Below are 57671 nucleotides of genomic sequence, written 5' to 3' on the forward strand. Positions count from 1 at the left end.
GTTTTCATCATTATTTGCAACATTAGGTTTTTTAGTAGCTGGATATACAATATTTTGTACAATAACTCCCTTAGATTTACAAAAAAAAATGATTGAATACACTGATAACAAATCTAAGCTAATTTTTTTTAAGAAAGTTCATTTTACATTTATTAGAGTATTCATTTATTTTATAATATTCAGCTTCTTATTGTTTATTATATATTTTTTTAAAGACCTAAATTTAAGTTTAGGAAGCGATACTTTTAAAATAGATACCCTAAGGGACATCTATAAATACACTAACTATTTAGTTCTTACATTCTTAGTAGCTGGTACTACTTTTCTATTTTGCGAACTTAGCTCATTTATTTTCAATATTTATAATTCAGTTGCTACAACTTTGCACTGGTTGATAAATATTAAATCTGATTCCAATAAAGACCATTAAATATATCCACTGATAGGAGTAAGGGGTTACACCTTATGATTATCGACTTGCATATTAACTTCAATCAATTGATCCCCAAAACCACATCAAGTAATTATTTTCTTTTCCCTGTGCATAAGCCCACTCCGCCACTTTATGCGACCGCTCCTTATCTGTCAGAAAACCAAGCACTGAGATCCGATCCACAATAATCAAATCGTGTTCTTCATTGCGCTACTGCCATTTATGCAAAAACTCATCTGATGCCAGTAAATTACTTTTCTTAGAATTGCAACTTGAGTCCGCAAGCACAAAATTATGCCCTGTATCCGATGAATACATTGACCAAGGGATAAAATGATCGACGGCATAACGACCTTTCCGCATCGATTTATTGCAGTAGAAACATTTGCAATCTTGTAACTCAACTAAGATATTTGCCACTGCATTTAATTGGTTACGACTTGGCTCAAACATGAATTGTTCAAGGTTAGGTAACTGATTCAAAATCGGTGCATTACTACTGTTCTTACGGATGTAGTCTATCTTTCCATATCAACGTTTAACGATGCTTGTGCAAACTCATCCGCATGTTGATTGTAATAATCTATTGTTTTCATTCTTAGTACTTAGGCTAAAACTAATCTTAGTCTACAAAAAAATAAAAAAATAAGGGAGCAAAGCATCCCTTATTCTCGACTCGCCAACTTATTTTCAATCCACTTATGGATCTCATAAGCTGACCAGCCAATACGGTTTTGGGTAATTTTAACTTTCTTTGGAAATGTCGGATCATAATACGGTGAGTTTTCATCCATCATTTCATAGATTGTAGAACGTGCAACACCCACAATTTCTACAACTTGCTTAATACTGATGAGTTGATTCATTTGAAAAGTTTGACCAACAAACGCATTCATGAGTTTACTCCTAATCATTCATGCGAGCGGTTATTCGCTCAAATGATACGCAGCTCCATAAAAATTTAATCTCCTTAAAACTCAACAATCATTCAATTCAAAGTTTGAACAGAGCGCTGTAACTCATTCTGTAAATTCAAGCTTGTGATTTTCTTTTGTTGAGCATCTTCGCTGCCTTCATCAGATGGATAAAACTCTTCAATAACGTCTAACCCATCACCTGAATCCATTTCAAAAACTGCATTTGCATAACCCTGCCTCGCCTTATGATCTAAAGCTTCCTGATTAAAACCACTAGATTTACTCTGTTGATCAATTTCTTTAGCAGTCTGTATTGCTGACTTTAAATCAACTCCCTCACGTAAAGTTAAATCCACGTAATACACAGGCTGGCGGTAACTTTGGGTTGTAGATTTACCCCGAAGGGTGAGTTGCAGCGGTAAACATGAAAGTAATCCATTCGATGCTGCATGGTAGTAGCTCAGACGTGCAGCCAAGGTCCTTATACTGTTAAAACCAGTGGTTCTAAATATAAAAGTACCAAGCTCATCCGACTCATCTAAATTGACATGTAGTCGACCGTAAGGCTTGCAGTGTCCACCTTGAGCCATTGAACATAAATCAGGGGATGGACAAAGATGCTGCTCTACACCTTGACTAGTCAAGCGCTGGCAGGTTTCACCATTACCCACACAAACGGGTCGTCCTGTTTGACGATCAAATAAGCTGTACTCTGCACGCAGATTCAGCTCAGGATCATTGAAGATCATCCGTACAGGTATTGAGCGGAGTTTTTGATTGGATGCTTTAGCCCGCAGCTGTTCATCTAACGGATGTTTGATCCAACCACTATCTTTACTTTGGATTTGACTGGTAATGGTGAATTGGTCATCCTTTTCAGGCAGACGCTTGCCATTCTTTTCCACCATTCGGCCAATGCTGATTCGCCCTAAAATAGGCGGTGTGATTGCTAAGCCTTTAATCATGATATTCCTCTTTTTAACAATGAAATCGGCATAAAAAATCCCATGCTGTTTGGCATGGGATCGTTATGTCCTTAAATTGATTTGCTTGCGAATAGCAAAAGATTGATTTCATCTCATTCACCATCTGGATAAATATTGAAGCGTCTTGAACCAGATTTACTTTGCGGAAATTGGCTCAGATATTCAGGGTACTGTTTTAGTAGTGCTTTGCTGTCCAGGCTAATCGAGTCTTTGGCCTTTTTCCATGTCACCGAACCAGCTTTAAAGGTTGCGCGCTCAGCCTCCTGCATCTTGGCCTGCAGCTGGTGCTTCAGCAGATCGAATTGCTCTTGGTGCTTTTCAATTTGATTGCGTGCTTGAATCAGCTGCTCAAACTGTTGGTTGGCTTGATCATCTAACGAGAGATCGGTCGTACTTAGCGGTACATGCTCTGGATACAGTAATTGCAAAGCTTTAGCGGCCGATTCACTAGCATCTGCATCAGGCGGTGTATCCTTTTCCACGCACTCCCAGAAGTAACGCTCTGCATTCACGATATGCTGAATCACCGATTCTGAACGGATCACTTTAAATATACGGGTTTCATGTCCGCAAATCAGCACACAGATATGTGCTGCCTTCTTCCCCGTCACAGCCAGTTGATGCTGTACCTGACACAGTACATATAGAGGCACACCATCCCGCCAAAGCTTAGCGCCATATTCCCCTGCTGTTTTACATTCCAAAATCTGCACATCTGCGTCACCCACTACAGAGTAATCCAAGTTTGCTAACATGAAATGCTTGTCTGGATCAGGATGCTGCAGCACAGCATTCACCCGACGGACTTTATAGTTGGTATGCATGCTGTAGTATTCAGCCACTAAGGGTTCCAAACGCTTGCCCCAATATAGCGGAGCATGGCCTTCGCTTTCATCTTCAATCGATTGCTTGATCCGTCCAGTCTTGATCATCCAGAGTTCCAGCATCGACATATAAGGGTTGAGCCCACAGGCTGCTGCACAGTCACTGCTGCCGATGCCTTGCCTTCGCACTTCCAGCCATTCGGCCTGAGTCATATTTTTAGTCGCCATAAAACGTTTTGCGGTAAAATTTTTAGGAGCACGGAATACTTTAGGCTGTGCAGATGCTGCAGGTAGATTTGATAAATGATTCATTGTTAATTCCTCTAATTTAAATTTTGGGCATAAAAAAGCCGTGCCTAAAGACACGGCTTTAAGAGCTTGGTATTTGATTCATAAGTGAAGAAAATATTTGGCCTTGTTCTGTAATACTTAGGCTAATTTATAAAAAAGAACTATTGGGCTTAAGCAAGCATACGCAGCGCTTGTTCGAGTCCACGTTGCTTCAACCCAGCACCTGCGCCAAACCATGCTGAATCGAGTCGGTGATCTTGACTCATAGCCCGGCGTTCATGATCGGCAAACTCGGTGATACTGCAAAGTAAGCCATAAGCGGTATCTTTAGCTGAACTCAGTTCTGCCCCACGTCCATGCCCATTAAACATAGTCATGACTTTAGACATGGCACGGCCATTCGGCTCGGTCTTGTTTTCAGCTTTAGGGGCTGAATTAGCTTGGGTAGCGACATTTCTGTAGAACTGAATAATGCCTTCATCCTGTTCCGTTGGACTCAAGCTGCTATTGTTAAACACGGCATCAAAATAAGCTACTGCTTCGCTTTGAGTGACTTTACGCTGACTGAGCTGTTTCATTTCATACATATGTTCATCCCATGCCCGGACAGAAATTCCCAACTGCTGTTTAATCTTTTGGGCATCAAAGCGAGTGCTGTGCGGGACTTTGACCACACCTGCACTGCTGTTCTGTCCTTTGAGAGCAATCGCTAAGGTGTTATTGCACACCACACGGATTGAAGTGAACTGTGCAGTTGTCGCTAATGTTCCATCACAGCCCGTAGCCAATAAGATATAGCCATTACTGACATCTTTACTTTTGAGTGCTGCTGTCTGTCCGGTTTTAGCCAAAGCCCAGAATTTTTTTCCGCCTTTGAGTACCCCAGCTGTTTCTAGCTCAAAACCTGATTGTTCAGTTAAATCACGGTAGAACTCTAATATCTCAGCAGGCTGGACTTCCTGATAGCGCTGACTGACCACAGATAGAGGTGCATGGGTGTCCGAGCGGTAAAGTACACGCTGTTCCTCGAAAGGCATGATGATGCTTTGCCCGCGTTCGTTTTGCGCCATGTAGCTGACATTGGATGATTCAATACGCCAATCCATGCCTGCCTGTTTCGCCCAGACTTCAATCGGCTGATTTTGCGACAGTTGATTGCCAAGACCGTGCCAAGGGGTTTCTCCGACATAAGCCATTTTTTCAATTAAATGTGCCATATACTTATTTCCTTTTAATTTTTGCTGACTATTCAAATTAGGGGGATTAAAAACAACTACCGTCTAAATTCCATCAAATCTAGTTAAAGTAGTGTCCGCACTCCAAACAATGGTGATGTACTTGCGGCTGAGATTCATCTTTCATCAGGGTTTCGGAATGCTGCTCGTGGATGTGTTTCAAGATGCAGGCTGCACAGCCAACTGCCCCACCGATTAAAGCCCCAAATACATAAATCATCGTACGCTGCCCCTTAATCAGTCGAGCGCTAGATGCACCCATCGCGGCATAATTCACAACGTTCTGAATCAGATTTTGAATAGGCGGCTTTAAAGATCTTGGCTGCTGAAATTCAATGGATGTAGAAAGTTGAGGGCCGACCCTTTCAATTTGGTCACCGCCACATGCAGGACAAATAATTAAATTCATCTTTATTTCCTTAAAGTTTAGACATAAAAAAAGCCGAGTCCTTCATGGACTCGGCTTTTTGATTCGTTGATTTTGCTGTCTTAACCAATGAGATCGGCTAGTTAAAGCTATAACTTACAGTTCCTTCAGTGGTTTCAATATCTACCTGTACCACATTGGCAAAACTGCATTTAGTGATTCTTAATCTAGCAAGTTGCCCCATCTGAAAATGCAATGGAAAGTTAAATCTTCGATCATGACCGATAAAGCTGCACTGTCCGTTATTGACTATGACATTCGTCACCTCTATCGGTTCAGCTGTATTAGAACGAATGGAAATCACTGGAGTACTCCACGAGTACAAACCCGCTTCATTTAACTCTACTGAAAACGTATCAGGATCAAGACTTGAACTGCAGCCTTGTAAAGTCAGTACAGATATAAATGCCAATACAGCAAAGCTCAGATTTTTAAATAAGTTATTCATTATAAATTTTTCCTAAATCGTGTATTCAAATGTAGATATATACTTTCCCAGTCAATTGGCATTGAGAAGAGAAAGCCATTACATCTGGGTAATATGTATTTGAAATTTCTTTATTTTTAAAAAGCACTAAAATACAAATTTTTCATTTTCACCCATGACCCAAATACTGAAGCTCATCAGGTTCTTTAGGAATTTCTGGCTTAACGTATTTTTGTAATAATGATTCTGGAGATAAATAGTTTTCTAGGCCAAACTTAAATTTCCATATCGGTGATGTCAGCACGTCTTTAAAAGGTATTGTGTCAATTTCCTCAACAGCATCATTGTTTTTCCAGAATACATTGACCGCACTTTTTTGCTTAAATGTATTCGGCTTAATGATTGGGGAGAGATACAATCTAGAGGTATAGTTCTGCTGATCAGGATTGCCATAACGTACTAAATAAAAAAATATCCCATCCAAATTCAAGGTGTTATTTTTGGGTGTAAATACATAGCCGATGTTAAGTTGTCCAAAGTTTTCTGCGAGAGTCTTTGCTAAATCAGGCGGAACCTTGATGATTAGTTCTGATTTAACCACAGAGGAAACATATCGGCTTTTCTGTTTAAAGTTAATTGTCATTAACTCTTTATCAGCATTATATTGGTAAGCGCTTTCGCTTCCGATTGAAGTAATATCAGGAGCAATATAATTCAACACTCTTTCCAATAATTCAACATCATAGTCGATTACATTATTTAGGGAATTTTGCTGAGCTTGCTTAACTCGTTCCTCATAATGCTGTGTTTTTTCAAATTCCTGTTTGGGTTTAACCTTTGGTACTTGTAAGGCACGTATATAGTTTATGGCGAGATTGTTAGCATATTTGAAATATTCATCATTACTCAAATCGACTAACATATTGTTGTCTAAGTTATGCCCCGGCATTCCAATAACAAGAAGCTGACTCTTATCTAAATGTAATTGTTTCTTGATAAATTCATGATTGTCGGGGAAGAATAAATCATTCTCAAGCTTGCTCGGTTCTTTGTAATGGAGCACATTCATTTTTTCAGGGTAAAAGTAAATCAAATTACTTCGCAGTACATCACTGTCTATTTTCTCCCAACTTTGATCAGGACTGATTTCCGCTTTCGGTACAATCACGACTGATGTTTCAGTAACACTCTGCAAAGCTTCTTTGCTTTCTGTTGTTTGCTCTTCTACAGCAGGATCACTTTCAGGCTGATCTTTACTAGAGCAGGCGCCCAGTCCCATCAATAAAATACATAAAGACAGATACTTTAATTTTGTTGTCATCGTGCATCATTCTCTTTCTTTGTCCATAAGTGCCTCTCAGCAATCGCAAAGCTGGACTTATAGCGGTTTGATGTTCTTCTTGGAGTTCTGCCTTTTATTCTGATGTAACTGTTGCGTAGAATGAGTTGATCTACAAATCAGCGATAAAATAATTCAGATGTGCAGGCCAATAAAGGAACAAGCGCCTTTACTGAGCGTCCCCCAATTGCTAAATTTTTAAAATGCGGTTCTATCCTGCGAAGACAACGCCACAGAGAGTACTGGGGTAAAAAAGAGAATGAGAATTTAATAATGTAGTACGCATGGCGGACTCCTTTGGGTATAAAGAAGTTTCACCACATTACTGTCAAATAATGGTGGCGAAACGAAAGAGGGTTGACAGACTGATACCCAAAAAGATCAGCACATCCGAAGATGTCCCCCTCCCGTTCCGCCGCAGAGGGGGCACGTAGGGATGCCCACAAAAAAGAGAGACTTTTTCGTGTGCTTTGGGTAAACGGTCTGTCAAAACCGACTGACCATATGGGCCAGCAGGTCAAGGATAATTGGCAGGATTTAAAGTGTCAACGTTGTATTTTTACTAGAATAATCAATTGAGTGTTTTCGCTATACTTCTGATTCAGAATGACTATTGAATAATCAATATCATCTAAACTTCAACTGAGACTTCAATCTCAACATGAATTAGACAACATACTCAATTATAATGGTGTTTAGCGTTATTAAAGGAATCTGTATATGCAGCGTTTGAAGTGTATTGGAGGTCCACTGTATGGGCTCGAATATTCACACTCGCAGGATTCATTGATAAGCAAACAGGCAAAGAAACCCTTTACTGTAAGCTAATCTTAGACTTTACCCCACCTCAAGCATTCTTCATTGCAGAAGCAATGTCTCCTGATTTTGCTTATGCGCTGGCATTACAACTGATGGGGCAAAAATCTCATTCATAGCTTTGTGTTTTATCTCAATTTGTGATCATGCTACGTTCACTGATCTTGTGACTAATCCATGCATTGACCTCATGCGCAATCCACCCCACTCGATTACTGGTTAAATTAATCTGTTGAGGAAAGCTGGCATTCCATTACTTTAAATTAGGAATTATGGGAATAAATAGTGGTACATAAGCCTAAGTTCAATACTGTACGTATCGAAAGTCCCATCTATCCACTAGATTAAATACAGGGATCTATCTATTTTCATTGACTTGGATGAGCTCCAATCACCGTTTCCTTCCATTGAAGATTTTAAAACCACGTGTTGTGATACATATCTTATTCATCTGCTCATTTACGCTCGTCAGCGTATCAGGTAAGTCACTAAGATCATCCAATGGATTTTTAGGCTCAGGAAAGTTCAAAAGCCCATCTGGGTTATATCCAAAGGGATTACCCTGTGGTTTCTGTACTTCTTCATCTGGAATGTCAAATAAAATACCCATACCGTACGTAACATCTTGCCACAGTCTTAGAAGATCAATTGAATAGTCAACATCATCGGAATAAAAAGCTTTTTGAAAGGTAAGGAAGAATCTGATCACGTAACAATTTCGTGTAGTGTCGCGTATCAAGTGATAATAGCTAAATATCACTTGTGAGCGAAACCATGGCCGGGACGTTAACTTCTTTTCAAATTCTCGAAATGATTGAATCACCTGATCGACTGATAGCAACAGTTCAGTACCTGCTAGATAACTCAGATAGAATCTTAATTCAGGCGCATCTACACTCAATTTACTGACATCACAATAAAGGTCACGTAATTGATTAACTCTCTTCTCGTACTGCTCATTAGTTTGATTTAAAGCCTCATGGAAACCAGTTGTTACAAATAACAGTTTCAATTTACTTAAAATATGCTCAGTCAGCCATTTCTCTGTATGTTTGTCCGTTGGAATAAAATAGTACTGACGGAGGTCGATTTTCTGCAGAACAGTAAAATATGCATTTCTGAAATGTGTCACCCAAAAACTGCAATCTGACTCCCGATGATGAAACATCAGCTCATTCCACTCTCGAAAGTACTCCAATAAAACTTGAGTCGTTTGTTCAATGATTTTCTGAATATGTTCATCAGGAGTCATCGGTGGGATTGGTGAACCGAAACGCACTTTGGTAAAGAAACTTTGTATATCCTGTTCTAAATTTGGCGCGGTCTGGTGTTCAATGTGTGTAATGTCCATTAGATCAGTCCTATGTATTGATATCATTCATAGAACTGTCCACTCCATATTTTTTTACAGTTAAATGACGATTGGCTCATCCAATCAATCTTCATCATCTCGTGCAGAACAAACTCCTGCCAATGTTGGATCATTAATCTTGTACTTACGTCCATGCACGCGGTAAATACCTTTAAAGAAAGTTCTTTTGTTCGTTGGCTTAATCAACATCCGCTGCATGAACTTTTCAGGCTGAGTGAGATAACGGGCAACATTCAAAGCATTCTGCTCTTCTAAAGACTGATAGCGATGAATCATGCCTATCCCTAATAAGCCTCGATCAGCGTATTGTTTTTTCTTTTCAGGGGTATTGTTATTGAGTCCGTAACCTAAGCCTTGAGTGATCTTTTGCCACGTTTGAATCACTTCATCAGCCAAGTACCAATCCTGACAACGCTCAGAACCGTTGTAGATCAGCATTAAATGTGCATGGTAGCCTTTTGTAACACCCTGCTCTAATGCCAGCCCATAACCCAAAAGATGCTTAAAACAGCCATTCTTATCTTTCAATAAATTACGCACTGACTCAATATGGTTATAGAAATCCTGCACCATAATATTTGACATAGATACTTTTAAATATCCCAAATCAACACGCACAATCAAGACTTTATAATGATCTTTAATAATCCTCTGCACATAAGCTAGAAAACTCTTTTGGTTATCAGTTTCCTGCCCTTCGAACATTCGAATTTCATCTAGGTATAGTGACCTATGACGTCTCAACTGATTTCGAAGATTAGATACTTCTCTATATCGTAACTGTGTCAGATATTCGTCAATCCCTAAATCACCTCGACCAGCGTCAACTAAGCGCACCATTTCTTTAAACGCGCCAATCAAAGTACAGCATTCAATATCCTCCTGGTCAAAAACCTTAAATGCAGGAATCAATTTGCAAAGGTGATAAATGAACGATGTATCACATAGCTCAATATTCAATAAGTAATCAACAAAGTTAGTCACTGCATTCATTACAGCAGCTTGATGAGAGAGATCGTATTGCAACATCTGAAGATTCCTTAGTTATGTTTGATGCATAACTAAGGAGTTACAGTTATTTATTATGTATATGTGATCTACACTGTCGATATCTATGATCTGTATAAGTAAATAAATTTATAATTAGTTTATTAATTAATAATATTATTTACCGACTTGGTCTACAAACCAACTGGAACAAAACTAATCTGTATATAAGGTAGTGTACTTTTCGCTCTCACAAAATTCTTGCAATTTTACTCAAATATCTATTTACGAGAGTTAAGGCAGAAATTAGCTTTTATTTTTTTAGGATTGAACAGTCCATACAGCTTCTGATCCGCTAAGCTTAGGTCCAACTCTTTGCTTTTAAGTGCATACTCAACAGGATCAACTGAAATTCGCTCTAACTCAAGTATATGAAAAGCATCTTGTTCAGTATTTTGCTTTAACTCTTCAGCACCATATCGACAAAAATAAACTCGGTCACAAAGGCTTGCTTTTTGTAATGGTAATCCCACAAGATCAAAATATACTTTTGAACTTACTAACTTGCACACATCTTTGATGATAAGCATCATTTCGCTACGTAATAGGGTTTGGCTTATGGCATATAAGATTTTTGCTCTTGATTCTTCAACTAGCTGCTTCAGTGGAATTTGTATAACCTGAGTGTTTTCTTCACAGGAAGTTAGCTGAGATTTAACTTCAGGTAATGTAATTTTAGTTAAATTCCTATCAAACCAATCTAGTAATGATCTTGGCATTGGTGAATTCCCCCACACTTGTGCTTGATCTAAATTTGAAATTTTTATCTGAAGTAAATAGTTAAGTAAGAAATCAATTCTAGTAACATTCGATTGATCAGTGTTCAATGATGATTTCCCCATGCGGAAGCTGGGTAAAATAAGTTGTATATACTGACCAAAATTCTTTTCGAATTTACTCACAAAATTAAACTCTTCTCGAATCTCATAGCTCAGTTTGCTTTGAATAATTTGATAATTAGTTTCATCGGATACTTTGGCAAGCTCTTTCACAACACTATCGCAAGGGTGTGATGCTTTGTTTGCTTGATCAAATGCAGCCAGATACTGTATAAAATTAAAAGCTTGCTCTACGACAGATGTATATTCATTGGGTAATTTCAAAAAGTAATAATGTCCAAATATCCTCTTTTTACTCCAAATGGAGGCTGAGAGATTTAAGCAATACACCGGAGCAACAGAATTAAGTAAATTATTATTCAATGTTCCATCTAGTTTGGAGCGAAGAATCCCCATGTCAAATAAATCAGCAATTGCTCTTTGCAATGCATTACGGCTCATTCCAGTCCATTTAGATAATTCATAAGTTCCGACATCAAAAATGATCCCATTAGAATCACTAGACAGCACCATGTTCACTAAAACAAGCCACTGCTTATAATTGAGTTCCAACAACTCATTAGCATTTTTTTGCTTATGGCTAATTTTGACATCAAACATTAAACCAAATAAAACTTCCAAAAAATCATGTCGTGGATGACTAGCTACAAGCTCAGAAGCAGTTTTTTTTAACCTCATTTTTTTTATACTTTGTTTACCCAATTTTTTCTCTTTTAACTCTAATGCAGATTGATCACTATCTTTTGCTTTATCTAAAGCAACAATCAACTGGTCAGATGGTTTTCCCCCCCATTGATAACCTACTTGTCTCGGTAGAAGTACTTTATTCAGTTTTATAACTTTTTCTTCTGCCCGTTCGCATAACCCTTTTTCAACCAATACATCCAATGTTTTTTTTAATGTTAACCAATTCACTTTCACGTCTTCAGCCAAAGCCTTCAGATCCGATATTAAAATTTTACGACCTCCATAACAGACCAATAATCTTAGATAAATTATCCGATCTATTGGAGATAAAGTAGTTTCCATCTGCCTTAGCATAAGTATTGAAATTGATCTTAGTTCCCCCTGTCTATTTAGCTTATTCTTGGATTTTTTCATAAAAACAACTATTAAAAATTAAATAACAATTAGTTTAATTTAATATATAATGTTTATTAACATAATTAATTAAATATCGTTTTAATCATTTACTTAATGATTAAAAATCGATTTATCGGATATAAAAATGGAGCCAATATGGGCCGTCCTCAAATTTATTTAAAAGATTGGTGTTTAGAAGATAGTCTACTTAAAGCAGAATTCTTGAAAAACGAATCGGAAAATCCGATAGGTCTAGTTATCAAAGATCCCCAGCAAGGCTACATTCCAAATTTCAATAACTACCCTCAATTTAAGACAGGAATTTTTAATCTTGGGATGCTGAGGAATGGCACACAAGTTCGAATCACGCAAAGCTGCTATGAAAAATTAAAAGCTAAATTCCGCACTTTTAAGAAAAAAGACAAAGACAAAGACAAAGTTAAGAAGCAATATTATCTAGACCGTAAAACTGCGAATTTTTTATCTAAATTTAAAGAAAAAAACCACTTTGATCGTGAAGAGATTGTCATTGAATATCTAGTCAGCAATAAACAGAACCAAGAACTACAAAATGAACACTTTAAAAAAATAGACCAATCAACTATTCGTGTTCAAAACTTAAAAAATGAATTGGAAAATAATAAAAACTTATGTGCACAAGCCCTAAAAGATACACAAAATTTACGTATTCGCATTGATGCATTAGACGACCTCTTAGCCAGAGCATATATTTTAAATGACTTCTTTAAAGAGACTTTACAAAAGAACGGAGTTAATTTTAACCGACCTATAATTGATGATGAGACTGTTGAAAAGTATAAATTTGAAATAAGAAATAATTTAAGAACCTACTTAGATTGAAAAGTAGTAGAAACTAGCGCTTTTATATATTCTTGTTAGTTACATTCTTATTTTAATGGGCACTAAATTACACTTAGCTGTATTAGCTCAAACCTAATCTGACAGTTACCCGTTTTTTATTGTGTCTGTCAGGTTAAATTTGATCTAGATTTTTCTCCTTGTGATTTATTTTAACCAAGCACTCACTTTTGTCCCATACCACTCCATAATCTTTACACGCTCATCCCAATACTGTGCTCGGTTATATGCAGAACGAATACGGTTCTGTGGCACATGCGCAAGCTGACGCTCAATTGCATCTGAATTAAACAAATTTGACTCATTCAGTACTGTACTAAATAGCGATCTAAAACCATGGGTTGTCATTCGACCTGTATAACCAGAACGCTTAATTACAGCTAAAATTGTTTCACTACGCATAGGTTCTTTATTGTTTAAACGATGTGGGAATAATAGATCTTGGTTGTGAGTCAAACGTAGTGCCTGAAGCTCATCAATCATCATATCTGTTAAGGGTACACGATGGGGTAAACCATTCTTCATACGCTCAGCAGGGATATCCCACTTACGTTCTTCAAGATCAAATTCTTCCCAACGTGCTTGCAACAACTCACTTACTCGAACGCCAGTCAACATAACCAGAATGATTGCATGGTGAGTCTGAGCATCTGCTGGATAGGCTTTAATCCTTCTAAGAAATTCAGGCATTTCACTTTCAGGTAATGACGCTAAATTCTTCACTTTTTTATTCTTAAGCGCATAAACCAAATCACTGGCTGGATTGTCATATCGGTAGCCGTGGGCTATGGCATATTTCATCACCATACCGCATCGAGATAGCGTGCGTTTAGCTACTTCAGTAGAACCTCTAGCTTCAATTTTTTTAATAACCTGCAAGATCTCAGGTGCCTGAATCTGATTGATTCGTTTATTTGCAAGTGTACCGTAAAGCTCGTCCAAAGAAGCTCGTACATTACTAATATGTTTAGATGACCAAGTCTCTCTTTGGTTATCAAACCAATCTTCTGCCACCTCTTTAAAAAATGGCTTGATGTCTTCGTATAAGACTGACTTGGAATGCTTGTATTTCAGCTCAAGGGCAAGCTCTCTTGCTTTCTTTAAGCTCATATCAGGATATGGACCCAGTGACTCTGACTTGCGCTTACCATGAACGGTATAGCGCACATTCCAATATTTTTGCCCTGCTGGTGTAACCAATAGAGATAAGCCATTTTCATCAGAAAGACGATAACGCTTATCTTGGGTCTGTGCTTTTCTGCATTCCGTATCTGTGAGTTTCATCTGTATATACCCTTTATCAAGACTAAAAATAATTGGGTAAATTTTCCCAATAATTACCCACAAAAGGCAAAAATTGGGTCACACAGCTTAGGATAGGATCGGACAATATAACCAATAAAAAAGCCCTTAAACATTGAATTTAAGGGCTTTTTCACATTCAGTCGAACATCTCTGAATTGAATTTTGGTGGAGATGGCGGGAGTTGAACCCGCGTCCGCCAGCACTACGCTCGAGAATACTACATGCTTAGATATCGTCTATTGATTTAGCTCTTTGTGACCCGACGAACAGGGTACAAATCGCGATCCTTTAAGATTTAGTATAAGACCCCAAGGCTTGATCTTATACGGACTTGTGTGCGTTCGCTTCAGTCGGGACCCCTAACCACAAGTATTCAGGGATGCGGACAAGCTGCCCTTAGGCAGCTAGAGCGTAAGTTTCGTCGTTTGCGACTAAAATATGCAAATTTGATTTACGAGAGAAAATGCGCTCTCGACATGCATCTATGAGTTTCATCACCAGCGTCGAAGCCAGAAACATCCCCAAAGTAGCGTCATCATAGCATAACTTCAAAAAATTGCGATGCAATTTCGAAACAATTACACATTGATCTGCGCTTAATTACATAATTGCGTTAATATTTTATTTTTCAAGACCGCAAAAGAAAAATATATGAGCTTTTTATTGGCACTCGATCAAGGAACGACTTCAAGTCGTGCGATCATTTTTAACGAACATGGACAAGTTCAAGCTACAGCTCAACGGGAAACCCATATTCAAACCCCGCATTCGGGTTGGGTGGAGCAAGATGCTCAAGAAATTTGGAGTACACAAATTGCCGTCGTGCAACAAGCACTCGCTTCTGCTCGTATCCTCGCAAAAGATATTAAAGCCATTGGACTGACCAATCAGCGTGAAACCACTGTGGTTTGGGATAAACGCACAGGTCAACCGCTTGCTCCTGCAATTGTCTGGCAAGACCGCCGTGCCATAGAATGGTGTGGACGACTGACCCAGCAAAACCTCAATGACCTCATTCACAAAAAGACCGGTTTACGTATTGACCCCTATTTTAGTGCTGGGAAATTGGTCTGGTTATTAGAACACACTCAAGGTCTACGTGAACTCGCTGAGCAAGGTCATGCGGCTTTCGGTACGATTGACAGTTGGTTGGTGTGGAACCTGACACAAGGTGCAGAGCATGTGATTGAAGCCAGCAATGCCTCACGAACCATGCTGATGAACTTACAGCAACAAGCTTGGGATGAAGAACTCTTAGAATTATTCGATATTCCCCTGTCGGTCCTTCCTAAAATCATCAGTTCAGATGAATATATTGCGGATACCGCTACAGGTTTACTTGGCGCAAACATTCCCATTACCGGCATTTTAGGTGATCAGCAATCTGCGTTATTTGGACAGTCATGCTTTGACGCAGGAACAGCAAAAAATACCTATGGTACCGGCTGTTTCATGCTCTTTAACACCGGCACTGAAGTTCAATATAGCCACAATAAATTACTCTCAACCCTTGCATGGCAAGCTCAAAGTCAAGCCCATTATGCACTAGAAGGCAGTGTGTTTATGGCTGGCGCAATCGTGCAATGGCTAAGAGACGGTTTAGGGATTATTCAAAAAAGTAGTGATGTTGAGAAACTCGCGTGCCAAGTGGAGCATACCGATGGCGTGGTTTTGGTTCCTGCCTTTACTGGGCTAGGCGCTCCGCATTGGGATAGTGATGCCCGTGCCCTCCTCTGTGGAATGTCACGTGGTACAAATAAATCCCACATAGCTCGTGCCGCCTTAGAGGCCATTGCCTTTCAAGTATCGGATGTATTGACCGCCATGCAGTCAGACCTGTCTAGTCCACTTAAAGAACTCAGGGTCGATGGCGGTGCCTGTAGCAATGATATGCTGATGCAATTTCAGGCCGATATTTTAAATGTGCCTGTACTGCGTCCTAAACTTCTAGAATCAACAGCATGGGGCGCTGCCGCAATGGCCGGACTCAAAGCGGGTGTGTTTTCAAATCTTGATGAAATTGCCGCATCATGGCAATTAGAACGTACTTTTGAACCAAAAATGAATGCTGATCAATGTGAATTTCATTTGGCCCAGTGGCAATCTGCACTCAAACGGGCGCGCTCGGACCTTTAATTTTTTTCAATCTACACCGTGCGCAATAAAAAAAACCGCTCATTCGAGCGGTTTTTTTATACTTGATAATATTTAATGTGCATGAGCACCACCCACACCTGCTTTAGGTCGTGGACAGAGCCAAATGATGAGTGCAGCGAATATAAAGACACCCGTCAAGACTAAAAACACATGATTGGCTGAAAGCGTTAAGGCTTCTTTATCCACCAAACTGGAGATGTAACCCAATGCGGCTTCTGAACTCATTCCATGATTCACCAAGGTATTTTGTACCTCGGTAACTTGTAAATTACTGACCATTTCACTGCGTGCGACTTTGGTGTGATCATCCCAAATGGTAACAGCAATCGATGCGCCAATAGCCCCTGCCATGGTTCTTAAGAAGTTCATTAAACCCGCTGCTGATGCCATGTCTTGTGGCAGTACAGATGCTAAAGCCATATTGGACAAGGGAATAAAGAAAAATGGTACGGCAAAACCTTGTAATATTTGCGGTAAAGCCAAAGCCATAAAGTCTGCATCCGTGGTCCAAAAGGCGCGCATAAGGGTGACTCCGCCCAAGATACTTAAACCAAAACTCGCCAAAGCACGTTGATCGTATTTGGTTGCAAGCTTTGCAACAATTGGCGACATGGTCAAACTACCGACGCCCATCGTTGCAGTAAGATAACCGGCCCACGTTGCGGTATAGCCCAAGTTAATTTGTAACCACTGCGGAATCAGGACAATACTGCCAAAGAAGGCACCAAAACCAAACGCCAAAGCCAAGACCGAAATGGTAAAACTTCGGTACTTAAACAGCAGTATATTCACCACTGGATGCCGCTCAGTCAGCTCCCAAATCGTAAAAACGATCAACCCGACAAATGCCGTCAGTGCCAGCACCACGATAAATGGATTATTAAACCAATCTCGCTCATGGCCCAAGTCCAACATCAATTGCAAGGCACCGATCCACAACACCAACAGCAGTAAACCACCGCGGTCAATTTTCAATTTCTGTGTAGGTGTTTCAGCCGTTTTCAGTAAGCGCATCGCTGCGATAGCACAACCGATTCCGACAGGAATATTGATAAAGAAAATCCAATGCCAAGATAAATTATCACTGATCGTACCACCCAAAATTGGACCTAAAATGGGGCCAACCACAGTGGTCATTGCCCACATCCCCATGGCTTGGGATTGCTTTTCAGGAGGGAAAATGCGCATTAACAACGTTTGGCTCAGTGGCATAATTGGACCACCAAACAAACCTTGCCCAATTCGGCAAAACACCAACATTGCCAAACTGGTCGATAAACCACACAGTATTGAAAATACCGTAAAGCCAAACAAGCTAATCACAAAAACCCGTACAGAACCAAAGCGCCCAGCGAGCCAACCCGTTAATGGCACGCAAATCGCCTCGGCTACGGCATAGGAAGTAATGACCCATGTCCCTTGGGATGCCGATACTGCAAGGCTACCAGTAATATGCGGCACTGATACATTGGCAATGGTCATGTCGAGCACAACCATAAAGTTCGCCAATGCCAAGACCAAGGCAGCGAGAATCAGACGACCACCTTTCAGGTCAGTCATTTGCATTTGCTGATTCATAGGCAATTACTTCGATTTCAGGTCAATCGTCGCTTCCATAGACAGCCCCACACGTAGTGGGTGTTCTGCCAACTCTTTTGGATCTAAACGAATCCTCACAGGTAAACGCTGAACCACTTTAATCCAGTTTCCTGTGGCATTTTGTGCCGGAATCAAGGCAAATGCTGAGCCAGTGCCACCAGAAAAACCGGTCACTGTGCCATTAAATTTAACTTTGTCACCATACAGATCAGATGTCAGTTCAACTTTTTGACCCGCTTGCACCCCTGCCAATTGGCTTTCTTTAAAGTTGGCATCGACATATAACTGAGAGACTGGCACCACCATCATTAATGACGTTCCCGGTGCAATGCGTTGCCCAACTTGAATATTACGACGTGTCACCACACCATCAAAAGGTGCTTTGATTTGTGTACGTTCTAAGTCCAACTGAGCTTGTTGTAGACGTGCTTGTGCAACTAAAACATCTGGGGTTGAGTTTTCATTGCTGTCTTGAATTAATGCATCATTCGCCGCTTTATTACTTTGTGCCGCTTTTTGACTAGATTTGGCTTGAGCGAGTCCTGCTTGTGCCACATCAAAACTGGCTTTAGCAGTATTCACAGCACTCTGCGCTGTGCTTAATTCTTCTTTAGAAATCGCACCCGAAGCAGCCAATTGTTGACGACGTTGTAATTCATCTTGTGCTTTATTCAGATCGGCTTGTGCCTTGGCGACTTGTGCGCTTGCACTATGAATTGCATCATCACTGACAAAGATTTGTGAGTTTAAAGAGCTGCTATTCGCCGCAGTTTGTTTGTATTGGCGTTTTGCTTTAAGTAATTCAGCCTGAGCTTGAGCTAAGGCAATTTCAGCATCACGAGCATCAATACGAACAAGCACATCGCCTTTTTTCACTTGCTGCGTATCACTCACCAAAACCTCTGCCACTTGCCCCGTGACCATCGAGGTAATCGACGCTGTTTCTGCACCGACATAGGCATTATCGGTACTGACGGAATGATTTAGAAATATTGACCAAATCAAATACATCACCAAAGCAATCACGATCAATACAGCCACTATACCAAGGCCTTTTTTTCTGCGTGCTTTTAATTCCTGATCGGTGGGCTGCTTTGTAGATGGGGTTTCTGGCAGGTTACTAACGGTATCTGTCATAGATTTGTCCTAAATCTAGCAGACTTGGTCATGGCATCATGAGCTTTGCAAAGCATGTCAACTTTGCTGTCAGATAATGGTGTCGTGAGAAAGTCTATCTTCTTCAATTTTCCGGCATTTTAAAGCTAAAAAATCATATCCTGAGAATAGAAAATGTAACTCGTCAGTCTTTTTTTCGTTGGCAACAGGATAAAATCATGCCCTGCTGCCAATACTGGACTTTATTTTTTCATCATTTTGAATGTGTTAACTTAAAAATGGCTTAATAAGCATACGATGCAATCGCCGTTGCAATCGCTTTACCTTCATCATTGACCATGGTCATACGCATAGTGCAACCCTTACGGCCTAAACGTAAGGTTTCAGCTCGTGCAACGAAATACTGTCCACGTCCTGGCGCCAAATAATCCACACGCATATCGACGGTCGCTAAGCGAGATACCTTTTTACTCGTTTCTACTAGATCTTCAGCTGTGGCCTTTTTATACAATTCTGCCATCGCAGAGATACCACCGATACTGTCGAGTAGGGTTGCCGCGACGCCACCATGTAAAATTTGGAATGCGACATTTCCAATTAGATTACTGGCCATGTCGACACGTGCTTCGATCTGACCATCAATCACCGTCATTTTCATGGCATTGTGTACAAAAAATGGGGAGCTGTTAAATGCTTGAGCAATGTTATTTAATAAAGTATCGATTTCATTCTTCGAGTTTAGGTCAATATTACCGGTCCAACTCTTATTTACATCTGTCATAGCCTACTCGAATCGCTGTCATTGAATAAAAAAATAATACGGGGTGCGCCAAACCCTCATTATGCGTCTACAATAGTCAAAGTTTAATACTGATCAATGAGATTGTTATGACCTATACGTTCAATCGTCCAGCTTTTCCTGCTACCCGCATGCGTCGCATTCGTAAAAATGACCAGCTTCGCGCTATGGTGCGTGAAACTCAACTGACGACTGATCATCTCATTTATCCAGTATTTGTGTTGCCAGGCCAGCAACAAACTCAAGATATTCCAAGCATGCCAAACGTACAGCGTCTATCTGCTGACTTGTTACTAAAAAAGGCAGAACGTTTACTCGAATTGGGTGTTTCAAAATTAGCTTTGTTCCCAGTTACACCACAGGAAGATAAAAGTTTAACGGCTGAAGCAGCTTGGCATGAAGATGGCTTAGTCCAAAGCACCATCCGCTTATTAAAAAAAGAACTACCAGAAATGGTTCTCATCACTGATGGTGCGCTCGACCCATACACCACACATGGTCAAGACGGTATCATTGATGATACCGGCTATGTACTGAATGATGAAACCGTTGAATGCTTAATTAAACAAGCACTCAGCCATGCCGAAGCGGGTGCAGATGTGGTTGCACCAAGTGACATGATGGATGGTCGTATCGGTGCGATTCGCCAAGCCCTTGAAGCCAATGGCCATATCTATACCAACATCATGGCTTATTCTGCAAAATATGCGTCTAGCTTTTACGGGCCATTCCGTGATGCGGTAGGTTCTTCAAGCAACCTCAAAGGTGGCAATAAATATAACTATCAAATGGACATCGGTAACCGTGCAGAAGCTTTACATGAAATCGCACTGGATATCCAAGAAGGCGCCGACATGGTGATTGTAAAACCGGGTATGCCGTATTTAGATATCGTCCGTGAAGTCAAAGATAATTTCGGTGTTCCAACATTTGTCTATCAAGTAAGTGGCGAATATGCCATGTTGGCAGGTGCCATTCAAAATGGTTGGCTGTCTGATAGCGTGATTATCGAATCGCTTATGAGCTGCCGCCGTGCAGGTGCAGATGGGATCTGGACTTACTTTGCTGAAGATGCAGCACTCATGTTGAAAGACATGAAATAACCTGCAAAGCCTTCCTGAAATGGTAACGTTCAGGAAGGCTTTTTTATATCTGTAAAATTTAAAAAACAGTCTTGGAAGAAAAACTTCGGCCTTGCTGAAGTTAAGATCAAACTCATACATTCATCGGTTAAAAGAACATGAATATTGCCATTATTGGGGCGGGTGTTAGTGGTTTACTCACCGCATTGGAATTGGTTGAACGTGGTTGTACGGTGACGATTTTCGACCAACAACGCACAGGTTCCGCCGCATCATGGGCTGGCGGTGGCATCCTCTCCCCGATGTATCCTTGGCGATATCCCAATGAAGTCAATGCGCTCGCACGTTATGGCAAGCAGAGCTACCAAAAATGGAATGAAAAATTAAAACCGATCACTGGGATTGATTTTGAAATTCATGAAACTGGCATGCTGATTTTTGATGAAGATGATTTTGAAATCGGCTTAGATTATGCCTGTTTGCACCAAGATCCCATGCAACAGGCGGAATATTTACAATCCAAGCAAATTGAGCAGATTAATCCTCACATTTCAGCACGCTTTGCACATGGCATTTATTTTTCACAATTAGCCAACATCCGTAATCCGCGACTTTTGCAGTCATTAACAGCTTATTTACAGCAGCATCCTAAAGTTCAGATTTATGAACATTGCGCGATCCGCCAATTAAACCGTTCGGACAATCGTATCCAGTCCATCACCACCGCAGATGGTACGCAACATACAGCAGATCAATTCGTTATTGCCACGGGCGCTTGGTCAGCCGCATGGAGTGAACAACTAGACATTGAGATACCCGTACAACCCGTGCAGGGACAAATGCTTCTCTTTAAAACTCCGCAGAACTGGTTGCCGACCATGTGCATGAATAAAGTTATGTACTTGATTCCACGCCAAGACGGTCATGTGGTTTGTGGCTCAAGTATGCGCCAATGTGGCTTTGATATTCAGACCACAGATGCAACCTTACAGCATATTCAAGAATCGTGCTTTGACATGGTGCCAGAGCTTGCCAACTTTCCAATTGTGAAATCTTGGGCTGGCCTGCGCCCATCTTCCCCTGAAGGGATTCCGTATATTGGGCAGATGCCAAATTTCGACAATCTATGGGCAAACTTTGGGCATTTTAGAAATGGTTTATGCATGGGACCTGCTTCAGCTCAGTTATTGGCTGAACTGATGACTGGGGAAACACCTTCATTCAATGCAGACCACTATAGTCCGACTCGCCTGTTTCAAGATGCATTGTTAAGCGTCGAATAATGGTCAATCCGTCAAATTCAACTAAGCCAATAAATCCTGCAAGGCTTCTTTTAACGTCGGAAATTTAAACTCAAAGCCTTGCTGTAATAATGCGGCTGGCTGAACCAATTGACCATTTAAAATTAATTGCGATTGCTCACCCAATAAAATTTTAAAAACAATTGCAGGCACATTGAGCCATGGCTTTTTCGCTAATTGACGTGCTGCAATCTGCGCAAACTGAGCCTGCGTCGATTTTTCAGGCGCAACTAAATTAAAAATATGCGGATCGATTGGCGTGGGTTCAAGCAACGCATGTTTTTTCTCAGCTTGTTTCATTAAAAACAGCATACTTCGGATCACATCTTGTATGTGTATCCACACAAAAGGCTGCCGACCAGAACCTATTTTATTGACCAAATTGAACTGAATCGGTCGCAACATTTGCGGTAAGATCCCGCCACCTTCAGCCAAGACCACACCTAGTCGTGTGATAATGGTATTTTGTTCAGGAAATTGGCGTGTGACTTGCTCCCAACTTTGGCATAGCTCTGACATAAAAATGGCTTGTGGTGCAGTATTTTCATCGCACACTTTTGTCCATTGTTCTTCAATATCAATACCATAATAGCCAACAGCCGAACCTGAAATAATGCATTTCGGAAAAATTTTACGTTTACGTAAATATTGATACAGCGCTTCTGTGGTTTTGACCCGACTTTCTAATAATTGCTGTTTACGCGTCTCTGTCCAACGACCTTTGCCGATACTTTCACCTGCAAGATTAATCACATAATCAATTCTGTCATGAGGAATTTGATCGAGCTGCTGTACCCAAGTTAAATGTGGTGATTTAGAAATGCGCTCAGCCTTACGACTGAGCCCAATCACTTTATAATCCGCAGCTAAAAGTGCCTTGATGAGATGTGTGCCAATAAAACCGCTGCCACCCGTCATCAGTACTGTGGGCTGATGCATAATTTGTTCTTATCTATATGAAATAATACTATTATCTATAGAACAAGATCACCAAACGATCAAGCTTTATGCACCAAACTTTTGAGCAGCCATCCGCTGTGCTTGCGGACCATAAAACCAATAGGTGATTAAATACAAAGGGATAGCCATCAGTAACAACATGATCACCATTAAACTCATAAACTGAGGATGTTGAATATAGAGCATTAAATTTTGCCAAATTTCAGGATCTTTTCTTGAAAAAATTGCGATACCCAAAAGTACAAAAGCTAAATTATATAACCAAAAAATCAGGCTAAAACCTAAGGTAAATTTTTTACGCTCCGCCTGTGTCGGTGCTCTCTGATTTTTATTTAAAAACCGAAATAACACCACGATCATGGCAATCAGGTAGGGTACGACTGTTAAAATACCACCTACACCCTGTGGCAATAATGCTGCGATCACACCGCAAATACAGGTCATGATTAAACAAATGAAAAAAAACAAGAAAAAATAACGTGTTAAAGACACCATGACCCTAACCCAAGAAGAAGTTGACACCTAGTATAAAAAAAAATGCATTTTTTTTCATTTTCATGTCAACCAATCTGTAATCGGCTACGTTATATAGGGTACAAGGTCTGTAGCAACCGATGATTTGGACGGCATCCACAATGTTTCGGCGACCTTTTTAAAAGCAATAAGTTTCATTTTGAATTTAAGTATGAACAGCAGCCATCACTTAAATTTAAAATCGATTTTTTGACCGACGATTTCATCATCACTCGAATCGTCGGTCTTTTATTTTGTGCCTTATCTATTCAGCATTTAATTTTTATATTCTACACCCAAAAAAAATCAGCCGATAAAATATCGACTGACTGAAAATTTTATGCAACTTTAAAATAAGTCACAACTGCAAATCTATGTTATGCAGCACAGTAGCGATTACGCCCCTGTCTTTTGGCTACATAAAGGTTTTTATCAACTTGATCCAGAAATTGCATTGGATTATCCAGATCTGAAGGAATAATGGTTTTTACCCCCATGCTGAGTGTGACGAGTTCCGACACTGCTGAGGCTTTATGCGGTAATCGTGCAGCACGCACGGCATCCATAATTCTATCAGCCATCACTGCTGCTGCGGCTTCATTGGTCTCTGGTAAAATCCAAGCAAATTCCTCGCCACCAAAACGCGCAACTAAATCACGAGGTCGTGTACAACAAGATTCCAAACTTTTAGCAATTTGACGCAGACATGTATCCCCAATCACATGACCATTCAAGTCATTGTATTGTTTAAAATAATCTAAATCGATCAAAATTAGACTCAGCGGCTTTTGCGTGCGGATTGCGTTTAACCATTCACGCTGGTAAAAGTCATCAAACAAACGTCGATTTGCAATACCAGTTAAGCCATCTTTATATGAATATTCTTCGAGCTGACGTTGCAATTTTTGTAGTTGTTCCTCTTGTTTTTTCCGCTCGGAAATATCAAACATAAAGCCGACAAGACAATCTACATCACCATTTGGTTTACGCACGACATGAACAACATCACGTATCCAAAGATATGAACCATCTTCTTTAAGTGCACGATAATCTGCTTCATGATCTATACCAGCCATCGACTGTGAAACACAATAATTCAGTACATAATTACGGTCTTCCTCGTGCATACGTGATGCCCAATCATCTACCGTTTTCCAACTACTTTGTTTCCAACCGAGTAACTTTTCAATTTGCGGTCCAATATAACTAAATGTTTTACTGTCCCAATCAATACACCAAGGAATGGCTAATGTAGACTCTAATAAAGTCTTATACACCATACTATTTGCAAGTTTTTCTTCGTCAAAAGGATTATTTGGCATGTTGCATCTCCTGCTACCCCAAATGCAGGTAATACACCTGCTGTACAATAATTCACCTATATACAGGATTAGAACAACATTTTATATTCCTAGTTCTTGGTATTTTTTAACCTAATTTCAGATCTCTACTATTTGAAATGTGTAATCCATCAAAGAAAATATAATTACAATGAACCAGCTCTACTATTTTGAAATTCAAAGTTCCGATCCAAAGCGTGAAGTGGCCTTTTATTCTGCAGTTTTCGGTTGGACATTTACCCAGTTGAAGGGCTACCAATTCAGTACTTCCGTATTGAAACTCAAGGTATTCATGGTGGCTTGTTAGAACGCCCTGCTCAGACGCCACCGACGCACTGCGGCACCAATGCATTTACCTGTAGTTTTGAAGTTGAAGATTTCAACCTAATCACTAAGAAAATTTTGGCGCAAGGTGGTCAAATTGCCATGGAAAAATTTGCGATCCCCGGTCAATGTTGGCAAGGCTATTTCTTAGACCCAGACCACAATACCTTTGGCCTTGTGCAAGTCGATCCAAATGCACAGTAAACACTTGGTTTTTGATTGGGGAGCTTCTACTTGTCGAGAACGACTTAGTTTGACGTATGAATGATTAATCGCCCTCGAAAACGTGACCATCTGTGATACTTTAGAGCCCAATCAATTTTTTTGATTTTTGGGACTTGCATGACTGTTCGTTTTTTTCATACTTCTGATTGGCATTTAGGACAATTTTTCTATAACCACTCACGTGACTACGAACATGAACAGTTTCTCAATTGGCTGCTTGAACAAATAGCACAAAAACAGCCACATGCCCTGCTCATTGCAGGCGATGTTTTTGATGTGATCAACCCCGCTTCCAGAGCGCAAAAACAGTTGTATCAGTTTCTAGCAGATGCACATGAGCGGGCTCCGCACATGCAAACCCTGATGATCGCAGGCAACCATGACTCAGGCTACCGTATTGAACAAGTTGAGCCTTTATTAGAAAAATACCATGCCAAAGCTGTAGGCGTGGTCCATAAAAATACCGAAGGTCAGCTCGATTTAGACCGACTGCTGGTACCTATTTATGATGAACACAAAAATGTAGTGGCATGGTGCCTGACTTTACCTTTTCTACGTGCTGCCGAGATCACCGGTTTCAATGATCAAACCACCAATAGTCAAAATGCCATTGCCTATGTACATCAACAATTAATTGCTGAAGCCAATGCACGTAAAACTCCAGATCAAGCCTTAATTTTAATGTCCCATGCCCACATGCAAGGCGGTGAAACGTCAGACTCAGAGCGCCCGATTATTATGGGCAATGAAGAAGCAATTTCAACCGCCCTGTTTGATGATGTAATTGACTACGTGGCTCTTGGGCATTTGCATAAACCGCAAAAAGTTGGACAAACTCATATCCGTTATAGCGGCTCACCGATTCCCCTGTCATTTAGTGAAATCAATTATAAGCATCAAGTGCTTGATATCAGTATTGACCCGACTCAAAGCGATGAATCACGCTTTCAAATAGAGTCCTTAGCGATTCCGCGCAGCGTGCAATTGCATCGCATCAAAGGCACAATTCCAGAAGTTTTGGCACAATTATCCGCTTTGCCGAGCGGTGAAATTGAAGATATTGATCAGCGTGAATATGTCGAAATTGAATATCATACCGACACTCCGCCTGCACCGAATTTACGACAGCAATTTGAAGAAGCGCTAGCGCCAAACCGTTATCGTTTGGTGCGCATCAGCCGCCGTTATTTAAATTCAGATCAAAATAATCCGCAGCAAGCCGCAATCAACCTTGATCCGCCTACGCCTGAAAAATTATTCCAAAACCTTTGGGAAAAACAGGGCTACGGTGCTGATGACACCGTAATGAAAGATTTTTTAAGTTTGGTCGATGAAGCACAAAAATCACTTGAAGATGATGCGAACACTTAAGGAATTGCCATGAAAATTTTATCTATACGCATTAAAAACTTGGCATCTTTAGCGGGTGAGCATTTTATTGATTTTGAATCTGAACCCTTAGCAAGTGCAGGCTTAGTGGCAATTATTGGTAAAACAGGTGCTGGTAAATCGACTATTTTAGATGCCATGTGTTTGGCGCTGTTTAACCGTGTGCCGCGCTTAAAAGACAGCGATGGCAAACTCATCGATGCAGATGGTTCAGAGCTGCCGACCAACTCACCGCAAACAGTCTTGCGCCGTGGTACAGGCCAAGGCTTTGCCGAGCTCAGTTTTATTGCTCAAGACCAAAAAGTCTATTCTGCACGTTGGGAAATTAAACGTGCCCGTGAAAACCCAAACGGTAAATTGCAAAGCGTACAGCGCTCACTGAAATGCTTAACAGATGGCACTGTTGTTGCGGATAAAACCAAAGCGGTTGAGAGCCAAATTTTACGCATTACTCAACTCAGTTTTGAACAGTTCACCCGTGCCGTTTTACTGGCTCAGTCAGAAGTGACCGCTTTTTTAAAAGCGCGTGATAATGAACGTGGCGAGCTATTGGAGTATCTAACCAATTCCAGTATTTTCGGGAAAATTGGTCAATTGGCCTTTGAAAAAACCAAGCAAATTGCCAATCAGCGTAAGGCTTTGGAAGTTCGACTCGGTGATATTGAAATTTTATCGGATGAAGATCTTGCCTTATACACGGCGAATTTTCAAAGTCATACAGAGTCTTACCAAAAATTCGAAAGTGAAAAGCAGCAATTGCTCAAACAGCAGCAATGGTTTCAACACAAAGATAAACTGATTGCGGATATTCAGCAACGTGAGCAATATTTGGCTGTTCAACAGCAGCAACTCGATGCACTGCAGCCGCAGAAGCAGCAATTGCAGCAACTGGAAAAATTCGCCTCAATCCGTCCAAGCATCATTCAACGCAAGAATTTAAGTACTGAAATAGCAACGCTGCAGCCTCAATTGGCTCAAGCACAGCAGCAGTTCAGCGCAATTGAAATTAAGTTTAATCATGAAAAAACTCAATTTAAACAACTTGATCTACAGCAAAAACAGCAGCACCAATTTGAAGTTGATCATCAAGATCAAATTGATTTAGTACGTGCGCGAATTGCCGACCGCCGAGTGCTAGGCGATCAGCTAATTGCTGTAAAAGATGAACTCAAAAAACTGCAAGATCAGCATGCCCCGCTGCTTCAAGCCGAACAGCAATTGTTACAAGTACAGCAGCAGTTAGAACAAAATATAGCGCAGCAAAATACCCTACTCTCGCAAACAGCACATTTTCAAATTTTGGATGAAGCACTGTCTGCACATCTCAGCCCTTTACAGCGTTTTATTCAAAGTTATGTGCAATTTGAGCAGCAATATGGTGATGTCGCTCAAGCCACGCAACAAGTGGCACAAAAACAACAGCAACTTGACCAGCTCATTCAGCAATTTGGGCAAGACCAAGCACTTAACTCGAAAATTACGGGTTTGCGTACAGCGCGTGAAGACTTATTAAATCGCATCAATCAATTAGATATCACCAAGAGTCATTGGCAGCATTACCACGCCATTCATGTTGAACATCAGCAAAAATTGCAAGACCAGCACCAACTGCAAAGTGATCTCACACAGAATCAGCAGCAATGCAGCATGGCTGAAACTGAATTTCATGCACAAAAAGCAGCTCGAGAGAATTTGCAAACTGTACTGCAGCAGCAGCGATTACTGCATGCAGAAAATATTGAACAGCTCAGAGCAAATCTGGTTGCAGGTGAAGCATGTTTGGTCTGCGGCAGCACCGAGCACCCTTATACATATAACCAAGATGTGCTTTCCCATGAACTATTGAAACTGCAAGTACAGCAGGAACAGCAAGCACTAGCGCAGGAAAAAATAACGTTTGATCTGTGGCAGCAACTGCAAAAAAAATGCACACAGCAGTCCACTGCCTTTGAAGCCAATGCACAGCAACTCACCGCAATCAGCACGCAACAGAGCAATGCCCAAACCCAGCTTGAGCAATCACTTAATGCACTGAATATTCCATACGATTTGCACTCAGATTTGAGCTTACTTGAAACGGCTATAACGCATCATATTGCACAAACACAGCAATCTTTGCAGCAAACAGAAGCTGATTTAAAAACCCATGAACAGGCGCAGCAAAACAGCCATACTTTGACTCAATACATTCAGCACACGACAAAGCAGCTGACAGAAATACAGCATGCGGAACAAAATATTCAACCTATTTTGTCTTTATTGGATGACACTGAAAAATACGCATGGCAGCAGTCAACCCGCACCGCTGCTGAAGAAATTTATATTCAATTACAGCACCGTCTTAACATCTTAAAACAACGTAATGAACTAAATGCTCAGCTGAATCAAATAACACAGCAGCTGGAACAGGCAAAACAGCGCAGTAAATTCAGTCTAGAGAATATTGCTGCAACTGAAAAACGCATTTCGACACTGTTAGAAGAAGGTAAACAAAATAGCGATCTTGCAATCCAAGCTATTTTTACCATGACTCAAGTAACTGTTGAAAAACCGCATGAATGGTTATTACAGTTTGAGCAAAACCGACAACAGCTGCAGACTCAGTTTAATACGGTACGTCAACAATTTGAGCAGCGACGCCAAGCCTTTGATACGGCACAAGCAACACTGCAAAAATATCAGGCACAGCAACTACAGTTGCAAACTCAACAAAATGCAGCCGCGTTGAGTATTCAACAGTGGTTAGCGCTGCATATTGATTTTAATGACGCCTTGTTACAGCAGCTCAGTGAAATTACACATGAGCAAGAGCTGCAACTGAAACAGCAAATTAGCTCGGCTGAACGTGCATATAGCGATGCTCAGTCTGCTAAGAAAACATTGGATGAGCAACTACAGCAGCACTTAATGCTGCAGCCTGAAATCGAATTTGAAGCACTACTCTCACAATTACAAAGTTTGGTTGAACAAATAACCCAAGTGATGGAACAGCGTGATGAAGTGAAACTCAAACTCGAAGTACATCAACGCAATGTAGCAAAACAGCAGCAATTTACCGATCAGATTCAACAGATCCAATCTGAGGAACATCGTTGGAATAAGATTTCGAGCTTAATGGGCGATGCAACGGGCAAGAAATTCCGTGATTTGGCACAGCAATATAACCTCGATATTTTAATTGAATATGCCAATCAGCAATTGGCGATGCTTTCACAGCGCTATACCTTAAAGCGCCTTGAAAACTCATTAAGCCTAGCCATTGTCGATCATGATATGGATGGTGAAACCCGCTCGGTCTCTTCGCTTTCAGGCGGTGAGTCTTTCTTAACCGCGCTCGCTTTATCCTTAGCCATTGCGAGCATGGCATCAGGTACAACAAAAATTGAAAGCCTATTTATTGACGAAGGATTTGGTACGCTAGACGCTTCAAGTCTGCACACGGTGATGAATGCTCTGGATCAGCTACAAAACCAAGGGCGTAAAGTCGTGCTAATTTCTCACATTCAAGAAATGCACGAACGAATCCCTGTGCAAATTCAAGTCAATCCTGTCGGAGCAGGTGCAAGCACCATCCAAATCGTATCTTAAAAAAAGCCTGCTTAAAGCAGGCTTTATAATTTTTGATTCTCTAGATCATTACGTCCCGAGTGGACGTAGCGTTAAAATCTGTTCACTACGCCCAAATGGGCCATGGACATCATGCAATACAGAACTACTCAAACCAACACCATCCGCTCCATACTGCTGCACGGTTTCCAGACCTAACCACTGTCCCTGTGGTAAACGGTGCAAATGGATTTGTAGATCCAGATTTGGAAAGCCCCAGCCAAATGGCCAATCCTGACGCGGAACAATACCATTGGCGGTATCAACCATGCCCATTAAACGGACAAAATCAGCAGTCGGCTCACCTTCAACCATGTCATGCTGTGTTCTCAGCCACACAATGCCTTGACCTGCACGGCGCCCATGGCTTCTTGCTTCAATCGACTGAATATATCCCCCCGGCCACTGACGGATACCGTCCCAAATCGGCGCAGTTTCTGGCCCAGTCACATCAGCATCCTCCAAACCTTTCACGGACTGGCTATTTTGCGTCATCATGCGCCAAGTGCGTGCCACAATGCAGGTTTTGCCCTGAGCCCGCATTTCAGATTCAATCAGTTCAATGGTTTTTCCCGGACGAATCACTTGCGTGATTATTTCAAACTCGCCAGCAGGAATTAAGCCCAAAATATCGAGGCTAATGCGCCCGATACGCATATCATGACGTGGTGAAAAACGGTCTAATTCAGCACAAATAATGCCTGTAGCTGGTGCCATGTGTTGCTCATATGCATTCCATGCACCTTGTGCTAAATTGGTCGAATGGTAATGTGCCGTGACACAGCCTTGCGCATCTACGTCGCGTTGAATCAACTGATAATATGCCGTCATGAACTTCCCTATTTGTCCAAGTGTGAATTACTTCAATATCAAAAACATCCTGATTATTTTGTACTCAACTTTAATGGAAAGTTCAAATTAAAAGGCTCACTTTGAACCCATAGGTTTCATCTATTGTGAAAATTTATCTGCTGTGCTTACACTTTATAAGCCTAGTTTTTGAAAGCAGGCTGAATCTTCTGTCCTATTTTGAATAATCACGTGCGCCAAACAATGCTGTCCCCACGCGAACCATCGTTGAACCCGCAGCAATCGCATCTGTCATATCACCTGACATCCCCATGCTTAAGGTATCCCAATCCTCAGGTTTCGTATGCTGTGCTTTGACATGCTCAAAGAGCACTTTGGCATCAACAAAAGCTTGTGGATTGTTTGGAGCAGGAATTACCATTAATCCACGTAAGCGTAAATTCGGTAGCGTAGAAATCTGTGCGACCAAATCTGCTACTTCATTCGGCTGACAGCCATCCTTCGTATCTTGCGCGTCAATATTGACTTGTAGGCAAATATTCAAAGGCGCTTGAGTCGCTTCTCGCTGGCTTGATAAACGCTCCGCAATAATCAAACGGTCTACCCCATGCACCCAAGCAAAGTTTGAAGCCAAATGTTTAGTTTTATTGCGCTGTACATGACCAATGAAATGCCATTCAATCTCTAAATCTGCCAAAGCCTCAATTTTTTCAAGCGCTTCTTGCAGATAATTTTCACCAAATGAGCGTTGCCCCGTTGTATACATTTCTCTTAGCATTTCAGTAGGATGCGTCTTAGATACAGCCAACAATTCAACCGACTGCTGTGGTCGACCCGCAAGTTGGCAAGCCTGCTCAATTTGCTGCAAGACTTGATTTCGTGCTTCTTGAAGTTTATTCATTGACGGGGTTCTCATTTCATTCATCTTTTTTTGCATTGCCCTGCAACTAAGTGTTGGTTAAGCTGTGGGAAAGCCTTATTATTCTATCAAAATAATTAAGATTTAATTTTTATCTCGGGGATTTTATGGACATTACAGAACTATTGGCCTTTGCTGCCAAAAATAACGCTTCGGATTTACATTTATCTTCTGGTATGCCACCAATGATTCGTGTGGATGGTGAAGTTCGTCGTATCAACCTTCCTGCTCTTGAACATAAAGAAGTGCACAAATTGGTTTACGACATCATGAACGATAAACAGCGTCGTGATTACGAAGAAAAATTAGAAACTGACTTTTCATTTGAAGTACCTGGCGTGGCTCGTTTCCGTGTGAACGCATTTAACCAAAACCGTGGTGCTGGTGCCGTATTCCGTACCATTCCTTCAAAAGTACTAACCATTGAAGATCTTGGCATGGGCCAAATCTTCAAAGATATTTGTGATTATCCACGTGGCATCGTATTGGTGACCGGTCCAACAGGTTCGGGTAAATCAACCACGCTTGCTGCGATGGTTGATTACATTAACGACAACCGTTATGACCATATTTTAACGGTCGAAGACCCGATCGAATTTGTACACGAATCAAAAAAATGCTTGGTCAACCAACGTGAAGTACACCGTGATACGCACGGCTTTAACGAAGCACTTCGTTCCGCACTGCGTGAAGACCCGGATATTATCTTAGTCGGTGAGATGCGTGACCTTGAAACCATTCGTTTGGCGCTGACAGCTGCTGAAACCGGTCACTTGGTCTTCGGTACACTACATACAACCTCTGCCGCAAAAACCATTGACCGTGTGATTGACGTATTCCCTGCTGAAGAAAAAGATATGGTTCGTGCCATGTTATCCGAATCACTTCAAGCCGTAATTTCACAAACCCTACTCAAGAAAAATGGCGGTGGTCGTGTGGCTGCCCATGAAATTATGATTGGTATTCCTGCGATCCGTAACTTGATTCGTGAAAACAAAGTTGCGCAAATGTATTCAGCGATTCAAACGGGTGCCAACTACGGTATGACCACACTCGATCAAAGCTTAAAAAACCTTGTCGCAAAAGGCATTATTAGTACGCAGACTGCACGGACTGCAGCGAAACAACCCGAATCTTTCTTGTAATTTTTTATTTTTTTGGGGCGATCGTTATGGATTTTAACGGCTTACTTGATTATATGGTGGAGAAAAAAGCATCGGATTTGTTCATTACAGCCGATGTTGAACCTTCGATTAAAATCAATGGGCAAATTTTGCCAATTGGCTCGACTAAGTTACCGGGTCCGACTGTCGGTCAAATTTTATATTCGATAATGTCTGAAAAACAGCGTAAGGAGTTTGCCGATACGCGTGAATGTAACTTTGCCATTAGTAATACCAGCAAATCTGCTCGTTTTCGTGTCAGCGCCTTTCAACAACGTGACCAGCCAGGTATGGTTCTGCGTCGTATCGAAACCGCTATTCCAACGATGGATGAGTTGAAATTACCGCCGATTTTAAAAGAATTAGCGATGACCAAGCGTGGAATTATCATTTTCGTAGGTGCAACGGGTACAGGTAAATCAACCTCTTTGGCATCTTTAATTGGCTATCGTAATGAAAATAGCAAAGGTCATATCATTACGATTGAAGACCCGATTGAATTTGTGCACCAACACCGAGGCTGTATCATTACCCAACGTGAAGTGGGTATTGATACCGACTCTTTCGAAGTTGCCTTAAAGAATACGCTACGTCAGGCACCTGACGTGATTCTGATTGGTGAGATTCGTTCACGTGAAACCATGGACTATGCGATTGCCTTTGCTGAAACCGGTCACTTGGTTTTTGCAACACTGCATGCCAACAACGCCAACCAGGCCATCGACCGTATCATTCACTTCTTTGAAGCGGATCGTCATAGTCAGCTATTCATGGACTTATCTTTGAACTTAAAAGCAATGGTTGCGCAGCAGTTGATTCCAACCATTGATGGTAATTCACGTCGTGCTGCCATTGAGATTTTGATCAACTCACCTTTAATTTCAGACTTAATCCGTAAGGGTGAAGTGCATGAAATTAAAGACCTGATGAAGCGTTCTCGTGAACTGGGTATGCAAACCTTTGACCAAGCCTTATATGACCTTTATAAAGCCAAGCAAATTAGCTACAAAGATGCGCTCAAACATGCCGATTCACCGAATGACCTGCGTCTACAGATTAAATTGTCTGAAGAAGGCGGTGAGCATTTACTGCGTGCAAATTCAAATATTACCTTTGATGGTCAACATTAATTCTGCATGATGCTTTCGGAAATAAAAAACAGACTTCATATGAAGTCTGTTTTTTATTCATTCTCATCCGCATCCGATTATTTTTTACGATATGCTTCTTGGCATTCAGGCGCATCACAATAGCCATAAAGATTTAATGAGTGACCTGTAAGTTGGAAACCAAATTTTTCTGCCACTTGATGTTGCTCATGCTCAATTACATCATTTGTAAATTCCACCACTTTATTGCAGTTTTGACACACAATATGGTCATGGTGATCTTCTTGCATAATCTCAAAAACAGAATGATTGTTTTCAAAATGATGGCGTTGAATAATACCTGCAGCTTCAAACTGTGTTAACACGCGATACACAGTTGCTAAACCCACATCTTCACCCTGTTCAAGTAAAGTCTTATAAATATCTTCTGCGCTTAAGTGATGTTGTCTTGAATTTTCAAGCAATTCCAATATTTTAATTCGTGGAAGTGTAACTTTAAGTCCAGCTTTACGTAAATCTTGATTTGAAATAGGCATGAAAAAAGGTCTCTCAACAAAATTAAAGTTGGAATATGCAACAAAGTGTAGATGCAGTATGATCTATCCTTGGATCAAATGCATCATAATTAATTTGGGATAGTTTAGCAAAATGCAAAAAATCATGCTGACGTTATTCGTCACTTCATTGCTCGTAGGCTGTTCAACCTTGGGCGTTTATAAAGTTGATATTCCACAAGGTACACCTTTAACTCAAGCACAAGCGGCTAAAATTCAAGTGGGAATGAGCCACCAACAAGTTCGCTTTTTGCTAGGTAGTCCAACTGTTGCCGATCCAATGAATCCGTTACGTTGGGACTACATTTATAAGTATACCCCAGGAACATATGCTAAAAAAGCCAAGATTCCTGCTGCACATGGTCAACACTTAAAAATCTTCTTTGACCAAAACGGTATCGTTCAAAAAATTGAAGGCTTAGAAACCATTCCAGAGTCACAACCAGGCTTACCAGGTTCTAAAGAAGCGATTTTAACTGCGCCACCACTATAGTCGCTTTAAGATAAAAATAAACCCCTAAATTTAGGGGTTTTTTTTATAAGTACAATTGTTTGAAACGATTGCCTCGACAATAACGGCCAACGGGATTTTTCTTGGCGCGATTACGACGAATATCTTTCGGATTAATGGTTAATGCACGATAGATTTCGACACGATCACCTGCTTCAAGTAACTGAGATGAATCGCTTACACGCGCCCCGAAGATTCCTAGTGTTAATTCTTCGGGTAAATCCACTTGTTTTCGAATGCCACTTTGCACAATAGCATCTTCAACCGTCATACCGGGATTAAAGCTCAGCGGAATTAATATCTGCTGTTCCACGCTCGCATAAGCGACCCATACTTGTAACTGAGCGGTCATTAGAATAACTGCCCAATCACAGCCACCAATGCCAATATTATTGACAAGGGCACGACGATACGTACGGCAATACGCCAAATATTATAAAAGGTTTCATGACTGAAGTTCATTGACTTACGTAGATGACTAATCTTCATAATCCAACCTGCGAAAATCGCATAAATCAGACAAATAATTAAGCCCCAAATCAACAAGGCAATATTAAATACTGGAACAACTGTGCTCAGTGCCCATACAAAAACCGCAACCAATAAAATCGCCCATTGCACCACTACGGCCAATTGGCGTTGTTGTAATTGTTCACGTGCCATCTGAATCAGCAATGCTGAGGCTGCGACTAAACCCACAACCAGTGCTAAAGCAGGTACTTGTGCTTTTGCTGCGAAAAAGGCAAAAGCAACCACTGCCAAAAGTTGAGCGATCCAAATTGGAAATACCGTTTTGCTTGCAATCTCTTGTTGCTTCACAGCTGGCAAACTTGACTGCCAGTACAAGCCCATCCCCAAACCACTTGCTACGAGCGCCAAGACGGTTGCATTGCCCCACTCACTAAATTCGAGCGCAGTCATTTTCCACTCTGGTAAGGCAGTTCCCATAACATTCGCTAAGACTACTGCAGCAATCACACCAATAGCGGTCAAAATCACTAAAAATTGGCGTGGTACAAACGACAATGCAAATGCAATGACCGCAAGGACAGCCAAAATAATGCTATAGGCAAAGCCATTAGCTGTAAAAATTGCCACATATTGCGACGCGGCTGAAAGCATGGCACCTGCTAAAAATGGAATAAATACTACGGCAAGCCAACCGACTATACGCCATTTGGGTGAAGCATCCGCATCACGTGTTAGCGAAGACAGTGCTTGAACTGCTGTAATTTTTGAACGTTTTGCTAAAGCAATTTCCAAATAACATAGCGGTAAAGCTAAAATAAGCATTGTACCTAGCCACAACAGCCAGAAATCTAGCTGACGTTCAATTTGAATACCTGTTACCGGTGCTAAAGTTGCAATAATGATAAAAGATAAACAGAACGCCATCAGTGGCGATAACCATTTCGACATCGCATTGTCCTGCATGACAAATTCCTTTGAAAATTCTAGCGCTATTTTGCCTTGCTGTGCCTTGAAAATCAAAAACAAAAAGCAAATCACCTTAAAGGTGATTTGCTGCGCAAATGATATTATTAGAATTTAATTGTTTTTATTTCATTTTTTGAGGTTATGAAAAGAAACGTGCAAACCAATTTTTGCCTTTTTTCTTTTCTTTTTCTTTGATGATACCCATCATATTTTCTTTAACCGCACCGACATAATCAGCATCATCGTGCTGGATATGGTTAATCAGCCATTTTGAAAGCACTTCATGTAATTCATTTTCAATCGCATGACCCATTTCAAAACGGTCGCGGTAAGATTCAATTTTTTTAATAAATAAATCATGTACGCGTTTATGTGGCACACGATATTTATAACCCGCTTCTTCTTGTAAAGATTCTTCGAAGGTAAAATGTGATTGCGTGTAATCAATAATGTTTTCCAGAATTTGTTTTACACGATCACGATCTGTATTTGCGTCAATGCCATCAATTTCATTGATGTAGTCAAGAATCCGTTTGTGTTGATCGTCAATCACATCGATACCAGTATTGTATTCTGGAACCCATTTCATTTTCATTACGACCACCTATAAATATGAAGGACTTATCACGTAAATTTCATCATATAATTAAAGGACTTAAATAAAAATGAAGTAAAAAGGTTGGTTTTAATTAAAATACTGCCATTTATAATGTAATCAATTGTTTTTATTATGTTAATTTATTTAATCCCGAGCATAAAGCTAAGATATTTTTTAATCAATTCAATATCTTAGAAAATACCCTTAATTCAATAAAGTGTAAGATATTCATTTTTATAATGAATATCTTTCATTCAAAATTAATACTGATCTGCACGCGTGACGCGTTTTAAAGATGGGTCCAGCCGCTCACGTTCTAAACGTTCAACAACCGTCTTTGTGGCACGTATTGGACGACCATGTTGAAATAAAATCATTTCACCCGGCTCAAATGCTGTCCAAACTTCATTTTGTGTTAAGGGTTCAGTGGTAATCACGGCAACACGGTCTTCAGGCGTAGTGACTTCACTAAAATCGACTTCAACATCAATATCAATCAACTGTGCAGGCTGAAATGGAAACTCTCGAACCAACCAATGCAGCTTGGTAATCGCATAACTAAAGAGCGCCTGCCCATTCGACAAACAAAAATTAAAGGTGCCATGTTCCGCAATTTTCGGAGAGATTTCTAATAACAGGTCAAACACCTGATCAAGTGTAGGTTCAGTATAACCAAAACGTTTCACCATTTGCTCAAGCAAATAGCAAAAGGCTAATTCACTGTCGGTATTGCCAACAGGGCTGAAGCGCCCTGTGAGCTCAGGCTGAAAGCCATGTAGGTCGCCATTATGTGCAAAAATCCACTGTCTGCCCCACAATTCACGACTAAATGGATGTGAGTTTTCAAGATTAATTTTGCCTTGTGTCGCTTTACGAATGTGTGCAATCACATTGCGAGATTTAATCGGGTAGTTTCGGATCAGCTCAGCAATCGGAGACTCTACAGCAGATTGATTGTCGACAAATAAACGACATGCTTTATCTTCAAAAAAAGCGATACCAAATCCATCACAATGATCTGAGGTAATTCCTGCTCGCTGCGAAAATCCCCGAAACGAAAAAGTAATATCGGTGGGAGTCGCACAATTCATTCCGAGCAGCTGGCACATATTGATCATTTCAGCAGTAAATCTATGATTTCTCTATTGTGCATGACAGTTTTAGTTGTTGTAAATCTAAAATAGGCGCCATTATAAGAGTTTTTATAATCCAACAGGGCAAATACATTATTTGATCTTTTCAAAATTTACTTAGCCAACTGATAAATAATAAAAAAGCCTCAAAAGAGGCTTTTTTATATCAAAAAATGCTAAGTATCTTAAGCTTTTTTCACATTGGTTCGATTGGTGATTAATGTACCCACACCATGATCCGTAAAGATTTCAAGTAATGTTGCATGAGGTACACGCCCATCAACAATATGTGCGCTGATTACGCCACCTTTGACTGCATCTAATGCACAGCCAACTTTCGGAATCATGCCGCCATAGATCACGCCAGTTTCAATCAAACGATCAACTTCTTGGGTGGTTAACCCAGTCAGCAGATTTTTATTTTCGTCTAAAACACCCGTGATATTGGTCAATAAAATTAGCTTTTCCGCACCCAATGCTTCCGCCACTTTACCTGCAACCAAGTCAGCATTGATGTTATAGGTATTGCCGTCTTCGTCTACACCTAATGGTGCAATCACAGGAATAAAATCGCTTTGGGTAAACATTTCAAGTACGTCAGTTTTCACACCAACCACTTCGCCAACTAGACCTAAATCAATCTGTTTTACTGAACCATCTTCGGCAGTTTTTTCCATCAATAATTTTTGCGCACGGATCAAATTACCATCTTTACCCGTTAAACCAATTGCACGGCCACCGTGTTTATTGATTAAGTTCACAATCGATTTGTTCACGCTGCCGCCCAAGACCATCTCGACAACTTCCATCGTTGCAGGATCAGTCACGCGCATACCGTCGATACGATCAGACTCACGGCCTAATTGTTTGAGGAATGAATCCACTTGTGGACCACCGCCATGTACCACAATCGGATTTAGACCAACCGTTTTCAGCAGCACGATATCACGTGCAAATGAACTCTCAAGCTCAGGATCGGTCATGGCATTACCACCATACTTCACTACCAGCGTCTTACCCGCAAAACGTTGAATATACGGCAAAGCTTCCGTCAGGATTTGTGCTTTGTCGATGCCAGTATGTTGATGTGGCATTTGCCTCTCCTTATTGAGCATCTGGAATGTCATGAGCAATGTCTGGATAGTGCTCAACTAACATGAAAACAAACAGATCTCGTATTTCTTTTAAGCGTGCTGATGAGTTGGCATCAAAGCGTAAAGTGAAATACTCACCTGTATTCGATGCTCGAATGATGCCAAATCCATCATCAAAATCAAGGCGTATTCCATCAATTTTACTGATTTGTGCCGGAATTCGCGCAGAATTAGCTTCAACCTGCTTTAAAACTTCCGCTGGATCATGCTGATGCGTACTGACATATAAATCTTCGGTACTAAAGCGCTCCGGATATTTCGCCAAAGCTTCTGACAATGTCAGCCCCTGAGTTTGAATATATTCTAAGACTCTTAGTGCAGCATATAGACCGTCGTCATAGCCACCACCACGACCGTCATTAAAAACATAATGCCCTGCGTATTCACCACCAAAAACCGCTTTGCCTTTAGATTGGGAAATATATTTTCGCAAGAAACTACTGCCCGTTCGAATCATGACAGGCTGCGCATCTAAATCGCACACGGTATCTCGAATCATTGTTGAACATTTCACATCAAATACCACTTCTGCATGTGGTTTTTGAGTCAAACAAATTTCAGCAAATAAACACAATAATCGATCTGCAGAAACCACTTTGCCAGATTCATCAATCAGCACTAAACGATCACCATCACCATCTAAAGCAATGCCAATATCGGCTTTTTGTAGCTGTATGGCTTGGCGGAGATGGGTTAAATGTTTGAGCTGTGATGGATCTGGAGCATGATCAGGGAAATGTCCATCAGCTTGGCAACGTAATGCCAAAACTTCACAGCCTAATTTATTTAATAATAAGGCTGCACAATGCCCAGCTGAACCATGCATGCCATCGATCACAACTTTAAGCGGTTGCTGTAAATGAATGTCATCTAAAATAAATTTCTGATAGGCCAAACAATATTCAGGCTTGATTTCGTGTGGCTCAAGTTCAGTCATCAAATGCACACGTTCCGATGAAAAACAATTTCGTGCTTCGACTGCAACGTGTTGAATCATCTCTGGACAAGGTGGCTCACCTTTGATAATCCACTTGATACCATTATCTGATTTAGGATTATGGCTCGCCGTCACCATAATGCCATTGCCTTGAAATTGTCCCGCAATAAAATACAACATCGGGCTTGAGCAGCAGCCAATAATTTCCGCTTCAAGGCCAGCCTCATGGCAGACTTTTTGAATTATTTTTGCATAGGTTGGACTGGTTAAACGCGCATCATAGCCAATAGCAAGTCTCTTTTGCCCTACATCTAAATATTGTTTGACTAAGCCACAAGCAATTGACTGAACTAAATCAGCATTTAAGAGCGATATTTTCCCGCGAATGTCATATGCACGAAAAATATGTTGCGGAAAGTGACTAAACAGTGAACCCATACTATGTTCTTCTAATTACATCTTTATTAATTAAAAAATCTAAAATTCTATTGAGAATTTAAGCTTTTAATTAAAGGATAAAATCCTGAAAAAAAGTGTAGCTTTTTTTATAACAAATTTAGTTAACAATCAATTAATAATATTTAAATACTGATCTAAAAATTACACTCACATTTATCCACTAATTTATTTTTAAAATTAAATCAATACCTTAAATTAATAAAAATATCAATTTATCATTTAGTCTTAAATATTTTACTTTTCAAATATTTTTGATTATTTATTTAAATGTGTATAAATATAGTAAATCGATCAAATTTAAACCAATACACAAAATTCTAATTATTCTTTACCCTCACCCCTAAAATATAAACCAAGTAAACTCATCAGAATTAAAAATCCTAATAAGATCCAAAATACTCTAAATATAGAGTTGAATTTGAATAAATTAAAATTTAAATAAAATGATATAAATAAAAACCATCACGAGGATGGTTTTTTATTAGCTACTTGATTTTAGGCATTTACTTGTCAACACACTGGAGCAAAAGTCTTGCGCTGATTAGTTTTTACCTGTATGACCAAAACCGCCTGCTCCTCGTTCAGTGGCTTCAAACTCATCCACAATATCAAACTGAGCTTGTACAACTGGCACTAAAACATATTGTGCTAAACGCTCACCCGGCTCTAGGCTAAATGCCGTTTGGCTACGGTTCCAAACAGATACCATCAATTCACCTTGGTAGTCTGAATCAATCAAACCGACCAAGTTACCCAACACGATTCCGTGTTTATGACCTAAGCCTGAACGCGGCAAAATTAAACCTGCAAAGTTAGTGTCTTCGATATAAATCGATAGGCCTGTTTTTACCAGAACAGTTTGACCCGGCTCAATCACGGTAGTCTCTTCTACACATGCACGGAGATCAAGACCTGCTGAACCTGCTGTTGCATAAGTTGGCATTGGCCATTCCGTACCTAAACGTGTGTCGAGAACTTTAACTTGAACTTTCATGGTCCATTCCTGTTTCAATAAAACGAATTTCAAAAAATAAATAAAATATTCTACGCTTTAAGCTTTAACGCTTAATCAGCGCGCGTAAATTTTCTAAATAATGCTGTGCTTGCTGTTTAGGATCGATATCCCCTGCCAGCTTTTTCTTGCGCCCTAACCACTCCAATTCATCTTGTGGCAGTTCGTCCAAGAAACGGCTTGGTGTCATTTGTCGCATTTGACCACCGGCTTTACGCTGCTCTGCAAGAGTCATGGTTAAACCTTGACGTGCACGAGTAATCCCCACATACATCAGTCGACGTTCTTCCTCAACCGTGTCGGCAGCAATAGAGTTTTTATGCGGTAGAATTTCTTCTTCCAGACCAATCAAATAAACGAATGGAAATTCCAGACCTTTCGACGCATGAAGTGTTAACAAATTGACTTTATCGGTGTCTTCTTCTTCTTGTTGCTGTTCTAACATATCGAGCAGCACCATTTTACGAATCACACTTTCAATGTTCTTTTCATCTACATCTTCAGCGCGGTTTATCAAACTTTGAATACTGCTATATAGCACTTCAATATTATCCAGTTTGGTTTTTTCCTGCGCAGGTGTAGCTGCAGATTCTTTAACATAGTCGATATAACCTGCTTCAATCATCATGCGACGAATGATCGGAACAGGTTCATCATCTTCTAATAATTCACGAGTAAAGGTCGAAATAAAGTCCGCAAATTCGGCCAATTGGGTTGTGGCTTTTTTCGGAATCGCCATGCTTAAGCGCTGGTCACCTGCTGCACTGAGTAAGGATAAATTACTTTCCTGCGCAAATAAGCCAAGCTTTTCCAAAGTCACAGGACCAATCGCACGTTTTGGCGTATTGATAATTCGTAAAAATGCACTGTCATCTTCAGGGTTGATGATCAAACGTAAGTAGCTCATCAAGTCCTTAATTTCAGCACGAGCGAAGAAAGACTGACCACCCGATAATTTATACGGGATCTGCATTTGGCGTAGCTGTGTCTCTAGAGCACGCGCTTGGAAATTACCTCGGTATAAAATGGCGTAGTCTTTCCAATTTTTACCGTTCATCAGCTTGTGTGTAATCAAGTCTTTTACGACGCGTTCTGATTCATCATCGTCATTACGACAAGTAATCACGCGGATCACTTCACCATGGCCTTTATCTGACCAAAGCTTTTTATCGAAAATATGTGGGTTATTGCCAATAACTGTATTGGCAGCTTTTAAAATACGACTGGTCGAGCGATAGTTTTGCTCAAGCTTAATCACTTTCAGATTACGGAAATCTTCCTTCAATAGAGCCATATTCTCAGGCTTAGCACCACGCCATGCATAAATCGATTGGTCATCATCACCTACCGCGGTGAACTGTCCCATGACACCCACGAGTAATTTCACCAAAATATATTGCGCGGTGTTGGTATCTTGATATTCGTCGACCAATAAATAGCGGATTCGATTCTGCCAACGATCACGCACTTCTGCATTTTCTTGTAATAAACGCGTCGGCATGACAATCAAATCATCAAAATCCACAGCATTGTAGGCACGTAAATTACGCTCATACAGTTGATACAGATGTGCAAACTGAACGTCTTCTGCTGTTTCACAGGTGGTATGCGCTTGCTCAGGTGGAATCAGATCGTTTTTCCAATCTGAAATCATTTTCATGGCTTTGGCAATCAGCTCTTTACTTTCTGCACCGGATAAATTGTCGCGATGCATTAAGTCCATCAAAATGCGTTTGCAGTCATCTGCATCTAAAATTGAAAAGTTATTTTTTAGCGGTGTATTTTTTAATTCCAAACGGAGCATGTTTAGCCCGAAGTTATGGAATGTAGAAACCGACAGCCCTTTTGCCTCTTCACGGCTCATCAGCTTCGTCACACGCTCTTTCATTTCACGCGCAGCTTTGTTGGTAAAGGTCATCGCGGTGATACGGTGCGCAGGAATACCACAATGCTTCACCAAATAGGCAATTTTACGGGTAATCACCGATGTTTTGCCTGAACCTGCCCCTGCAAGTACTAACAAGGGTCCTTGAGTGTATTTCATTGCTTCAAGTTGCTTGTCGTTCAACTGACTTGCCAGTGACATAGTCTTTCCTCTTATTAATTCGAGGATGATTATAGTCATCTGAAACGATCTTGCCTAATGCAAAATGTATTTTATCGGTCATTAAAAATGCCATAAAAAAAGCCACCCGAGGGTGGCCTTTCGTTTCGAACTAAAACTTATTTAGTTTCGTAAACTGAGATTTCTACGCGACGGTTTTGTTCACGACCTGCAGCAGTTGAGTTATCCGCAACTGGAGAAGTTGAACCATAACCACGTGCAGTAATACGAGTTGAAGAAATACCTTGAGACGCTAGGTAGTTTTTCACTGAGTTTGCACGGTTTTGAGAAAGTGGGTTGTTGATCGCATCAGTACCAGTGTTATCTGTGTGACCGTGTACAACGATTGCAAGTTTGTTTGCAGTACCGTCTTCACGCAATACTTTAGCAACATCATTCAATGCAGATTGGAACTGAGATTGAATAGTTGAAGAGTTAGTTGCGAAAGTTACTGATGGCATAACAAGGTTGATCGAACCATCTGGATTACGACCTACGTCAACACCAGTACCAGCCAATTCTTGTTTAAGACGTTTTTCTTTCTTATCAAGAAGAAGACCTGCACCACCACCAACTACAGCACCAATTGCAGCTGCTTGACCCATTTTGTCTTTATCAGCATTAGAATAAGCAATACCAGCGCCTAAAAGAGCACCTAGACCAGTACCGATTGCTGCTTTGTCATATTCCATGTTTTGACAACCAGTAAGTGCCATTGCCCCAACTACTGCCGAAATTACTAGTGCACGCATTGCATGCCTCCTTCTTTGTGTTTTGTTGTATGGTTGAAATGATGAAGTAAAACAAATGGCTGAACCATTGATTTTTTGTTAATAATAAAACGTTTAGTTACAATTTGTAATATGAATACGAGATTTATTTGTTAATTCCATCACAATTTCTTCACAGTTCTGCAGATGCCCTTTTTTATTTAATCAACTCGAACTATATTTATTAGAATCAATCATTATTTGGACAATTTCCGCTAGGACTTTTTATATGTCATCTCAAACAAATAAGCAACCGACACTAAAAAAAATTAGCAAAGGACTTACCGTCGGTTCAGTTATGACAGGCAGTACTTTTTTCCATGGTCCTCCTGTACTAGCCCTTGGTCTAACCAAACTCTTTAAAAAATCAAAAAAGGTTGATGAAACCAACATAAAAATTACCAACAGTTGGCTCACGGTCAATAACTGGTTAATTGATCACGTTTTACCCAACACAAAATGGGATATCACCATCGATGAAGGCCTCGACTTAAATTTGCAGGGTCGCTATCTCATGACCTGTAACCATCAGAGTTGGGTCGATACAACAGTTAACCAATATTTTGGTTTAACCCGTATGCCACTGACGCGTTTCTTTACCAAATGGGAACTCATTTTCATTCCATTTGTTGGACAAGCTTTTAAAATTTTAGGCTTTCCAATGATGAAACGACACAGCAAAGAACAAATCGCGAAAAATCCTGAACTTAAATATCGAGATATGGAAGAAGCGCGTAAATCTTGTGAACAGTTATTGAGCCAGCCTTTTACCCTGCTGAACTATTTGGAAGGCACTCGCTTTACCCCTGAAAAACATGTGCAGCAGCAATCACCGTATCAAAACCTTCTTAAGCCGAAAGCGGGTGGTTTAGCACTGGCACTCAATATTTTAGGGGATCAAGTTGATGCTCTCGTAGATATGACCATCGTCTATCCAAATGGTGCACCAGGTTATGGCGAATTTTGGCTCGGTGAAGTTCCACGTATCGCCGTGGATTTACGTAAAATTGAAATTCCAACGTGGGTGCATGGCGGCAACTATGAAGATGATGCAGAATTCCGTGAAAAATTTCAGCATTGGGTAGATGAGCTGTGGACGGAGAAAGACCAACTCATTACTCGTATGAAAGCTAAATACTCAGTTACTGAATAATTAAGAAGAAGTTTTATGTCGCAGAACAGCATGCCGCAAAACAAGAAATCTAAATATCATCATGTCAATCCAAACAGTTGGTCATTCAAACTGTTTTTAATTTATGACATATTCATGGTGTTTATTATTGTTTTTAACTTGTTCTGCCTGTGCATGAACTTTTTCCTCATGAGCAATCTTGGCAGTTGGTTCTTTAACAGTATCCACCTGCCCGATGTGCTGAGTTTTTACCGTGAACATTTGCATCCATGGGTGATTACCACCGAAGCGTGGTTTATTATCTTTTTGATTGTAGAATTGTTGGTGCGCTGGGCGATTGCTATTATCAACAAGCACCATCAGCGCTGGTTCTTCTTCCCGTTTATACATTGGTACGAAATTTTAGCCATTGTGCCGCATTTACGTTTCCTGCGTTTATTTCGCGCGGGCGTGATTGCCTATCGACTGTATGAAATGGGTTATCAGATCGTGCCATCGGCATGGCAGAAAAAGGCATTGTTCTACTATCGAGTCGTGATGGAAGAACTGTCAGATCGCGTGGTACTTACCGTGTTAGATGGTGTTAAGCATGAGCTCAATACCAGTACAACCCATAAAGACCTAATTAGTAATCTTGTGCAGCATCACCGTGAGATGTTCACCCAAGTTTTAGCTGAGATTTTGCAAGAAAATTTAAGCAAAGAACTCCGTACTGAACGTGAATTGATCGCCAAAAATGTCGGACAAATCGTCAGTCAGGCCATCGAAGACACTCCAGAACTCACGCAGCTATTGCGCTTAGTGCCAATCGTTGGCAGCCGCATTGAACAGCAGATTCAAAGTATCGGGCAACGTTTGGGTGAAAATATTACCCAAGGTTTAATTTCCCCGTTGGCTTATCCCAATACATCGACGGCTCAAAAACCCAATCTATATTTAGACATTTCACAGCGTGTTAGCCGTATTGAAATCGAAAATAATGCCCAGCTGGATGAGTTGGTTCGCTCTGCGGTTTTTGAAAGTCTAGAGGCTATTCGTAAGCAAGTGAAAGTAAAACAGTGGCAGCAGATTATGCAGGAACAGGACCAAGCTACAGAATAAACACTTAGTCAAAAATAATTGCGAACTCCGCTAGAGTATTCATGCAAATTGTTCTAGGATTTGCTCTATTTACAACATAACTACTTCGGCACAAAAGTAATAGTTAGAAGTCTCAAGGATTCAATATGGCTGATATACGGATAAAAGGCAAAATGGTCAATGCGATTCGCATTCACCTCGATACCAATGATCATGATGCGATCCGCCAGCAACTTACTCCAATGTTCCAAAAGGCTTTTCCACCCGGAACATTAGCCGTGATTGAAAGTACGGTTGATCAAGAACTAATTGCACTGATTCAACTACTTATTAGTATTGAAATTCAACCGATTGGTGTCACTGAAGGTCCGCTATCAGACCAAGCACGTGCTATCCAATTTCCCGTAGTTCCTGCGGATCGCAAACTACAACAAGTTAAACCGACACGCGAACAAGTGGTTGAAGAACCCGCGCCTGCAGAAGAAAAAACCGAAGATAAAATTGCTGCAGTCGAAGTACCGACCATTCGTCATGCTACGTCGTATCACAATGAAATCTTGCGTACAGGTCAATGTTTAGTCCAAGACCATGGCGATATCATTATTAATGCTGGTATTAATAGCGGTTCAGAAGTAATTGCTTCAGGAAATATACATATTTATGGTAGTGCTCGTGGTAGAGTCATTGCCGGAGCTGGTGGGAACACGGCTGCACGTATTTTCTGCCATTCATTAGAAGCTGAATTGGTTTCAATTGCAGGGACTTACTGTGTCGCTGATGACATTCCACCTCATGTGGTCAAACAGCCAGTACATATTTATTTGAATGACCATCAAGAGCTAGTATTTGAAGCTTTGCAATTTTAATGTATAAATAATCACCAAACCCCTAATTAAAAAAGGGGATTTAAACCATAACAGGAGTGGATTCGGTGGCGAAAATTGTTGTCGTAACATCAGGTAAAGGTGGCGTAGGTAAAACAACTACAAGCGCATCTTTTGCAACAGGTTTAGCCCTTCGCGGCCACAAAACTGTTGTGATCGACTTTGATGTGGGTTTACGTAACCTTGACTTGATCATGGGCTGTGAACGCCGCGTTGTATATGACTTTGTAAACGTATTGAATAACGAAGCTCGATTACAACAAGCGCTTATTCGCGATAAAGATATTGAAAATCTCTACATTTTGCCAGCATCTCAAACACGTGATAAAGACGCGTTAACAGATGAAGGTGTAGCTCGTGTAATGGACGAACTTTCTCAAGAGTTTGATTACATTATTTGTGACTCACCTGCGGGTATCGAACGTGGTGCAATTTTAGCAATGTATCATGCTGATGAAGCGATCATTGTGACGAACCCAGAAATTTCTTCGGTACGTGACTCTGACCGTATTATTGGTATGCTCGACAGCAAAACCAAAAAAGTAGAACAAAACGAAGGTCGTATCCGTAAGCATCTCTGTATTACACGTTTCAATCCAGAACGTGCGGATAAACAAGAGATGTTGACGATTGATGACATTTCAAAAGATATTTTACGCGTACCGACTTTAGGTGTTATTCCTGAATGTAAAAGCGTTTTACAAGCATCGAACGAAGGTAAACCAGTGATTCTGTTTACAGAAGAAGCGGCTGGCCAAGCGTATGATGACCTTGTTGCACGTTTCCTTGGTGAAGAGCGCCCTTACCGTCATATTACGGTAAAACCTAAGGGTTGGTTAGCACGTCTATTTGGAGCGTAATCATGGCTGGATTCTGGAGCAAACTTTTTAGCAGCGACGAGAAACCGTCAAGCGCACAAACGGCAAAAGACCGTTTAAAAGTCATCGTGGCATCTGAAAATGGTTTAGGTAAACGCCTCAGCCAAGATAAGATTGACATGATGAAAAAAGAAATCATGCAAGTGGTAAACCGCTATGTTCGTGGTGTAGATGAGCAACATATTCAAATGTCTGTTCGTTCTGAAGCGAATATTGAAATGCTTGAAATGAATATCAATTTGCCTGAAGAACGTTAATCTGAATTCTGATTAGCCAAGTAAATTGAATCAAGGCAAAATGTGAGGCTGGATCAGTAAAGCGCTGCTTTACCCAGCCGCAAGACGAGAAGCTTTGCTTCGAGTGGGCTGGATTAGTTTTATTCCTGTGTTAGATCAAAAGCTTTGCTTCAAGTAAACGGGATAAAAAATAACTTTTGATCCAACCATAAAATGAGTCGCTTAACTTAGAGGTGGCGAATAAAACTATTTTACTTGCGTACTCATTTTTGCCTTTTTGTATTTTAAACCAGCAAGGAGATTGCGATGGCATTATCTCAGCCAGCAACGTTCAACGAAGAATGGTCAGATGAGCGTGTATTTGCCTACCTTACTCAGCTTCCTCCTGAAGGAGTGAATGGCGACTTTCACGTGCTTTACCATGCTTTCAAACATATGCGTCCAAATGACTATGAGCGTCTTTTGACTCAATTCGTTGCCGATGGCCGTGATGTGAACGCAACTAATCCTGAAGGTCAGCGTATTCATGACGTGATTGCTCAATATCCACGTCAAAGCGCAGGTTTCCTCGAAGTATTGGCAAAATTTGCTTAATTTCGAGTACCGAAAAAAAAGCCCGCATCATGCGGGCTTTTTTTATCTTATTTAATATCGGCGTAATTGAATATAATCATGATCAATGCACGATCAACATGAGCAATGGAAACATCAAACCAAAACCAATGGTTTGTACACTAATAATCGCCGCCATCAGTTGTGAATCGCCCTGATAATAGCGTGTCAAAATATAAGACGATGATGCAGTCGGCAAAGCAAAAAAGACCACTAAAATCATTCGCTCAAAATCAGTCAGCCCCATCCAAGTACTTAATAGATAAGCAATACATGGCATTAACATGAGACGCCCTATCGTATTTAAACTTAAACGACGTAGATCGGCACGCATTTGCTGAAACTGTAATGCTGCCCCAACAGAAAGTAGTCCGAGCGGTAAACTCATGGCTGCCAATATTTTTAATAATTCAGGTAAGCCATGAAACAGACTCAAGCCTGATAAATTAAACAATACCCCTGCCACACAGCCTAAAATTAAGGGATTTTTTGCGATGGACTGACAGGTCTGCCTCAATTGCTTCACACTTAAATTTGAGAAGGCCAATACTGAAATAATATTGACTAAGGGCACTGCAACGGCAATTAACATGGCAAACATCTGCATGCCTGTCGAGCCAAATAAAGCGCCCATAAGGGATAAACCAATATAGGTATTAAAACGGATATGACTTTGGATATACACGCCAAAACGCTGCACGGGGATATGCATAAACTGCTTGATCCCCCACAACACGATGCTGATCAAACAGGTGCCCGCAACCAGTACTGTCAACATTCGTGAAACAGTGTTCATATCCAATTGCACGGCTGATACATTCAAAAATAGCAGCACAGGAAATAAAACGTAGTAATTGAGTTTTTCTGAATTTGCCCAAAATTCATCCTGAACAAACTGTGTGTATTTAAGCACATAGCCCATCGCGATTAATGCAACGAGGGGAAACAATGCGACGACGATATTCATGCTGTACGCCTTGAAATAAAGTAGCTATTTCATCTTTAACCATTTATGTAGCACAATATAATCCTCATCTAGACTCATAACAAAATGAGTAATTACTCATGGCAATGACATTTTCTCAGCTTGAAATTTTTATTAAAGTCGCAGAACAACAAAGCTTTACTCTCGCTGCTCGACAGCTGGGAATTACTCAGTCAGCTGTCTCTCATGCCTTAAAGTGTTTAGAGGAACATTGGAATGTCAGCTTATTTAGTCGTGAACAAGGCGAAATTAGCCTGACCCACATTGGTCAGCAGTTATTGCTGCATGCCAAAGAAATCATCAATACGGCACAGATCATGCAACAAGAAGTGCATGCCGCACATGGTATTCAACAAGGAACGCTGAGAATTGGCTCTTTTGGTTCTTCTAGTTCGATTCATCTGCTTCCAGAGCTATTAAAGGCATATAGAGAGCGCTATCCACACATTGAAATCTATGTCGAAGAAGGTACTGATGCAGAAGTGTCTCGTTGGATTTCTGAACGTCAGATTGATGTTGGTTTTGCCGTACTCCCCAAGCCGCAGCTGTTCACCTTCCCCTTAATTCAAGACATTTTCATTGCCTTGATTCCAGATAGTTATTCAGTTTCCAAACACAGTCATTTAAATATCCAAGACCTGCAAAATTACCCCTTTATTATGACCCGTGCGGGCAGCCAGTCCCATGTCGAAAAACTGCTTAAACAACACCACATACAACCTAAAATCACCTATCAAATGTCGCAACTGTTAACCATTTTAAATATGGTGAATTTACAGGAAGGGATTGCTATCGTTGCAGATATGGCGATGCCTGCTGAGCTGTTGGCATTGCATCCACATGTGGTCAAACGTCCACTCTTTCCAAATACCCAACGGCAAATTGGACTCGCCGTAAAAAATCAAAAACTCATGAGCCCTGCCTGCAAAGCCTTTATCGAACTGGCCCAGTGCATGTTCTACCAAGATGAGTTCTCAATCTAAAAATAAAAAAACCTGCCGAAGCAAGTTTTTTGTTTTAGAACTTAGACCAAGATATCTCGTTTACCATTTGGCCCCATACTACTTACGATACCATTTTCTTCCATTTGGTCGATGATACGTGCAGCACGGTTATAACCGAGGCTAAATTTACGTTGCAGCGAAGAAGTAGAAGCTTTACGAGTTTCCAAAACGAAACTAACACATTGATCATACAGCGCATCACGGTCTGATCCACCATCACCATCTTCAAAACCGCGAGATGTCGGCTCTTCATCATAAGGCGTTAGGATTTCATCGACATAATTCGGTTCACCGCGCTCACGCCATGCATCACAAATACGGTTCACTTCATCGTCTGAAATAAACGCGCCATGTACTCGTTCAGGCTCAATTTTACCCGGTCCGAGGAACAACATATCACCATGACCCAGTAAGTCTTCCGCACCACCAGCATCTAAGATAGTACGTGAATCCAGTTTACTGTTAACACGTAGTGCAGCACGCGTTGGAATATTGGCTTTGATCAAACCTGTGACCACATCTACGGTTGGACGCTGCGTCGCCAACAGCAAATGAATCCCTGCTGCACGTGATTTTTGTGCAAGACGGGTAATCATTTCTTCAGCTTTTTTACCCACTTGCATGATCATGTCAGCAAATTCGTCGGCAACAATTACGATCAACGGCATCGGCTGTAAACGTGGCGCACGACTTTGGGTTGCAGAGTCATCTGGCTTCCAAGTTGGATCAATGAGATCTTCACCATTAGCCATTGCTTCTTCAATTTTGCGGTTAAAGTCAGTCAGCTTACGCACTTTCATCAAAGACATCAGCTTATAACGGCGCTCCATTTCATTCACACACCAGTTCAATGCACTCACCGCATCTTTCATGTCGGTTACAACAGGCGTTAACAAATGTGGAATATCGTTATAGTTGGCAAGTTCCAACTGTTTCGGGTCAATCATGATGAGACGCAGTTGCTCAGGTGTGTATTTCAACAACATCGACAACAACATGGCATTGACTGCGACTGACTTACCAGAACCCGTAGTACCTGCCACCAACATATGCGGCGCTTTCGCCAAATCAGCCAAGACAGGATTACCGGAAATGTCTTTACCCATCGCCATACTAAGTAAGGCATTTGGATCACGGTATGCCGGCGTTTCTAACAGCTCAATAAGTCGAACCATTTCACGTGAACTATTCGGGACTTCAATCCCGATATATGGTTTACCTGGAATCACTTCCACCACACGTACAGAGGCCATAGACATTGAACGCGCCAAGTCTCGTGAAATATTGGTCACTTTTGACGCTTTTACACCGGGTGCCAAGTCTAGTTCAAAACGTGTCACGACAGGGCCCGGCTGTGCCTCTACAACTTTAGCTTTGACATTAAACTCTTGCAGCTTAATTTCTAACAGTTCAGACAAACGAGACAATTGCTCTGCAGTGAAATTAACTTTCTTATTCGGATCTACAGGATCTAATATTTCCAATCCCGGCAAAGTCGGTAAATCCAAACGTTTTTGTGCCACTTGCATTGCACGTGACATGGGACGACCAGAGGCATCGGTTAAAGGAGCATCAAAGTCAAAATCATCTTCGAGATCTAAATCGATGTCTTCAGGTTTACCTGCCGTTTCTTGCCACACTTCACGGAATGCATCTTTATTCGAGCTGATTAAGGCTTTTTCATCATCAGATACAAAAGTCTGCGGCTGTGTATTGATTTCAGCACGAACCAAAGGCGTAGATTGCGCATAACTACTGGTTGTACGAACTGGCTGTACCTGTTCTATCGCTCGCTCTGCTTCTTCAACCAGCAAATCATCGAGATCATTAAATTCAGTTTCAACACTGATATTTTTCGGTGTGGTGAGCGTTGTCGTTTGTGCAGCAGCTACGCCTAAACCTGCAACGGTTGCAGCAGCACCTGTAGCAAATTCATTTGAATGCGTTGCAGGACTTTCACTTTGTGCTGTATTAAATGGGCTATGCACATCAGTCGCTGTTTTACCATTTGGAACGGCGGCTAACAGCTCATCGAAGATCTCATCATCATCCCAATCCACAGATTTTTTAGCTGCCGGCGCCGCTTCTGTCGGAGAAGTCAAATGCACATCTGCTGCTTTGTTGAAATATTCAGTTTGATTGGCAGGCTGCTCTTCTTCTGCAGCTTTTAGTAAAGCATCAATATCTTGTTTGTGCCGTTGGTCATCATTTGAATGCAAGGCACGCCAAACCTCTCCCGTCGCAACAACACGTTGTTGATCTTGCTCAAGCTGACGCACTTTCGCCAAAGTATGTTCAAAATCTTCATCGGATGGTGTAGCAGTCTCCGGCGAATTTACCGTAGATAAATGCTGTGCATTGCCTTCTTTGTCTGCACATTCTTTATCAGCAATATCATCAAATAAACGCTCAGCAACACGATCGCGTACTACAGGGTCAACCTCTACAGCATGATGCTCATGGGCGGGTGTAACTGGTGCAACCACTTTTGATACATTAGTAGCCACACTGGCTTTTTTAGCGGATGGTACTGTACGGTCAAAAGCAGTATCCCCTTCAGGGATATTGCGATAGAACAAATCTTGGAGATAAGCCGGTGTGGACTTCATAGTTGCCCATGTCTTATTCCACTTGATGCCAAAGGCCAAAGTGAACAACATGATCCAAAATGCGATGAGAAATATAGCTGCACCATAGACCGTTAATATTTGTTCAAGACTTTGACCCAGTTCATAGCCAATGATCCCGCCCGATGCATTTTCTAAGGTATCTTCAGGGACGTTCCAAAATAGGAAAAGTAAACTTGAAGTTGCCAGTAAAATAAAGAACTGAGCGGCATAGCGAAATGGACGGTTTAGAAAACTACGCGGCCACCATACTTGAATTGCTTCGAGAAATAAATAGACAGGTATCAGCAGACTTGCCCAACCTAAAAATCCATAGAGTAAGTCAGCGATCCATGCGCCTGCGACGCCGCTGGCATTTGAAACTTGCTGAGTATCACTGGATAAGTGCATCCATCCCGGATCAAATGGCGTATATGTGACTGTTGCAAGGAACAGATATATCCCAAATGAAACAAGGAATAATGTCATTATTAAGCGCTGTGCATATGCACCCGACACCGCTGTCATATACGTTCCTGTAACCAATTCTTCATGAATGTTTTTGTCATTACCCACAACAAAAATGGGCTGAATCTAAACCTGTTATTATGCACCTGTTCAATAAAAAAGATGCAAGATAATTTAAGTATAGTTGTTAACTTTATTGTATATAGCTCAAAACGATTTCGATGATCAATAATATCGACTTTAATCTCACACAATCGTTTCAAACTTTGACGTATAATTCCACAAATTATCATATAAAAAAAGGATTCTACGGATGAGCGCTCGTCACTCACGTCTAATTATTTTAGGTTCTGGTCCTGCAGGTTATAGCGCTGCGGTATACGCTGCCCGTGCGAACCTGAAACCGACACTCATCGCAGGTATTCAATTAGGCGGTCAATTGACTACAACGACAGAAGTAGACAACTGGCCAGGTGGTGCAGAAGGTTTAACAGGCCCTGCCCTAATGGAACAAATGCAAGCTCATGCTGAACGTTTTGGTACAGAAATTGTGTATGACCATATCAACGAAGTGGACCTCAATGTTCGTCCGTTCGTGCTTAAAGGCGATATGGAAGAGTTTACTTGTGATGCATTGATTATTTGTACAGGTGCAACTGCACAATATTTAGGTCTTGAATCAGAAGCTGCTTTCATGGGTCAAGGCGTGAGTGCATGTGCAACATGTGACGGGTTCTTCTACAAAAACCAAAAAGTTATGGTTGTCGGCGGCGGTAATACTGCTGTGGAAGAAGCGCTTTATCTTTCAAACATTGCTTCTCATGTCACTCTTGTACACCGTCGCGACACTTTACGATCAGAGAAAATTCTGCAAGATCATCTTTTTGCAAAAGAAAAAGAAGGTAAAATCAGCATCATCTGGAATCACCAAGTGGATGAAGTGATTGGTGATACGACGGGTGTGACTTCTGTACGTATTAAATCTACGCAAGATGATTCAACTCAAAATGTTGATGTCACTGGTATGTTTGTGGCTATTGGTCACAAACCAAACAGCGGTATTTTTGAAGGCCAATTAAACTTACGTGACGGCTACATCCAAGTTCAAAGTGGTACTGCGGGTAATGCAACACAAACGTCGATTCCGGGTGTATTTGCTGCGGGCGATATTGCCGATAGTATCTACCGTCAAGCGATTACTTCTGCAGGTTCAGGCTGTATGGCTGCACTCGATGCTGAAAAATACCTTGATGCACTCGGCGAATAATCTTTTGCTTAAGTCATTTGCTTAGCTAAATAGTTTTAAAAATTAGCCGACCAGATGGTCGGCTTTTTTATGTATGATAAAAATCCGTATACCTCAATAAGATGCTTGGCATGCCGATACTCCCTCCTTCTGAATTTACTTTCCCCGATCCAGTTGAATGCGATCCCGAAGGTGAAGGCTTAATTTGCATCGGTGCTGACCTCTCCCCTTCCACACTGTTTGAAGCCTATAGTCACGGTCTTTTCCCATGGTTCAGTGAAGGTGATCCGATTTGTTGGTGGTGTCCTGAACCCCGCTGCATTATTCGACCGCAGGACTATCATCCGAGCAAATCGTTATTACGCAGCATGAAAAAAATGGACTATAAGATCACCATTAATCATGCGTTTGAAACTGTAATTCGCTCATGTTCACTGCCGCGTAGTTATGCCAATGAAACATGGATTTCAGAAGATATTATTCAGGGATATTCTGCGCTATTTGACGCAGGCTATGCTTATAGCATTGAAGTTTGGGAAAACGAGATCGTTGTCGGTGGCCTCTATGGTGTCAATATTGGCCATGGCTGCTTTGGCGAGTCTATGTTTAGTACACGAACAGATGTCTCTAAAATGGCGTTTTACACCTTAATGCTCATCGGGCAAGAGAATCAGTTGCCATGGATTGATTGCCAATTGGTCAACGATCACCTCTTAAGCTTAGGTGCGAGTACACTTTCTCGCCAACAATACCTTAATTCGTTACAAGATGTTGTTAAACAACCCTCTATCGATTGGAAAAAGTATCAGGACAGTGTATTTTCAAGTAAAACAATAGCGCAATGGGCGAGTCTCAGCGCATGACAATAAAAGAGGGATATTACGATGAATTCCTATCAACCAAAGTCCCTGTTGAACGAATTACAGTACTACATCACGCCTCCGCATGATTGTAGCTACTTAGAAAATAAATCTGCTCGGATGGTCTTTTTGGACCCGGTCCATCGTATTGATGTGGTCACATTATCTGAACTTTCCCGCATGGGTTTTCGTCGTAGTGGTGATTTTGTCTATCGCCCTGAATGTCATCTTTGTCGCCAATGTTTGTCCTCTCGCGTTCCTGTTCATGAATTTCAAATGAACAGCGTGCAAAAAAAAGCGTGGAAACGGAATCAAGATTTAACGGTGAAAATTAGCCGCCCTCAAGATGCCGATGCAAAGCATTATGCGCTGTACGAAC

General features: G+C 40.9%; 51 protein-coding genes, 1 other RNA gene and 4 pseudogenes (2 of these 56 cut by a window edge). 22 read left to right on the top strand and 34 right to left on the bottom strand.

What is annotated here, in order from left to right; genetic code table 11:
• On the top strand, positions 1-430 hold the 3' portion of the coding sequence (locus FTU29_RS07605) for a hypothetical protein (RefSeq protein ID WP_180115489.1). 188 nt of this gene lie to the left of the window's left edge; the window shows 430 of its 618 coding nt (coding positions 189-618); its start codon lies beyond the left edge, outside the window; its stop codon occupies positions 428-430.
• Positions 431-490: 60 nt separating this feature from the next.
• On the opposite strand, the pseudogene FTU29_RS07610 reads toward FTU29_RS07605, so the two are convergent.
• The 8 genes and pseudogenes from FTU29_RS07610 to FTU29_RS07645 all read right to left on the bottom strand — a co-directional run.
• Positions 491-955: pseudogene (locus FTU29_RS07610) on the bottom strand (HNH endonuclease domain-containing protein); the annotation flags it as partial.
• A 143-nt stretch (positions 956-1098) separates the two neighbouring features.
• Positions 1099-1329, bottom strand: a complete 231-nt coding sequence (locus FTU29_RS07615; protein WP_180009639.1) for an AlpA family transcriptional regulator — start codon at positions 1327-1329, stop codon at positions 1099-1101.
• 92 nt (positions 1330-1421) lie between these two features.
• The gene (locus FTU29_RS07620) at positions 1422-2315 is read right to left on the bottom strand and encodes a hydrolase or metal-binding protein (protein WP_180115490.1); all 894 of its coding nucleotides are present in this window, start codon (positions 2313-2315) and stop codon (positions 1422-1424) included.
• 113 nt (positions 2316-2428) lie between these two features.
• The gene (locus FTU29_RS07625) at positions 2429-3472 is read right to left on the bottom strand and encodes a YqaJ viral recombinase family protein (RefSeq protein WP_180115491.1); all 1044 of its coding nucleotides are present in this window, start codon (positions 3470-3472) and stop codon (positions 2429-2431) included.
• 149 nt (positions 3473-3621) lie between these two features.
• Positions 3622-4668: a DUF932 domain-containing protein gene (locus FTU29_RS07630; protein ID WP_180115492.1), complete on the bottom strand. Its 1047-nt coding sequence runs from the start codon at positions 4666-4668 to the stop codon at positions 3622-3624.
• Positions 4669-4747: 79 nt separating this feature from the next.
• Positions 4748-5095, bottom strand: a complete 348-nt coding sequence (locus FTU29_RS07635) for a hypothetical protein (RefSeq protein WP_180115493.1) — start codon at positions 5093-5095, stop codon at positions 4748-4750.
• Positions 5096-5192: 97 nt separating this feature from the next.
• The gene (locus FTU29_RS07640; RefSeq protein WP_180115494.1) at positions 5193-5561 is read right to left on the bottom strand and encodes a hypothetical protein; all 369 of its coding nucleotides are present in this window, start codon (positions 5559-5561) and stop codon (positions 5193-5195) included.
• 148 nt (positions 5562-5709) lie between these two features.
• Entirely contained in the window at positions 5710-6861 is a 1152-nt protein-coding gene (locus FTU29_RS07645; protein WP_180115495.1) for a hypothetical protein, read from the bottom strand.
• A gap of 738 nt (positions 6862-7599) precedes the next feature.
• On the opposite strand from FTU29_RS07645, the pseudogene FTU29_RS17440 reads away from it, so the two are divergent.
• Positions 7600-7814, top strand: a pseudogene (locus FTU29_RS17440) (hypothetical protein).
• Positions 7815-7828: 14 nt separating this feature from the next.
• Here the strand turns inward: FTU29_RS17440 and FTU29_RS17655 are convergent.
• The 4 genes and pseudogenes from FTU29_RS17655 to FTU29_RS07665 all read right to left on the bottom strand — a co-directional run.
• Positions 7829-7933, bottom strand: a pseudogene (locus FTU29_RS17655) (AlpA family transcriptional regulator); the annotation flags it as partial.
• Positions 7934-8086: 153 nt separating this feature from the next.
• A complete protein-coding gene (locus FTU29_RS07655; RefSeq protein WP_180115496.1) occupies positions 8087-9046 on the bottom strand; it encodes a hypothetical protein in 960 nt (319 codons plus the stop codon).
• Between the two features lie 84 nt (positions 9047-9130).
• A complete protein-coding gene (locus FTU29_RS07660; RefSeq protein ID WP_257223734.1) occupies positions 9131-10096 on the bottom strand; it encodes an inovirus Gp2 family protein in 966 nt (321 codons plus the stop codon).
• Positions 10097-10335: 239 nt separating this feature from the next.
• Positions 10336-11982, bottom strand: coding sequence for a hypothetical protein (locus FTU29_RS07665; protein ID WP_180115497.1), 1647 nt, complete (start codon positions 11980-11982; stop codon positions 10336-10338).
• 210 nt (positions 11983-12192) lie between these two features.
• Between FTU29_RS07665 and FTU29_RS07670 the strand changes: the two genes are divergently transcribed.
• The gene (locus tag FTU29_RS07670; protein WP_180115498.1) at positions 12193-12897 is read left to right on the top strand and encodes a hypothetical protein; all 705 of its coding nucleotides are present in this window, start codon (positions 12193-12195) and stop codon (positions 12895-12897) included.
• A gap of 165 nt (positions 12898-13062) precedes the next feature.
• Here the strand turns inward: FTU29_RS07670 and FTU29_RS07675 are convergent, their stop codons facing one another.
• Together FTU29_RS07675 and ssrA are read right to left on the bottom strand one after the other, a co-directional pair.
• Positions 13063-14199, bottom strand: a complete 1137-nt coding sequence (locus FTU29_RS07675) for a tyrosine-type recombinase/integrase (protein WP_180115499.1) — start codon at positions 14197-14199, stop codon at positions 13063-13065.
• Positions 14200-14383: 184 nt separating this feature from the next.
• Positions 14384-14743: a transfer-messenger RNA gene (gene ssrA, locus FTU29_RS07680) on the bottom strand.
• Between the two features lie 128 nt (positions 14744-14871).
• On the opposite strand from ssrA, the gene glpK reads away from it, so the two are divergent.
• Complete coding sequence (gene glpK / locus FTU29_RS07685) at positions 14872-16356, top strand: glycerol kinase GlpK (RefSeq protein WP_180121203.1); 1485 nt, start codon at positions 14872-14874, stop codon at positions 16354-16356.
• A gap of 72 nt (positions 16357-16428) precedes the next feature.
• On the opposite strand, the gene FTU29_RS07690 is transcribed toward glpK, so the two are convergent.
• From FTU29_RS07690 to FTU29_RS07700, 3 genes are all read right to left on the bottom strand, one after another.
• Complete coding sequence (locus FTU29_RS07690) at positions 16429-17955, bottom strand: DHA2 family efflux MFS transporter permease subunit (RefSeq protein ID WP_180121205.1); 1527 nt, start codon at positions 17953-17955, stop codon at positions 16429-16431.
• A 6-nt stretch (positions 17956-17961) separates the two neighbouring features.
• Positions 17962-19113, bottom strand: coding sequence for an efflux RND transporter periplasmic adaptor subunit (locus FTU29_RS07695; protein WP_180121207.1), 1152 nt, complete (start codon positions 19111-19113; stop codon positions 17962-17964).
• 262 nt (positions 19114-19375) lie between these two features.
• Positions 19376-19873, bottom strand: coding sequence for a thioesterase family protein (locus tag FTU29_RS07700; protein WP_111885257.1), 498 nt, complete (start codon positions 19871-19873; stop codon positions 19376-19378).
• A gap of 107 nt (positions 19874-19980) precedes the next feature.
• Between FTU29_RS07700 and hemB the strand changes: the two genes are divergently transcribed.
• Together hemB and thiO are read left to right on the top strand one after the other, a co-directional pair.
• The gene (hemB, locus tag FTU29_RS07705; RefSeq protein WP_078193091.1) at positions 19981-20994 is read left to right on the top strand and encodes a porphobilinogen synthase; all 1014 of its coding nucleotides are present in this window, start codon (positions 19981-19983) and stop codon (positions 20992-20994) included.
• 137 nt (positions 20995-21131) lie between these two features.
• The gene (gene thiO / locus FTU29_RS07710) at positions 21132-22256 is read left to right on the top strand and encodes a glycine oxidase ThiO (protein WP_180121209.1); all 1125 of its coding nucleotides are present in this window, start codon (positions 21132-21134) and stop codon (positions 22254-22256) included.
• 21 nt (positions 22257-22277) lie between these two features.
• On the opposite strand, the gene FTU29_RS07715 is transcribed toward thiO, so the two are convergent.
• The 3 genes from FTU29_RS07715 to FTU29_RS07725 all read right to left on the bottom strand — a co-directional run bounded on the left by FTU29_RS07715 (position 22278) and on the right by FTU29_RS07725 (position 25069).
• Complete coding sequence (locus FTU29_RS07715) at positions 22278-23213, bottom strand: TIGR01777 family oxidoreductase (RefSeq protein WP_180121211.1); 936 nt, start codon at positions 23211-23213, stop codon at positions 22278-22280.
• Between the two features lie 66 nt (positions 23214-23279).
• A complete protein-coding gene (locus FTU29_RS07720; RefSeq protein WP_180121212.1) occupies positions 23280-23729 on the bottom strand; it encodes an ABZJ_00895 family protein in 450 nt (149 codons plus the stop codon).
• A 395-nt stretch (positions 23730-24124) separates the two neighbouring features.
• On the bottom strand, positions 24125-25069 hold the full coding sequence (locus tag FTU29_RS07725; RefSeq protein WP_078193095.1) for a GGDEF domain-containing protein: 945 nt from the start codon (positions 25067-25069) through the stop codon (positions 24125-24127).
• Positions 25070-25238: 169 nt separating this feature from the next.
• Here FTU29_RS07725 and FTU29_RS07730 point away from each other — a divergent pair.
• From FTU29_RS07730 to FTU29_RS07740, 3 genes and pseudogenes are all read left to right on the top strand, one after another.
• Positions 25239-25615 (top strand): annotated as a pseudogene (locus FTU29_RS07730) (VOC family protein).
• Positions 25616-25753: 138 nt separating this feature from the next.
• Positions 25754-27007 carry an exonuclease SbcCD subunit D gene (locus FTU29_RS07735; RefSeq protein ID WP_078193096.1) on the top strand — a complete coding sequence of 418 codons (1254 nt, stop codon included), beginning with the start codon at positions 25754-25756 and terminating at the stop codon, positions 27005-27007.
• Between the two features lie 9 nt (positions 27008-27016).
• Positions 27017-30613, top strand: coding sequence for an AAA family ATPase (locus tag FTU29_RS07740; protein ID WP_180121214.1), 3597 nt, complete (start codon positions 27017-27019; stop codon positions 30611-30613).
• A 48-nt stretch (positions 30614-30661) separates the two neighbouring features.
• Here FTU29_RS07740 and FTU29_RS07745 read toward each other — a convergent pair whose 3' ends face one another.
• The gene (locus FTU29_RS07745) at positions 30662-31462 is read right to left on the bottom strand and encodes a thioesterase family protein (protein WP_180121216.1); all 801 of its coding nucleotides are present in this window, start codon (positions 31460-31462) and stop codon (positions 30662-30664) included.
• Positions 31463-31655: 193 nt separating this feature from the next.
• Positions 31656-32342, bottom strand: coding sequence for a YggS family pyridoxal phosphate-dependent enzyme (locus FTU29_RS07750; RefSeq protein ID WP_180121217.1), 687 nt, complete (start codon positions 32340-32342; stop codon positions 31656-31658).
• A 125-nt stretch (positions 32343-32467) separates the two neighbouring features.
• On the opposite strand from FTU29_RS07750, the gene FTU29_RS07755 reads away from it, so the two are divergent.
• A complete protein-coding gene (locus tag FTU29_RS07755; protein ID WP_180121219.1) occupies positions 32468-33505 on the top strand; it encodes a type IV pilus twitching motility protein PilT in 1038 nt (345 codons plus the stop codon).
• Between the two features lie 26 nt (positions 33506-33531).
• Positions 33532-34653: a PilT/PilU family type 4a pilus ATPase gene (locus tag FTU29_RS07760; RefSeq protein WP_180121221.1), complete on the top strand. Its 1122-nt coding sequence runs from the start codon at positions 33532-33534 to the stop codon at positions 34651-34653.
• Between the two features lie 77 nt (positions 34654-34730).
• Here FTU29_RS07760 and fur read toward each other — a convergent pair whose 3' ends face one another.
• Positions 34731-35168, bottom strand: a complete 438-nt coding sequence (gene fur / locus FTU29_RS07765) for a ferric iron uptake transcriptional regulator (protein WP_078193101.1) — start codon at positions 35166-35168, stop codon at positions 34731-34733.
• 112 nt (positions 35169-35280) lie between these two features.
• Between fur and FTU29_RS07770 the strand changes: the two genes are divergently transcribed.
• Positions 35281-35679, top strand: a complete 399-nt coding sequence (locus tag FTU29_RS07770; RefSeq protein ID WP_078193102.1) for an outer membrane protein assembly factor BamE — start codon at positions 35281-35283, stop codon at positions 35677-35679.
• A 43-nt stretch (positions 35680-35722) separates the two neighbouring features.
• Here the strand turns inward: FTU29_RS07770 and FTU29_RS07775 are convergent, their stop codons facing one another.
• The 9 genes from FTU29_RS07775 to FTU29_RS07815 form a co-directional block, all read right to left on the bottom strand.
• The gene (locus FTU29_RS07775) at positions 35723-36049 is read right to left on the bottom strand and encodes an RnfH family protein (RefSeq protein WP_111885267.1); all 327 of its coding nucleotides are present in this window, start codon (positions 36047-36049) and stop codon (positions 35723-35725) included.
• Complete coding sequence (locus FTU29_RS07780) at positions 36049-37131, bottom strand: hypothetical protein (RefSeq protein ID WP_078193104.1); 1083 nt, start codon at positions 37129-37131, stop codon at positions 36049-36051. Before FTU29_RS07780 ends, FTU29_RS07775 begins: the two co-directional genes overlap by 1 nt.
• A 142-nt stretch (positions 37132-37273) precedes the next feature.
• On the bottom strand, positions 37274-37729 hold the full coding sequence (locus tag FTU29_RS07785; protein WP_078190032.1) for a bacteriohemerythrin: 456 nt from the start codon (positions 37727-37729) through the stop codon (positions 37274-37276).
• Positions 37730-37992: 263 nt separating this feature from the next.
• Positions 37993-38841: a class II glutamine amidotransferase gene (locus FTU29_RS07790; protein ID WP_180121331.1), complete on the bottom strand. Its 849-nt coding sequence runs from the start codon at positions 38839-38841 to the stop codon at positions 37993-37995.
• Positions 38842-39050: 209 nt separating this feature from the next.
• Positions 39051-39959 (bottom strand): acetylglutamate kinase, encoded by a 909-nt coding sequence (gene argB / locus FTU29_RS07795; RefSeq protein ID WP_078190033.1) that lies wholly within the window; start codon positions 39957-39959, stop codon positions 39051-39053.
• A 10-nt stretch (positions 39960-39969) separates the two neighbouring features.
• Positions 39970-41394 carry a phosphomannomutase/phosphoglucomutase gene (locus tag FTU29_RS07800; RefSeq protein WP_180121223.1) on the bottom strand — a complete coding sequence of 475 codons (1425 nt, stop codon included), beginning with the start codon at positions 41392-41394 and terminating at the stop codon, positions 39970-39972.
• Between the two features lie 562 nt (positions 41395-41956).
• The gene (gene dut, locus FTU29_RS07805; RefSeq protein ID WP_111885270.1) at positions 41957-42409 is read right to left on the bottom strand and encodes a dUTP diphosphatase; all 453 of its coding nucleotides are present in this window, start codon (positions 42407-42409) and stop codon (positions 41957-41959) included.
• A 64-nt stretch (positions 42410-42473) separates the two neighbouring features.
• On the bottom strand, positions 42474-44513 hold the full coding sequence (locus tag FTU29_RS07810; protein ID WP_078193107.1) for a UvrD-helicase domain-containing protein: 2040 nt from the start codon (positions 44511-44513) through the stop codon (positions 42474-42476).
• 137 nt (positions 44514-44650) lie between these two features.
• The gene (locus FTU29_RS07815) at positions 44651-45283 is read right to left on the bottom strand and encodes an OmpA family protein (RefSeq protein ID WP_078193108.1); all 633 of its coding nucleotides are present in this window, start codon (positions 45281-45283) and stop codon (positions 44651-44653) included.
• Between the two features lie 247 nt (positions 45284-45530).
• Here FTU29_RS07815 and FTU29_RS07820 point away from each other — a divergent pair, with 247 nt between their 5' ends.
• From FTU29_RS07820 to FTU29_RS07845, 6 genes are all read left to right on the top strand, one after another.
• The gene (locus FTU29_RS07820) at positions 45531-46454 is read left to right on the top strand and encodes an acyltransferase (RefSeq protein WP_180121225.1); all 924 of its coding nucleotides are present in this window, start codon (positions 45531-45533) and stop codon (positions 46452-46454) included.
• Positions 46455-46469: 15 nt separating this feature from the next.
• Positions 46470-47534, top strand: coding sequence for a preprotein translocase subunit SecA (locus FTU29_RS07825; RefSeq protein WP_373423587.1), 1065 nt, complete (start codon positions 46470-46472; stop codon positions 47532-47534).
• A gap of 125 nt (positions 47535-47659) precedes the next feature.
• Positions 47660-48379: a septum site-determining protein MinC gene (gene minC / locus FTU29_RS07830; RefSeq protein ID WP_180121227.1), complete on the top strand. Its 720-nt coding sequence runs from the start codon at positions 47660-47662 to the stop codon at positions 48377-48379.
• A 65-nt stretch (positions 48380-48444) separates the two neighbouring features.
• Positions 48445-49257 (top strand): septum site-determining protein MinD, encoded by an 813-nt coding sequence (gene minD, locus FTU29_RS07835; RefSeq protein ID WP_067670152.1) that lies wholly within the window; start codon positions 48445-48447, stop codon positions 49255-49257.
• Between the two features lie 2 nt (positions 49258-49259).
• Positions 49260-49532 (top strand): cell division topological specificity factor MinE, encoded by a 273-nt coding sequence (gene minE, locus FTU29_RS07840; protein WP_078190039.1) that lies wholly within the window; start codon positions 49260-49262, stop codon positions 49530-49532.
• Between the two features lie 285 nt (positions 49533-49817).
• Positions 49818-50105, top strand: coding sequence for a PA4642 family protein (locus FTU29_RS07845; protein ID WP_067766167.1), 288 nt, complete (start codon positions 49818-49820; stop codon positions 50103-50105).
• An 82-nt stretch (positions 50106-50187) separates the two neighbouring features.
• Here FTU29_RS07845 and FTU29_RS07850 read toward each other — a convergent pair whose 3' ends face one another.
• Entirely contained in the window at positions 50188-51090 is a 903-nt protein-coding gene (locus FTU29_RS07850; protein ID WP_180121229.1) for an AEC family transporter, read from the bottom strand.
• A 104-nt stretch (positions 51091-51194) separates the two neighbouring features.
• Between FTU29_RS07850 and FTU29_RS07855 the strand changes: the two genes are divergently transcribed.
• Positions 51195-52091, top strand: a complete 897-nt coding sequence (locus FTU29_RS07855) for a LysR family transcriptional regulator (RefSeq protein WP_180121333.1) — start codon at positions 51195-51197, stop codon at positions 52089-52091.
• A gap of 41 nt (positions 52092-52132) precedes the next feature.
• Here FTU29_RS07855 and FTU29_RS07860 read toward each other — a convergent pair whose 3' ends face one another.
• A complete protein-coding gene (locus FTU29_RS07860) occupies positions 52133-55246 on the bottom strand; it encodes a DNA translocase FtsK (protein ID WP_180121236.1) in 3114 nt (1037 codons plus the stop codon).
• A 253-nt stretch (positions 55247-55499) separates the two neighbouring features.
• Between FTU29_RS07860 and trxB the strand changes: the two genes are divergently transcribed.
• The 3 genes from trxB to FTU29_RS07875 form a co-directional block, all read left to right on the top strand.
• Positions 55500-56453 (top strand): thioredoxin-disulfide reductase, encoded by a 954-nt coding sequence (gene trxB, locus FTU29_RS07865; protein ID WP_111885274.1) that lies wholly within the window; start codon positions 55500-55502, stop codon positions 56451-56453.
• Positions 56454-56563: 110 nt separating this feature from the next.
• Positions 56564-57295 (top strand): leucyl/phenylalanyl-tRNA--protein transferase, encoded by a 732-nt coding sequence (gene aat, locus FTU29_RS07870; protein ID WP_180089343.1) that lies wholly within the window; start codon positions 56564-56566, stop codon positions 57293-57295.
• A 21-nt stretch (positions 57296-57316) separates the two neighbouring features.
• Positions 57317-57671, top strand: partial view of an arginyltransferase gene (locus FTU29_RS07875; protein WP_078190044.1) — the start only. The gene runs 461 nt beyond the window's last position; only the first 355 of its 816 coding nucleotides appear in the window; it begins with the start codon at positions 57317-57319; its stop codon lies off the right edge, out of view.

The sequence above is a fragment of the Acinetobacter sp. YH12086 genome (assembly GCF_013419345.1).
GTDB classification, from domain to species: domain Bacteria; phylum Pseudomonadota; class Gammaproteobacteria; order Pseudomonadales; family Moraxellaceae; genus Acinetobacter; species Acinetobacter amyesii.

Bases quoted from the DNA above. Each gene is read 5' to 3' on its own strand.
- FTU29_RS07615 (WP_180009639.1), bottom strand. From the start codon at position 1,329: ATGAATGCGTTTGTTGGTCAAACTTTTCAAATGAATCAACTCATCAGT.
- FTU29_RS07620 (WP_180115490.1), bottom strand. From the start codon at position 2,315: ATGATTAAAGGCTTAGCAATCACACCGCCTATTTTAGGGCGAATCAGC.
- FTU29_RS07625 (WP_180115491.1), bottom strand. From the start codon at position 3,472: ATGAATCATTTATCAAATCTACCTGCAGCATCTGCACAGCCTAAAGTA.
- FTU29_RS07630 (WP_180115492.1), bottom strand. From the start codon at position 4,668: ATGGCACATTTAATTGAAAAAATGGCTTATGTCGGAGAAACCCCTTGG.
- FTU29_RS07635 (WP_180115493.1), bottom strand. From the start codon at position 5,095: ATGAATTTAATTATTTGTCCTGCATGTGGCGGTGACCAAATTGAAAGG.
- FTU29_RS07640 (WP_180115494.1), bottom strand. From the start codon at position 5,561: ATGAATAACTTATTTAAAAATCTGAGCTTTGCTGTATTGGCATTTATA.
- FTU29_RS07645 (WP_180115495.1), bottom strand. From the start codon at position 6,861: ATGACAACAAAATTAAAGTATCTGTCTTTATGTATTTTATTGATGGGA.
- FTU29_RS07655 (WP_180115496.1), bottom strand. From the start codon at position 9,046: ATGGACATTACACACATTGAACACCAGACCGCGCCAAATTTAGAACAG.
- FTU29_RS07660 (WP_257223734.1), bottom strand. From the start codon at position 10,096: ATGTTGCAATACGATCTCTCTCATCAAGCTGCTGTAATGAATGCAGTG.
- FTU29_RS07665 (WP_180115497.1), bottom strand. From the start codon at position 11,982: ATGGAAACTACTTTATCTCCAATAGATCGGATAATTTATCTAAGATTA.
- FTU29_RS07670 (WP_180115498.1), top strand. From the start codon at position 12,193: ATGGGCCGTCCTCAAATTTATTTAAAAGATTGGTGTTTAGAAGATAGT.
- FTU29_RS07675 (WP_180115499.1), bottom strand. From the start codon at position 14,199: ATGAAACTCACAGATACGGAATGCAGAAAAGCACAGACCCAAGATAAG.
- glpK (WP_180121203.1), top strand. From the start codon at position 14,872: ATGAGCTTTTTATTGGCACTCGATCAAGGAACGACTTCAAGTCGTGCG.
- FTU29_RS07690 (WP_180121205.1), bottom strand. From the start codon at position 17,955: ATGAATCAGCAAATGCAAATGACTGACCTGAAAGGTGGTCGTCTGATT.
- FTU29_RS07695 (WP_180121207.1), bottom strand. From the start codon at position 19,113: ATGACAGATACCGTTAGTAACCTGCCAGAAACCCCATCTACAAAGCAG.
- FTU29_RS07700 (WP_111885257.1), bottom strand. From the start codon at position 19,873: ATGACAGATGTAAATAAGAGTTGGACCGGTAATATTGACCTAAACTCG.
- hemB (WP_078193091.1), top strand. From the start codon at position 19,981: ATGACCTATACGTTCAATCGTCCAGCTTTTCCTGCTACCCGCATGCGT.
- thiO (WP_180121209.1), top strand. From the start codon at position 21,132: ATGAATATTGCCATTATTGGGGCGGGTGTTAGTGGTTTACTCACCGCA.
- FTU29_RS07715 (WP_180121211.1), bottom strand. From the start codon at position 23,213: ATGCATCAGCCCACAGTACTGATGACGGGTGGCAGCGGTTTTATTGGC.
- FTU29_RS07720 (WP_180121212.1), bottom strand. From the start codon at position 23,729: ATGGTGTCTTTAACACGTTATTTTTTCTTGTTTTTTTTCATTTGTTTA.
- FTU29_RS07725 (WP_078193095.1), bottom strand. From the start codon at position 25,069: ATGCCAAATAATCCTTTTGACGAAGAAAAACTTGCAAATAGTATGGTG.
- FTU29_RS07735 (WP_078193096.1), top strand. From the start codon at position 25,754: ATGACTGTTCGTTTTTTTCATACTTCTGATTGGCATTTAGGACAATTT.
- FTU29_RS07740 (WP_180121214.1), top strand. From the start codon at position 27,017: ATGAAAATTTTATCTATACGCATTAAAAACTTGGCATCTTTAGCGGGT.
- FTU29_RS07745 (WP_180121216.1), bottom strand. From the start codon at position 31,462: ATGACGGCATATTATCAGTTGATTCAACGCGACGTAGATGCGCAAGGC.
- FTU29_RS07750 (WP_180121217.1), bottom strand. From the start codon at position 32,342: ATGAATAAACTTCAAGAAGCACGAAATCAAGTCTTGCAGCAAATTGAG.
- FTU29_RS07755 (WP_180121219.1), top strand. From the start codon at position 32,468: ATGGACATTACAGAACTATTGGCCTTTGCTGCCAAAAATAACGCTTCG.
- FTU29_RS07760 (WP_180121221.1), top strand. From the start codon at position 33,532: ATGGATTTTAACGGCTTACTTGATTATATGGTGGAGAAAAAAGCATCG.
- fur (WP_078193101.1), bottom strand. From the start codon at position 35,168: ATGCCTATTTCAAATCAAGATTTACGTAAAGCTGGACTTAAAGTTACA.
- FTU29_RS07770 (WP_078193102.1), top strand. From the start codon at position 35,281: ATGCAAAAAATCATGCTGACGTTATTCGTCACTTCATTGCTCGTAGGC.
- FTU29_RS07775 (WP_111885267.1), bottom strand. From the start codon at position 36,049: ATGACCGCTCAGTTACAAGTATGGGTCGCTTATGCGAGCGTGGAACAG.
- FTU29_RS07780 (WP_078193104.1), bottom strand. From the start codon at position 37,131: ATGCAGGACAATGCGATGTCGAAATGGTTATCGCCACTGATGGCGTTC.
- FTU29_RS07785 (WP_078190032.1), bottom strand. From the start codon at position 37,729: ATGAAAATGAAATGGGTTCCAGAATACAATACTGGTATCGATGTGATT.
- FTU29_RS07790 (WP_180121331.1), bottom strand. From the start codon at position 38,841: ATGTGCCAGCTGCTCGGAATGAATTGTGCGACTCCCACCGATATTACT.
- argB (WP_078190033.1), bottom strand. From the start codon at position 39,959: ATGCCACATCAACATACTGGCATCGACAAAGCACAAATCCTGACGGAA.
- FTU29_RS07800 (WP_180121223.1), bottom strand. From the start codon at position 41,394: ATGGGTTCACTGTTTAGTCACTTTCCGCAACATATTTTTCGTGCATAT.
- dut (WP_111885270.1), bottom strand. From the start codon at position 42,409: ATGAAAGTTCAAGTTAAAGTTCTCGACACACGTTTAGGTACGGAATGG.
- FTU29_RS07810 (WP_078193107.1), bottom strand. From the start codon at position 44,513: ATGTCACTGGCAAGTCAGTTGAACGACAAGCAACTTGAAGCAATGAAA.
- FTU29_RS07815 (WP_078193108.1), bottom strand. From the start codon at position 45,283: ATGCGTGCACTAGTAATTTCGGCAGTAGTTGGGGCAATGGCACTTACT.
- FTU29_RS07820 (WP_180121225.1), top strand. From the start codon at position 45,531: ATGTCATCTCAAACAAATAAGCAACCGACACTAAAAAAAATTAGCAAA.
- FTU29_RS07825 (WP_373423587.1), top strand. From the start codon at position 46,470: ATGTCGCAGAACAGCATGCCGCAAAACAAGAAATCTAAATATCATCAT.
- minC (WP_180121227.1), top strand. From the start codon at position 47,660: ATGGCTGATATACGGATAAAAGGCAAAATGGTCAATGCGATTCGCATT.
- minE (WP_078190039.1), top strand. From the start codon at position 49,260: ATGGCTGGATTCTGGAGCAAACTTTTTAGCAGCGACGAGAAACCGTCA.
- FTU29_RS07845 (WP_067766167.1), top strand. From the start codon at position 49,818: ATGGCATTATCTCAGCCAGCAACGTTCAACGAAGAATGGTCAGATGAG.
- FTU29_RS07850 (WP_180121229.1), bottom strand. From the start codon at position 51,090: ATGAATATCGTCGTCGCATTGTTTCCCCTCGTTGCATTAATCGCGATG.
- FTU29_RS07855 (WP_180121333.1), top strand. From the start codon at position 51,195: ATGACATTTTCTCAGCTTGAAATTTTTATTAAAGTCGCAGAACAACAA.
- FTU29_RS07860 (WP_180121236.1), bottom strand. From the start codon at position 55,246: ATGACAGCGGTGTCGGGTGCATATGCACAGCGCTTAATAATGACATTA.
- trxB (WP_111885274.1), top strand. From the start codon at position 55,500: ATGAGCGCTCGTCACTCACGTCTAATTATTTTAGGTTCTGGTCCTGCA.
- aat (WP_180089343.1), top strand. From the start codon at position 56,564: ATGCCGATACTCCCTCCTTCTGAATTTACTTTCCCCGATCCAGTTGAA.